The 53622-nt window shown below is 63.9% G+C and carries 61 protein-coding genes and 2 tRNA genes (2 of these 63 only partly in view); 25 read left to right on the forward strand and 38 right to left on the reverse strand.

The genetic code is table 11. The features are described 5' to 3' along the window. Positions 1-1242, reverse strand: the 5' portion of a protein-coding gene (gene katG / locus HNO88_RS07460; protein WP_184243680.1) for a catalase/peroxidase HPI. The gene continues 972 nt to the left of window position 1, outside the view; only the first 1242 of its 2214 coding nucleotides appear in the window; its start codon is at positions 1240-1242; its stop codon lies beyond the left edge, outside the window. Between the two features lie 114 nt (positions 1243-1356). Beyond that, a complete protein-coding gene (locus HNO88_RS07465) occupies positions 1357-1875 on the reverse strand; it encodes a sterol desaturase family protein (RefSeq protein ID WP_184243682.1) in 519 nt (172 codons plus the stop codon). Positions 1876-2057: 182 nt separating this feature from the next. Here HNO88_RS07465 and HNO88_RS07470 point away from each other — a divergent pair, with 182 nt between their 5' ends. Further along, positions 2058-2432 carry a hypothetical protein gene (locus tag HNO88_RS07470; RefSeq protein ID WP_184243684.1) on the forward strand — a complete coding sequence of 125 codons (375 nt, stop codon included), beginning with the start codon at positions 2058-2060 and terminating at the stop codon, positions 2430-2432. Between the two features lie 91 nt (positions 2433-2523). Here the strand turns inward: HNO88_RS07470 and HNO88_RS07475 are convergent, their stop codons facing one another. Next, complete coding sequence (locus HNO88_RS07475) at positions 2524-2844, reverse strand: hypothetical protein (protein WP_184243686.1); 321 nt, start codon at positions 2842-2844, stop codon at positions 2524-2526. 40 nt (positions 2845-2884) lie between these two features. On the opposite strand from HNO88_RS07475, the gene leuC reads away from it, so the two are divergent. The 7 genes from leuC (at position 2885) to HNO88_RS07510 (ending at position 7283) form a co-directional block, all read left to right on the forward strand. Then, positions 2885-4318, forward strand: a complete 1434-nt coding sequence (leuC, locus tag HNO88_RS07480) for a 3-isopropylmalate dehydratase large subunit (RefSeq protein ID WP_184243688.1) — start codon at positions 2885-2887, stop codon at positions 4316-4318. Positions 4319-4323: 5 nt separating this feature from the next. Continuing rightward, positions 4324-4506 (forward strand): hypothetical protein, encoded by a 183-nt coding sequence (locus HNO88_RS07485; protein WP_184243690.1) that lies wholly within the window; start codon positions 4324-4326, stop codon positions 4504-4506. A gap of 13 nt (positions 4507-4519) precedes the next feature. Continuing rightward, positions 4520-5122 carry a 3-isopropylmalate dehydratase small subunit gene (gene leuD / locus HNO88_RS07490; protein ID WP_184243692.1) on the forward strand — a complete coding sequence of 201 codons (603 nt, stop codon included), beginning with the start codon at positions 4520-4522 and terminating at the stop codon, positions 5120-5122. A 102-nt stretch (positions 5123-5224) separates the two neighbouring features. Then, positions 5225-5548, forward strand: a complete 324-nt coding sequence (locus tag HNO88_RS07495; protein WP_184243694.1) for a DUF1476 domain-containing protein — start codon at positions 5225-5227, stop codon at positions 5546-5548. A 3-nt stretch (positions 5549-5551) separates the two neighbouring features. Beyond that, the gene (locus tag HNO88_RS07500; RefSeq protein ID WP_184243696.1) at positions 5552-5785 is read left to right on the forward strand and encodes a BolA/IbaG family iron-sulfur metabolism protein; all 234 of its coding nucleotides are present in this window, start codon (positions 5552-5554) and stop codon (positions 5783-5785) included. 52 nt (positions 5786-5837) lie between these two features. Then, on the forward strand, positions 5838-6167 hold the full coding sequence (gene grxD, locus HNO88_RS07505; protein ID WP_184243698.1) for a Grx4 family monothiol glutaredoxin: 330 nt from the start codon (positions 5838-5840) through the stop codon (positions 6165-6167). 327 nt (positions 6168-6494) lie between these two features. Further along, complete coding sequence (locus HNO88_RS07510; RefSeq protein WP_184243700.1) at positions 6495-7283, forward strand: NUDIX hydrolase; 789 nt, start codon at positions 6495-6497, stop codon at positions 7281-7283. 15 nt (positions 7284-7298) lie between these two features. Here the strand turns inward: HNO88_RS07510 and HNO88_RS07515 are convergent, their stop codons facing one another. The 3 genes from HNO88_RS07515 to HNO88_RS07525 all read right to left on the reverse strand — a co-directional run bounded on the left by HNO88_RS07515 (position 7299) and on the right by HNO88_RS07525 (position 10155). Further along, entirely contained in the window at positions 7299-8555 is a 1257-nt protein-coding gene (locus tag HNO88_RS07515) for an MFS transporter (RefSeq protein ID WP_184243702.1), read from the reverse strand. A gap of 124 nt (positions 8556-8679) precedes the next feature. Next, complete coding sequence (locus tag HNO88_RS07520) at positions 8680-9006, reverse strand: PilZ domain-containing protein (RefSeq protein ID WP_184243704.1); 327 nt, start codon at positions 9004-9006, stop codon at positions 8680-8682. Between the two features lie 342 nt (positions 9007-9348). Further along, positions 9349-10155: a helix-turn-helix transcriptional regulator gene (locus HNO88_RS07525; RefSeq protein WP_184243706.1), complete on the reverse strand. Its 807-nt coding sequence runs from the start codon at positions 10153-10155 to the stop codon at positions 9349-9351. 436 nt (positions 10156-10591) lie between these two features. On the opposite strand from HNO88_RS07525, the gene HNO88_RS07530 reads away from it, so the two are divergent. After that, positions 10592-11590, forward strand: a complete 999-nt coding sequence (locus HNO88_RS07530) for a PQQ-dependent sugar dehydrogenase (protein WP_312857014.1) — start codon at positions 10592-10594, stop codon at positions 11588-11590. A gap of 347 nt (positions 11591-11937) precedes the next feature. On the opposite strand, the gene HNO88_RS07535 is transcribed toward HNO88_RS07530, so the two are convergent. Further along, positions 11938-12014, reverse strand: a tRNA-Arg gene (locus HNO88_RS07535). A 48-nt stretch (positions 12015-12062) separates the two neighbouring features. Then, a complete protein-coding gene (locus HNO88_RS07540; protein ID WP_184243710.1) occupies positions 12063-13250 on the reverse strand; it encodes an acyltransferase family protein in 1188 nt (395 codons plus the stop codon). Positions 13251-13328: 78 nt separating this feature from the next. Between HNO88_RS07540 and HNO88_RS07545 the strand changes: the two genes are divergently transcribed. Together HNO88_RS07545 and recF are read left to right on the forward strand one after the other, a co-directional pair. Further along, positions 13329-14117, forward strand: coding sequence for a queuosine precursor transporter (locus tag HNO88_RS07545; RefSeq protein ID WP_184243712.1), 789 nt, complete (start codon positions 13329-13331; stop codon positions 14115-14117). Between the two features lie 46 nt (positions 14118-14163). After that, entirely contained in the window at positions 14164-15255 is a 1092-nt protein-coding gene (gene recF / locus HNO88_RS07550) for a DNA replication/repair protein RecF (protein ID WP_184243714.1), read from the forward strand. A gap of 33 nt (positions 15256-15288) precedes the next feature. On the opposite strand, the gene HNO88_RS07555 is transcribed toward recF, so the two are convergent. Then, entirely contained in the window at positions 15289-15960 is a 672-nt protein-coding gene (locus HNO88_RS07555; protein ID WP_312857015.1) for an arylesterase, read from the reverse strand. Positions 15961-15995: 35 nt separating this feature from the next. Beyond that, the gene (locus HNO88_RS07560; RefSeq protein WP_184243716.1) at positions 15996-16457 is read right to left on the reverse strand and encodes a DUF805 domain-containing protein; all 462 of its coding nucleotides are present in this window, start codon (positions 16455-16457) and stop codon (positions 15996-15998) included. Positions 16458-16636: 179 nt separating this feature from the next. Between HNO88_RS07560 and typA the strand changes: the two genes are divergently transcribed. Then, on the forward strand, positions 16637-18469 hold the full coding sequence (typA, locus tag HNO88_RS07565) for a translational GTPase TypA (protein WP_184243718.1): 1833 nt from the start codon (positions 16637-16639) through the stop codon (positions 18467-18469). A gap of 317 nt (positions 18470-18786) precedes the next feature. Here the strand turns inward: typA and HNO88_RS07570 are convergent, their stop codons facing one another. Next, positions 18787-19371, reverse strand: a complete 585-nt coding sequence (locus HNO88_RS07570) for a hemerythrin domain-containing protein (RefSeq protein WP_184243720.1) — start codon at positions 19369-19371, stop codon at positions 18787-18789. 296 nt (positions 19372-19667) lie between these two features. Between HNO88_RS07570 and HNO88_RS07575 the strand changes: the two genes are divergently transcribed. Then, positions 19668-20027 (forward strand): hypothetical protein, encoded by a 360-nt coding sequence (locus HNO88_RS07575; protein ID WP_184243722.1) that lies wholly within the window; start codon positions 19668-19670, stop codon positions 20025-20027. Between the two features lie 100 nt (positions 20028-20127). Here the strand turns inward: HNO88_RS07575 and HNO88_RS07580 are convergent, their stop codons facing one another. Further along, on the reverse strand, positions 20128-20952 hold the full coding sequence (locus HNO88_RS07580; protein WP_246381327.1) for an outer membrane protein: 825 nt from the start codon (positions 20950-20952) through the stop codon (positions 20128-20130). Positions 20953-21219: 267 nt separating this feature from the next. Here HNO88_RS07580 and HNO88_RS07585 point away from each other — a divergent pair, with 267 nt between their 5' ends. Next, positions 21220-21750, forward strand: a complete 531-nt coding sequence (locus tag HNO88_RS07585) for a hypothetical protein (RefSeq protein WP_184243726.1) — start codon at positions 21220-21222, stop codon at positions 21748-21750. A gap of 127 nt (positions 21751-21877) precedes the next feature. After that, positions 21878-23032 (forward strand): glycosyltransferase family 4 protein, encoded by a 1155-nt coding sequence (locus HNO88_RS07590; protein ID WP_184244038.1) that lies wholly within the window; start codon positions 21878-21880, stop codon positions 23030-23032. Positions 23033-23035: 3 nt separating this feature from the next. Here HNO88_RS07590 and HNO88_RS07595 read toward each other — a convergent pair whose 3' ends face one another. Further along, complete coding sequence (locus tag HNO88_RS07595; protein ID WP_246381329.1) at positions 23036-23515, reverse strand: hypothetical protein; 480 nt, start codon at positions 23513-23515, stop codon at positions 23036-23038. Positions 23516-23595: 80 nt separating this feature from the next. Here HNO88_RS07595 and HNO88_RS07600 point away from each other — a divergent pair, with 80 nt between their 5' ends. From HNO88_RS07600 to HNO88_RS07615, 4 genes are all read left to right on the forward strand, one after another. Further along, positions 23596-24927, forward strand: a complete 1332-nt coding sequence (locus tag HNO88_RS07600; RefSeq protein ID WP_184244042.1) for a replication-associated recombination protein A — start codon at positions 23596-23598, stop codon at positions 24925-24927. Positions 24928-25073: 146 nt separating this feature from the next. Beyond that, on the forward strand, positions 25074-25979 hold the full coding sequence (locus tag HNO88_RS07605) for a hypothetical protein (protein ID WP_184243728.1): 906 nt from the start codon (positions 25074-25076) through the stop codon (positions 25977-25979). Between the two features lie 73 nt (positions 25980-26052). Then, positions 26053-27801 (forward strand): DUF885 family protein, encoded by a 1749-nt coding sequence (locus tag HNO88_RS07610; RefSeq protein ID WP_184243730.1) that lies wholly within the window; start codon positions 26053-26055, stop codon positions 27799-27801. A gap of 81 nt (positions 27802-27882) precedes the next feature. Beyond that, positions 27883-27958: transfer RNA gene (locus tag HNO88_RS07615), tRNA-Thr, on the forward strand. A gap of 153 nt (positions 27959-28111) precedes the next feature. Here the strand turns inward: HNO88_RS07615 and HNO88_RS07620 are convergent. Together HNO88_RS07620 and HNO88_RS07625 are read right to left on the reverse strand one after the other, a co-directional pair. Continuing rightward, on the reverse strand, positions 28112-28723 hold the full coding sequence (locus tag HNO88_RS07620; protein ID WP_184243732.1) for a hypothetical protein: 612 nt from the start codon (positions 28721-28723) through the stop codon (positions 28112-28114). Beyond that, on the reverse strand, positions 28716-28916 hold the full coding sequence (locus HNO88_RS07625) for a hypothetical protein (RefSeq protein ID WP_184243734.1): 201 nt from the start codon (positions 28914-28916) through the stop codon (positions 28716-28718). Before HNO88_RS07625 ends, HNO88_RS07620 begins: the two co-directional genes overlap by 8 nt. 494 nt (positions 28917-29410) lie before the next feature. On the opposite strand from HNO88_RS07625, the gene HNO88_RS07630 reads away from it, so the two are divergent. Together HNO88_RS07630 and HNO88_RS07635 are read left to right on the forward strand one after the other, a co-directional pair. After that, positions 29411-29584 carry a hypothetical protein gene (locus HNO88_RS07630; RefSeq protein WP_184243736.1) on the forward strand — a complete coding sequence of 58 codons (174 nt, stop codon included), beginning with the start codon at positions 29411-29413 and terminating at the stop codon, positions 29582-29584. 569 nt (positions 29585-30153) lie between these two features. Continuing rightward, entirely contained in the window at positions 30154-30798 is a 645-nt protein-coding gene (locus tag HNO88_RS07635) for a hypothetical protein (protein ID WP_184243738.1), read from the forward strand. Between the two features lie 142 nt (positions 30799-30940). Here the strand turns inward: HNO88_RS07635 and HNO88_RS07640 are convergent, their stop codons facing one another. Beyond that, positions 30941-31765, reverse strand: a complete 825-nt coding sequence (locus tag HNO88_RS07640) for an outer membrane protein (protein ID WP_184243740.1) — start codon at positions 31763-31765, stop codon at positions 30941-30943. A gap of 348 nt (positions 31766-32113) precedes the next feature. On the opposite strand from HNO88_RS07640, the gene HNO88_RS07645 reads away from it, so the two are divergent. Continuing rightward, a complete protein-coding gene (locus HNO88_RS07645; RefSeq protein ID WP_184243741.1) occupies positions 32114-32506 on the forward strand; it encodes a PilZ domain-containing protein in 393 nt (130 codons plus the stop codon). A 223-nt stretch (positions 32507-32729) separates the two neighbouring features. Here HNO88_RS07645 and sciP read toward each other — a convergent pair whose 3' ends face one another. Beyond that, entirely contained in the window at positions 32730-33038 is a 309-nt protein-coding gene (sciP, locus tag HNO88_RS07650) for a CtrA inhibitor SciP (RefSeq protein ID WP_184243743.1), read from the reverse strand. Positions 33039-33444: 406 nt separating this feature from the next. Here sciP and HNO88_RS07655 point away from each other — a divergent pair, with 406 nt between their 5' ends. Continuing rightward, a complete protein-coding gene (locus HNO88_RS07655; protein ID WP_184243745.1) occupies positions 33445-33786 on the forward strand; it encodes a PilZ domain-containing protein in 342 nt (113 codons plus the stop codon). Positions 33787-34170: 384 nt separating this feature from the next. After that, complete coding sequence (locus HNO88_RS07660) at positions 34171-34800, forward strand: DVUA0089 family protein (protein ID WP_221419899.1); 630 nt, start codon at positions 34171-34173, stop codon at positions 34798-34800. A 69-nt stretch (positions 34801-34869) separates the two neighbouring features. Here the strand turns inward: HNO88_RS07660 and HNO88_RS07665 are convergent, their stop codons facing one another. The 7 genes from HNO88_RS07665 to HNO88_RS07695 all read right to left on the reverse strand — a co-directional run bounded on the left by HNO88_RS07665 (position 34870) and on the right by HNO88_RS07695 (position 40811). Further along, positions 34870-35796, reverse strand: coding sequence for a cellulase family glycosylhydrolase (locus HNO88_RS07665; RefSeq protein ID WP_184243749.1), 927 nt, complete (start codon positions 35794-35796; stop codon positions 34870-34872). Between the two features lie 292 nt (positions 35797-36088). Then, positions 36089-37180, reverse strand: a complete 1092-nt coding sequence (locus HNO88_RS07670; protein WP_281383993.1) for an acyltransferase family protein — start codon at positions 37178-37180, stop codon at positions 36089-36091. Between the two features lie 262 nt (positions 37181-37442). Further along, positions 37443-37781 (reverse strand): hypothetical protein, encoded by a 339-nt coding sequence (locus HNO88_RS07675; RefSeq protein ID WP_184243752.1) that lies wholly within the window; start codon positions 37779-37781, stop codon positions 37443-37445. Between the two features lie 51 nt (positions 37782-37832). Beyond that, entirely contained in the window at positions 37833-39584 is a 1752-nt protein-coding gene (locus HNO88_RS07680) for a hypothetical protein (protein WP_184243754.1), read from the reverse strand. Between the two features lie 296 nt (positions 39585-39880). Further along, positions 39881-40021 (reverse strand): hypothetical protein, encoded by a 141-nt coding sequence (locus HNO88_RS07685; RefSeq protein WP_184243756.1) that lies wholly within the window; start codon positions 40019-40021, stop codon positions 39881-39883. Further along, positions 40018-40314: a hypothetical protein gene (locus tag HNO88_RS07690; protein WP_221419887.1), complete on the reverse strand. Its 297-nt coding sequence runs from the start codon at positions 40312-40314 to the stop codon at positions 40018-40020. Before HNO88_RS07690 ends, HNO88_RS07685 begins: the two co-directional genes overlap by 4 nt. Continuing rightward, positions 40311-40811 carry a M15 family metallopeptidase gene (locus HNO88_RS07695; RefSeq protein WP_184243760.1) on the reverse strand — a complete coding sequence of 167 codons (501 nt, stop codon included), beginning with the start codon at positions 40809-40811 and terminating at the stop codon, positions 40311-40313. Before HNO88_RS07695 ends, HNO88_RS07690 begins: the two co-directional genes overlap by 4 nt. Before the next feature lie 128 nt (positions 40812-40939). Between HNO88_RS07695 and HNO88_RS22980 the strand changes: the two genes are divergently transcribed. Next, a complete protein-coding gene (locus HNO88_RS22980; protein WP_376768762.1) occupies positions 40940-41221 on the forward strand; it encodes a CrpP-related protein in 282 nt (93 codons plus the stop codon). Between the two features lie 283 nt (positions 41222-41504). Here HNO88_RS22980 and HNO88_RS07700 read toward each other — a convergent pair whose 3' ends face one another. The 14 genes from HNO88_RS07700 to HNO88_RS07765 form a co-directional block, all read right to left on the reverse strand. Then, positions 41505-41867: a hypothetical protein gene (locus tag HNO88_RS07700; RefSeq protein ID WP_184243762.1), complete on the reverse strand. Its 363-nt coding sequence runs from the start codon at positions 41865-41867 to the stop codon at positions 41505-41507. Further along, positions 41867-42256: a hypothetical protein gene (locus HNO88_RS07705; protein ID WP_184243764.1), complete on the reverse strand. Its 390-nt coding sequence runs from the start codon at positions 42254-42256 to the stop codon at positions 41867-41869. The genes HNO88_RS07700 and HNO88_RS07705 overlap by 1 nt, the downstream gene beginning before the upstream one ends. A gap of 12 nt (positions 42257-42268) precedes the next feature. Beyond that, on the reverse strand, positions 42269-42811 hold the full coding sequence (locus tag HNO88_RS07710; protein WP_184243766.1) for a hypothetical protein: 543 nt from the start codon (positions 42809-42811) through the stop codon (positions 42269-42271). After that, positions 42808-46230, reverse strand: coding sequence for a hypothetical protein (locus tag HNO88_RS07715; RefSeq protein WP_184243768.1), 3423 nt, complete (start codon positions 46228-46230; stop codon positions 42808-42810). The genes HNO88_RS07710 and HNO88_RS07715 overlap by 4 nt, the downstream gene beginning before the upstream one ends. Next, a complete protein-coding gene (locus HNO88_RS07720; RefSeq protein ID WP_184243769.1) occupies positions 46227-49604 on the reverse strand; it encodes a D-Ala-D-Ala carboxypeptidase family metallohydrolase in 3378 nt (1125 codons plus the stop codon). The genes HNO88_RS07715 and HNO88_RS07720 overlap by 4 nt, the downstream gene beginning before the upstream one ends. Positions 49605-49968: 364 nt before the next feature. Then, positions 49969-50316, reverse strand: a complete 348-nt coding sequence (locus tag HNO88_RS07725; protein ID WP_184243771.1) for a phage tail assembly chaperone — start codon at positions 50314-50316, stop codon at positions 49969-49971. A 68-nt stretch (positions 50317-50384) separates the two neighbouring features. Further along, positions 50385-50831 carry a hypothetical protein gene (locus HNO88_RS07730; RefSeq protein ID WP_184243773.1) on the reverse strand — a complete coding sequence of 149 codons (447 nt, stop codon included), beginning with the start codon at positions 50829-50831 and terminating at the stop codon, positions 50385-50387. A 103-nt stretch (positions 50832-50934) separates the two neighbouring features. Further along, on the reverse strand, positions 50935-51402 hold the full coding sequence (locus HNO88_RS07735) for a hypothetical protein (RefSeq protein WP_184243775.1): 468 nt from the start codon (positions 51400-51402) through the stop codon (positions 50935-50937). A gap of 68 nt (positions 51403-51470) precedes the next feature. Beyond that, positions 51471-51734 carry a hypothetical protein gene (locus tag HNO88_RS07740; protein ID WP_184243777.1) on the reverse strand — a complete coding sequence of 88 codons (264 nt, stop codon included), beginning with the start codon at positions 51732-51734 and terminating at the stop codon, positions 51471-51473. A 1-nt stretch (position 51735) separates the two neighbouring features. Further along, complete coding sequence (locus tag HNO88_RS07745; RefSeq protein ID WP_184243779.1) at positions 51736-52143, reverse strand: hypothetical protein; 408 nt, start codon at positions 52141-52143, stop codon at positions 51736-51738. Beyond that, the gene (locus HNO88_RS07750; protein WP_184243781.1) at positions 52143-52703 is read right to left on the reverse strand and encodes an HK97 gp10 family phage protein; all 561 of its coding nucleotides are present in this window, start codon (positions 52701-52703) and stop codon (positions 52143-52145) included. The genes HNO88_RS07745 and HNO88_RS07750 overlap by 1 nt, the downstream gene beginning before the upstream one ends. Then, positions 52700-53053 (reverse strand): head-tail adaptor protein, encoded by a 354-nt coding sequence (locus tag HNO88_RS07755; RefSeq protein ID WP_184243783.1) that lies wholly within the window; start codon positions 53051-53053, stop codon positions 52700-52702. The genes HNO88_RS07750 and HNO88_RS07755 overlap by 4 nt, the downstream gene beginning before the upstream one ends. After that, positions 53050-53328 (reverse strand): head-tail connector protein, encoded by a 279-nt coding sequence (locus HNO88_RS07760; RefSeq protein WP_184243784.1) that lies wholly within the window; start codon positions 53326-53328, stop codon positions 53050-53052. The genes HNO88_RS07755 and HNO88_RS07760 overlap by 4 nt, the downstream gene beginning before the upstream one ends. Continuing rightward, positions 53329-53622, reverse strand: partial view of a hypothetical protein gene (locus HNO88_RS07765; RefSeq protein ID WP_184243786.1) — the 3' portion only. Its footprint extends 6 nt past the window's final position; 294 of the gene's 300 nt are visible here — the last part of the coding sequence; its start codon lies beyond the right edge, outside the window — the gene reads right to left on this strand; the stop codon is at positions 53329-53331.

Genomic DNA, 53622 nt, shown 5'->3' on the forward strand with positions numbered 1-53622 from the left:
GCACAGCTTGAACCAGGCACGGGCGAAAGCGTCGGCGAACTGATCGGGATTGGCGTGGAAGCGCTCGGAAATCTTGCGATAGTCCGGGTCGACCTTCATCGCAATATCGGCAGTGGTCATGATCGTTGGCACCTTTACGCCCGGCGTGTGGGCCTTGGGCGCCAACGTTTCCACGGGATTGCCGACGGGGTGCCACTGCCAGGCACCTGCCGGGCTCTTCTCCAACTCGTACTCATGGTTGAGCAGGTTGTCGAAGTAGCCGTTATCCCAGGTGGTCGGGTTGGCCGTCCAGGCGCCCTCGATGCCGCTGGTGATCGTGTGATCGCCCATGCCGCTCTCGTGGCCCGACTGCCAGCCGAGGCCCTGCTGCGCGATGTCCGCGCCCTCGGGCTCGGCGCCGACGAGATTGGCATCGCCCGCGCCATGGCACTTGCCGAAGGTATGGCCGCCCGCGGTCAGCGCCACGACTTCCTCGTCGTTCATGCCCATGCGCGAGAAGGTCTCGCGGATGTCGCGCGCCGAGCCGACCGGATCGGGCTCACCGCCCGGGCCTTCCGGGTTCACGTAGATGAGGCCAAGCTGGATCGCGGCGAGCGGGTTCTCCAGCGCCAGGCCGGCCTTCTCGTCGATGCGGGTCTGGCCGAGCCACTCCTCCTCGGTGCCCCAATAGATGTCCTTCTCGGGCTCGAACACATCAGCCCGGCCGCCACCGAAGCCGAACACCGGGCCGCCCATCGACTCGATGGCGACGTTGCCGGCCAGGATCATCAGGTCGGCCCACGACAAGTTGCGGCCGTACTTCTGCTTGATTGGCCAGAGCAGGCGGCGCGCCTTGTCGAGGTTGCCGTTGTCCGGCCAGGAGTTGAGCGGCGCGAATCGCTGCGAGCCGGACGAGGCGCCGCCGCGACCGTCACCGGTGCGATACGTGCCGGCGCTGTGCCAGGCCATGCGGATGAAGAAGGGGCCATAGTGGCCATAGTCGGCCGGCCACCAGGGCTGGCTATCGGTCATCAGCGCGTGCAGGTCGCGCTTCACCGCTTCGAGGTCGAGCTGCTTGAATGCCTCGCGATAGTCGAAGTCGTCGCCGTAGGGGCTGCCGGTCAGGCCCTTCTGCGGCAGGATTTCGAGCGAGAGCTGGTTGGGCCACCAGTCGCGGTTGTGGCGGCCGAGCAGCTTGCGCATGGCCGTACCCTCTTTCATCGGGCACCCATGGAGCGGGCTGCCGCTGGTCTCTGCGTCCATGTCTCTCTCCTTCACGTCAGGCTCGCGCCCAACCTAACTGGAACTTGCGCTAAGTTAGAAGCGAGTTCGGCAGATAACAGAGATTGACGAAGCCGAATGAACCAACGGGCAGGATCAGTCCTCGACCGCCTCGCGCAACACGGCAATTCCGCTCTGACGCTGTGCCTTCAGCTCCCGCTTCAACGCAGCCGGATCGCGCGCTACGACGAAGCCGAAGCTGACCCCGCCTTCCTTGCCGATCGTCGCATGGTGCAGCTTGTGCGCCTGGACCAGCCGCTTGGCATAGCCGCGCTTGGGGACCCATCGAAAGTAGCGCTGATGCACCAGTCCATCGTGGATCAGCGTGTAGATGACGCCATAGATCAGCACGCCGAGCCCGATCCAGGTCCCAGGCCACCATGCACTCGCGCCCATCACCAAGGGCGAACCGACAGCGAACATACCGATGCTGATCCCAGCGCCGAACACCGCGTAGAGATCGTTCTTCTCCAGCAGCTTGTCGTGCAGCTCGTGGTGGTCGCGGTGCCAGGCCCACCCGAAACCATGCATGACGTACTTGTGGCTCGACCAGGCGACAAACTCCATCGCGGCAACGGTCGCCAGGACGATCAAGGTAGGGCCAAGCAAGGACATGCGACGCGCATCTACGCCTCTTCGTCGCACTTGTCAGCCGCCCCCAGGAACAATGCCTGCGACACTTTCGTACAAATCCGCACACATGCGCGACGAACCATTTTCCCGCCGTTCAGTTTAGAAGGCTTAAATCTGAATGCGACGGATCAGACCGCCGCTGTCAACATGAAGGACCAAGTACCATGCGCAAGCTCACCAAGATCGTCGTCCCTGCCCTGATCGCCGTCATGGGTGCAGGCACCATGGCCGTCCCAGCGCAGGCCCAGGCCTACGGCCGCCACGACGCCGGCCATGCCACGCCCGTGCGCAACTCGAACATCCGCGCCGACATCAACGGCCTCAACCGCGACATCGACCGTGCGTTCGCGCGCCGTACGATCTCCAATCGCGAGGCTACGAGCCTGAAGCGCGACGCCATCCAGGTACAGCGTCTGTATCAGCAGTATGCCCGCAATGGCCTGACGCGCACGGAGACGCGCACCCTGCAGGCCCGGGTCGACCGCATCCATGTCGCCCTGCGCGCCGAGCGCCGCGATCGTGACAACCGTCGCGGCTAAGGCGCAAAAGCGCCCGGATCGCAGTCAAGCGATCCGGGCACTCTTGATCTCCCAGACGAGGGGGGACGGGAGAACCGGTGAGGATACGCGATTAGCTCGCCTTGACGGGCTTGCTCACATGCTTCTTCTCGGCCTTAACCGCCTTGACCTTGTGGGTCTTGGTCGGCTTCGCGGCGTGGGTCGCTGCCATGGCTGGCATCGAAGCCGTCATGACACCGGCGAAGAGAGCGGGAACGAGAAGCTTGGAGACATTACGCATCGTGAATGCATCCTTCGGATGAGCGACGGATCGGCGTCCGCCGATGCGCAAAATCGGCTCCTGAAGATGAATGCCAGTGAAACGAACGGTCGCGCGATTGTAAGATGCTGTAACAAATGGTCGCGGGGCATGATCCCAGGCATTTGCCTTCATGCTTGAAAAGCCGGGCAGGCAGGCTTAACCGCCGCAGATCATGACAAACGGTCCGCGCACTCTCTACCAGAAGATCTGGGATGCTCATGTCGTCGACACGCGCGACGATGGCACCAGCCTCATCTATATCGACCGCCACCTCGTTCACGAAGTGACGAGCCCGCAGGCCTTCGAGGGTCTGCGCATGGCCGGCCGTTCCGTGCGTCGCCCCGACCTGACGCTTGCGGTGCCGGATCATAACCTGCCGACGACTCCGCGCAAGGATGCCGCCGGCAACCCGATCCCGATCGCCGACCTGGAAAGCGCCAACCAGCTTGCCACGCTGCGCAGAAATGCGCCGCAGTTCGGCATCCGCTACATCGATGCGACCGACCGCGAGCAAGGCATCGTCCATGTCGTCGGCCCCGAGCAGGGCTTCTCGCTGCCCGGCGCGACGATCGTGTGCGGGGACAGCCACACCGCCTCGCACGGCGGCCTGGGTGCGCTCGCCTTCGGCATCGGCACCAGCGAGGTGGAGCACGTGCTCGCGACCCAGACGCTGCTGCTCAAGCAGAGCAAGACCATGGAAGTGCGCGTCGAAGGCCAGCTCGGCCCCGGCGTGACGCCCAAGGACGTGGTGCTGCACATCATTGGCGTCACCGGCATGGGCGGTGGAACCGGCCATGTCATCGAATACCGTGGCAATGTATTCGAGGAAATGTCGATCGAAGGCCGCCTGACCGTCTGCAACATGGCGATCGAGGGTGGCGCGCGCTCCGGCCTGATCGCGCCGGACGAGAAGACCTTCGCATACCTCAAGGGCCGTCCCTATGCGCCGACCGGCGAGGACTGGGACAAGGCCGTCGCCTGGTGGAAGAGCCTCGCCACCGATCCCGGCGCGACGTTCGACAAGACCGTCGTGATCCGCGCCGAGGACATCCAGCCGACCGTGACCTGGGGCACCAGCCCCGAGGACACCTCGGCCATCGGCGGCACCGTGCCTGCGCCCGAGGACTTCGCCGACGCATCCAAGCGCGATGCGGTGAAGGTCAGCCTCGACTACATGGGCCTGACGCCGGGCACCAAGCTGACCGACGTCGAAGTGCAGAACGTCTTCATCGGCAGCTGTACCAATAGCCGTATCGAGGACATCCGCGCAGCGGCCGCCGTGCTCAAAGGCCGCAAGAAGGCGGATCACGTGAAGTGGGCGATCGTCGTCCCCGGCTCGGGCCTGGTCAAGGAGCAGGCCGAAGCCGAGGGCCTGGACAAGATCATCGTCGAAGCGGGACTCGAATGGCGCGAACCGGGCTGCTCGGCGTGCCTTGCGATGAATCCCGACAAGGTGCCTGCGGGCGAGCGCTGTGCGTCCACCAGCAACCGCAACTTCACCGGTCGTCAGGGCCCCGGCAGCCGCACCCACCTGATGAGCCCCGCCATGGCCGCCGCCGCCGCGGTGACCGGGCGCCTCACCGACGTGCGCGAATTGGTAGGATAATCGATATGGCAGACGACACCGACACTTCCTTCGCCGGCCGCGCCGCCATTGCTGCGGGCGCTGCCATCGGTTCGGCCGCGGTGGCCGCGGCGCTGATGTACGTGAAGCGTCGCAGCGACAAGAAGAAGGCGGAGAGCCTGCCGCCTCCGACCAGCACCGCACCGCACTTCCCGCCCGAGACCGACTGAGCGAGACCGATTGATGCAGCCGATCAACCACGTCGCGGGACGCGCCTATCCGTTTGGCCGCAAGAACGTCGACACCGACGTGATCATTCCCGCGCATTGGCTCAAGACGGTGACGCGCGAGGGTCTGGGACGCGGCGCCTTCGAAGCGGTGCGCAAGGAGCCGGACAACGTGTTCGACGATCCGGAGTACGCCGGTGCGCCGATCGTGATCGCCGGCGACAACTTCGGCTGTGGTTCCAGCCGCGAGCATGCCGCCTGGGCCCTGCTCGACATGGGCGTGACGTGCGTGATCGCGCCGAGCTTCTCGGACATCTTCTCGGGCAATGCATTCAAGAACGGCATCCTCACCGTTGCCTTGCCGCAGCTGGCGATCGACCGGCTGATGGAAGTCGCCCGAACCGATCCGATCGAGATCGATCTCGAGACGCAGACCGTCACCACGCAATTCCAGGATCGCTGGAGCTTCGAGATCGATCCCTTCCGCAAGCACTGCCTGCTGAACGGCCTCGACGAAGTCGGCATGACCATGGCGCAGGGCGATGCGATCGGAGCTTACGAGAGCAAGGCCCGCGATGCACTGCCCTTCCTGGCCAAGACGCTGGCGACGGTGGGGTAAACGCCTCCCTTCCCCCCGGCCGGGGGAAGGCACAGCAAAACCATTGCCCCTGGCGCTCGCTAGCCCTATCGGCGGGACGCAATCGTTCACAGGGGCATGCCGATGACCGCATTCGACGACCGCGAGCGCGCCGAAGAGGCCAGCTTCGCCCACGACGCCGAGATCCAGTTCCGCATCCAGGCGCGCCGCAACCGCTTGCTGGGCGAATGGGCGGCCGATCGCATGGGCCTCTCGCAAGCCGAGCGTGACGCCTATGCCAAAGCGGTTGTCCAGGCCGACTTCGAGGAAGCGGGCGATGAGGACGTGATCCGCAAGCTGCTGGGCGACCTTACCAGTGCGGGCGTGGAAACGGACGAAGCCGAAGTGCGCGTGGCGCTGGACGCCAAGCTGGTCGAGGCGCGTCGCATGCTGATGGGAGAGGCCTGAGCCATGGCGATGCCCGCCGCCGAGATCGAGAGCCTGATCACCGCCGCCCTGCCAGACGCACAGGTCACCATCACCGACCTGGCAGGCGACGGCGATCACTACGCCGCGCATGTCGTCTCTTCCGCGTTCGTCGGAAAAAGCCGCGTCGCGCAGCACAAGCTGGTCTACGAAGCCTTGGGCGGCCGCATGGGCGGCGTGCTTCACGCCTTGCAACTCACCACCGCTGTTCCCAACTGAACACGCGTAGACATTCCCGCGCCTGCAGCGGCCACAAGAAAGTTTGATTGCCATGTCCGACGTGAACAGCCGCATCGGCGAGATCGTAAAATCCAGCGACGTCGTGCTCTTCATGAAGGGCACTCCGCTGTTCCCGCAGTGCGGTTTCTCCAGCCGCGCGATCGCCATCCTCGACCACCTGGGAGTCGCGTACGACAGCGTCGACGTGCTGCAGGACATGGAGATCCGCCAGGGCATCAAGTCGTATTCGGATTGGCCGACCATCCCCCAGCTTTACGTCAAGGGCGAGTTCGTGGGCGGCAGCGACATCATGATGGAGATGTACGAAGCTGGCGAACTGGAGCAGCTGATGAGCGAAACCGGCGTCGCCCGCGCCAGCTGAGCCTACGGTTCACGACGTTCAAACAGCGGCGCCTTCGGGCGCCGTTTTCGTTTGCGTCGATGGATGGTCCGAGGGCGTTCCACGCCTTGTATCTGGAGAGGCTCGGGGAGGCGGGGCCGGGAGACTGGGCGACCCCGCCTCTGGTTCGAGACGTAAGCGAGGGTACGCCGACAACTTAGCACGGAGCGTGCCAATCTGCCAAAGCCACGCAAATGCTTGATCTCCATGGCTTCCGTGCGAAACGCGTGGGGCATTCTGTAAAGCTGACCGACAGCTGTGCCGCACTGGGCACTTGCGTGGGCACACGACACAGGCGAGAGGTGCGACATGCCCGAAGACACTGCTCAGCCCCCATTGGGCGTGAATGACGATACCGGAATTCCGACCGCGACGGTGGTGATCTTTCGCCGTGCGCAGGCTGGTCCGCCCGAGTTGCTGATGGTGCAGAGATCGCGCCAGATGCGCTTTGCCGGGGGCGCTGCAGTGTTTCCCGGGGGCAAGGTCGATCCAGGCGATCGCGTCCTTGCCGCCCAACTCTGTCCGGACGAAGACCCCGTCGTCGCTGCGGCCCGGATCGCCGCCATTCGCGAAACGCTGGAGGAAACCGGCCTTGCCATCGCCGTGCGCGAACCTGTTTGCGCGCAGCAAGCCGCCGATGCCCGGACCATGCTGATCGCGCAAGGCGCGCTCGGTCCTGTCGTGGAGGCGTTCGGCTGGACGCTGGAGCCTGCGCGGCTGACGCTCTACGCCCATTGGCGCGCACCGTCCGATCGCGGGTTCGACACGCACTTCTTCGTGACGGACCTGGGCACCGGCGAGGTCGACATCGCAGTCGATGCGACCGAGAACACCAAGCTGTTCTGGATCAGCGCCGCGCATGCGCTGGAACTCGCTGACAGTGGAGAGATCAGCGTGATCTTTCCCACACGCCGCAATCTCGAGCGCCTGGCCCAATTCGCCACGTTCGAAGATGCGCTGTCCGACATCGCCCGCCATCCCGTGCGCCGGATCACGCCCGGCCGCACCGAGCGCGACGGTGAACCGTGGCTGCAGATCCCCGATGGTCACGGCTACCCGGTGCTCGGCCAGCCGCTCGCCACCGCGGCGCGCGGCTGAGCTCGGCTCCGGCCGTCAAGCGGGCTGCGGATCGGCCTGGCGCGTGGGTGCCTTGACCCCGCTGGCGGCATAGAGCCCGCACAGCACCGCGATCGCAAAGACGATCGCCATCGCGGTCACGGGAATCGCAAACGAGCCGGTCTCTCGCGCGATGCGGCTGCCGCCCAGCATGGCGCAGGCTATGAAAGGCAACGAGATCACGGTGTTGAGCCCGAAGCCGCGGCTATAGCTGGGCTGGCCGAAGGTATCGCTGACCCCGCGGCCCAAAGCCGGAATCGCGCCCGCGCCGTGCATGCCAATCAGTCCCACGATCACGGCGACGGCGGCGAAGGGCGGCTCGGTGAGCAGCAGTGCCCACAGGATCGCACAGTCGAACGCAACCAGCGCGAGCGTGCGTCCCCCGCCCAGCTTGTCGGCGACCCAGCCGAACAGCACCGACCCGGCGATGCCCACCAGAGACATGATCGAGGCAAGGAGTGCCGATTGTCCGCGCGAGAAGTCCCACGATTGTCCCATAGGTATCAGCAGCGAGCCCAGCATGACCGAACTGGTCATGCTGGCGCAGTTGGCCAGCGATAGCGCCCAGAACTTCGGGCTGGCGAGCAACTGCCCAGTGCTCAACGACCCATCCGCCGTCCGCTTTTCACCGGTGGATACCGGAGCGACATAGCCTGGAGGATGATCGACCGTCAGGGCCGTCAGCGGCAACATCAGGATCGCGGCGACGCCTGCGAGCGTCAGGTACGCAGCCTGCGCGCCGTAATCGGCGAGGAACGCATTCAACGCGACCGGCAACACCGCGATCATGATCGGCAGGTGCACGAGACCGAGCGCCAGCCCGCGATTGCTGTTGAACCAGCGCGTGACCAGCGTTGCCGGCCCGATCGAGCCCGCCAGGCTCAGTGCCGGTCCGAAGCAGAGCCCGTAGACGGCCAGGTAGAGCGGGTAGCTCTGCGTCAGGCCAAGGATCAGGTAGCCGAGCACCGTCAACACACCGCCCAGCATCAGCAGCAGTCGCAGCGAGTAGCGCGCGACCAGCACGCCAACGATCGGGGCAAGCGCCGAGGAGCCCACTATCATGAGCAGGATACCGGCGGATGCCTGCTCCAGCTTCACGCCCAGACGGCCTTCCACCGACGCGAGCAGCACACTGAACGAGCCCATGATGGTCCCGATCACGACGTTGTGCGAAACGCCGGCAATCAGCCCCATCCGCTTGGCGAGCAGATGGTTGGGCGCATCGGCCACAGGAACGGCGGAATTCAAGGCCACGGCACTCTCCCTCGGGCCTCTTGAGGGCCACGTATGCATTGGGGAAAGTGTGACGAGGCCGAAGCGCTAAGCCCAGCCCCTTTCTACGTCGCCGGTGCGATCCTTCGCGCGGCCTTCGATCAGCTCAATCGCGCGATACGGGGATCTGCGCACCTTGCTCGTGCAGGCGGACCAGGTGATCTACGATCGGCCCGTAGATGGCGCGATCGAACTCCAGTCCGGCACAATCGCCGGCGATCCAGCGCACGGTGCCGCCCAGCGCCTCCATCCCGTCGGGCCGGATGATCACGCGCGATCCCACGCGAAGCATCAGCGTCTCGGTGCGGATGCAGCAGCCCTGCGTCGAGATGTCAGAGATCTCGCCGGAGTCCCGCAACCCGTTGGTGGTGCGGCATTGCGCCGGAAGCACCACCGCCCTGCGTTGCGCGCGCCGAGGAATCTCAACAGACATGGCATGTCTATGCCTCAGCCCGGTGTAAACTTCGTTAAGCGGCAACGGTTGAGGCGGGACCGGTGCACGTCCGAACCGGTCCCGCCACGCCCCCGAGTGCGACCCGAGAGCGAAGGGCCAGACGCCCGTGAGGGCGAGCGCCGGCCGCTTTGCAATGCCTCCGACCGGCGTACCCGGCATCGCTGACGACGCCGGTGCACCACTCCACCTTCGCAAGGAAGACGGCGGACAGCAGCGAGTGGAGGACTCGCGCGCCGATCCGAGAACCAAGGCGCTGTGACGTAGAAGCGTACCCGTCCACAGTCCCGGTCTTGGGGGACAGGGCTGCAGCTATGTCGGGGATCAGCGCGCGTCGGGGGCGCAGGGCTCGTCCGTATCGCCGTCGGCGCGGGCAGCACCTTGCGCCGTTGCGGGAGCAAGTTCGGGTTGGGGACGAAACGGTCCGGTGTAGAGATGCCCGGCCAAGACCGAGTGCAGCACGGCCGACGTCCGGTCGGACACTCCCAGCTTGCGGAAGGCGCGGCGCACGTAGCTGTCTACCGTTTCGGCCGAGATGCCGAGGATCTCGGCAATCACGGAATTGCTCTTGCCCATCGCGATCCAGTAGACGACGTCGAGCTCGCGCTCGGACAGGCGGATGTCGCCGGGCTGCTGGGTGTCGATCAGCTCGCAATAGCGCAGGAACGACATCTGCGCGATCGCATGCGCCGCGGCGGCCGTCTCCTCGTCGGTGGGCACACCCGCCGCCGCCGGCAGTCCCACGAACCCGGTTCGCGCGCCGGGGCCATACGTCGGCAAGGCCAGACCCTCTTCAAAGCCGAGCTGCGACAGGAAGCCGTAGAACGCCTCCTCCGGCTTGCCCGGTGCCTCGATGCGGCGCGCCTCGCTCCAGCGAAGCGGGCGACACAGGCGCAGCGCCAGTTCGGGCAGCGGATCCTCGTAGCGCAACCGCTCGGGATAGGCCTGCGACCAGGCCTCGGCCATGTTGTTGGCGCTGTGCACACGGCCGAAGCGCTTGTCCGAGGTGACCGGCGTGACGAAGTAGGCGCGCGGGTAGCCGATCGCGGCGAAAGCCTCCATCGTCGCCTCTCGCAAGGCGATCACCGTTTGCGCGACACGAAGTCCCGCCAGCCCTGTGCGAAGCTGCATCACTGCCTCCAGCAGCAAAACCACATGCGCTGCCGCTGCTGCATAGAAGATCGACACCGAGGGCGCAAACCGTGCAGCCTGCGCGCGGGACTTGCATCCACTGAGAAGTCGTCCGGGAATCCGCTGCACGGGTCGAGTGTGAGACGATGCGGATTCCGACGGAATTTCGCTGGACCTTGCGATGGATCGGGTCTCAAGTGAGCCACTGATAAGCCGAAGCAAATCGGCAGCGAAGCAGGGAGGATGGTCTATGCGATGCAGCTCCAGAGTGGCATTGGCGCTCGCGCTCGTACTGGCGGGGTGCGGCGGCGATGACGGATCCAGCCCGGCACCCGCTCCCACACCGGCTCCGACGCCCGCACCGACACCTTCGCCGACGCCAACACCGGTGCCGACCCCCACGCCTGCTCCGACGACGGCGGTCACGAGCACGGCCGTGGCCACGCTCAGCAATCCTTGGGCGATGGTCTTTCTGCCGGACGGACGCATGCTGGTGACAGAGCGGCTTGGCACGCTACGCATCGTCACGGCCGCAGGCGAGGTGGCTACGGTCATCGGAACGCCGAGCGTCGCGTCGGAGGGGCAAGGTGGCCTGCTCGACGTCGCGCTCGATCCCGACTTCGCGGCCAATCGCACCGTTTACCTGTCCTTCTCAGAGCGCGATGGTGGTGGAGCCGGCCTCGCGGTCGCACGCGGGACCTTGGCGCAGGATGGGCGAAGCATCGCGGGATTGACGGTCATCTGGCGACAGACACCGAAGATCTCGGGTGACAGCCGACACTACGGCGGCCGCATGGCCTTCGCGCCCGACCGCACCTTGTTCGTGACCGCGGGTGAGCGTCACCAGGGTGCGCCCGCACAGGATCTTGCCAACACGCTGGGCAAAATCATCCGCATCAACCGCGATGGATCGATCCCTGCCGACAACCCGTTTGTCGGCCAGGCTGGCGCAAGGCCAGAGATCTGGACGCGCGGTCACCGCAATCCCTATGGGCTTATCTTCGCGAGCGATGGCCGGCTGTTCGAGCACGAGATGGGTCCGGACGCGGGCGACGAGTTCAACCTGATCGCGCGCGGCGCGAACTATGGCTGGCGAACGGTGTCCGAAGGATCGGACGGCGGCGAGCCCCTGCCCCGCCACTCCACGCGTCCGGAATTCGCCGCCCCGTTGTTCAGCTGGACACCCAACATCGCGCCCGCCGGCATGATCCAGTACACCGGCCAGCGCTTCGTGGGCTGGACGGGCGACTTCGTCCTCGCCGCGCTGTTGGGCCAAGGCCTGGTGCGCGTGCGGGTGAGCGGCGAAACCGCGAGTGAAGTCGGCAGGATCGCGCTTGGCGCGCGCATCCGTGAAGTCGAGCAAGGGCCCGATGGCGATATCTGGGTACTGGAAGATGGCGGTTCAGGCCGATTGCTCAAGCTGGCGCCGGCCTGACAGGAACGTCCGAGATGACGCGCCGCAGTGCCCGGTGCCACATCGGCGCAGCGTGACGGGAGAGCGACCTTCGCAGATGGCAGCCGTCTTCGACGTGTTGCCTGTTCTCAGCTTTCGCTCCGGCGGCCGCCCTGCAGGCGATAGCCGACCAGTACGGAATTGTTGGAGCGTCAGCGCATGATGCTTGACCAACACCGAGGAACGACCAGTGACTGCGATGGCGCCGTCGAGCGGCAAAACTCACTGTGGTTCACGCGGCATCCGCGCCGTTATCCCGGAGTTCGGAACCCTTCCGACCCTGCACCGGCCTTGAAAGCTGCGGGAGCAGGCGAGCACACTTGCAATGCTGGCGCGCCCGACAGGGTTCGAACCTGTGACCCCAAGCTTAGAAGGCTCGTGCTCTATCCAGCTGAGCTACGGGCGCGCACCGATGCTGCTGCGTCCAATGCGGTAGTTTCGCCGGCGCCTTGCGTCAATGCAGAGCGGCCTTGGTCACACCGCCTGCGTGCTGGCGCGAAGCCGACCTCTCATTGTGCTGCTCACCTGCTGAGCCGACGGTCTTCGCCTGCGGTATGCCGAGGTAGGGACATGCCGCGGGAAGGTGCCGCCGCACGCAGAGCGCAAACAGCGCCGGGAGCAGCAAGGCCGTAACCGTCAGGATGTATTGGTTGTTGATACCGGCATCGCGCAGCCCGATGTTGACGGCCTGGTGCAGAAACAGGATCGGGATCGTCGTTCGCCCGAGGAAACCGAGGAGCCTGCTTAGCAAGGCGCTGCGTTCAGACAGTCGCGCCAGAGCGAAGACCAGCTGGCTCCCCGCGCAGGCAAGCAGGATGCCAAGCAGAGGCACACCCAGGATGCCGTTCTTCAAGTCGAGCTGGAACGTGCGACCGGCGCTAGCCCGCTCGATCCAGATCGCGACGCAGACGACGGCGATGGCCGCCACGGTCATCGCCGCGACATTGCGGTTCCAGGCAATGGATCGACCGATCCACATGAATAGGACGAGCCCAGGCACGGCGTGGAGCGCCAGCGGCACGGGTACGGTGATACGCAGGGACGATATGGCGTAAGCCAGCAACGCCACTACCGTCATCGCTGCCACGAACCGGCCCGAACGCTCGCCGCCCAATCGCTGTCGCAGAAACAGGTAGCCGAGCAGAGTCAGGTAGATCGCCGGCATGTACCAGAACGCCGTCATCGTGCCAGTCAGGTAAGTGCCGCCCAGCGCCAGCTTCGCGCCATATACGATGCCAGCGCTGAACGAGCCGCTCAGCCGATAGAGGCAGGCAGGAAGGCCGAGCAGGAAGAGGTAAGTCACGTAGGGAAGGAGCAGCGCCCTGGCCTTGCTTACAGCGGCCGTGCGCCAATCCTCGTCCTTCAGCACCATGGTGGTGAGAAAGACGAAGAGCGGCATGTGGAAGGTGAAGATCATGCTCTTGACCGGCAACGAGCCGATCGTGGTGATCACATGGCCGAGCACCACCAGCACGATGCCAAGGCCGCGGGCATTGTCGATCCACGCTATCCGCTTCGCCGCCATCGCCCTGCCCTTATGCACCACGTCCCGGTTAGAGCGGCACCAGTAGGCGGCAAAGTCGGGATAGGACCGAAATGGCGAGTTGCCGGCCAAGGCCGTACGGTTCTGGAGTGAACCCATCGGTCGTCCGGCCGCTGCGCACAGCGAGGCGAGACAAAGCCTCTGGTCGTGCGGATCGGGCCGAGTTACGCTTTGTAGATGGACCAAGAGCAGCTTTCCCGCATCGACGGGCAGTCGGGTGCGCGCCGCCACTTCCGTTACTTTGACTATGTGATGGCGGCCTTCGTCGCGATCCTGCTGCTTTCCAACCTGATCGGCGCGGCCAAGCTGGCGACGCTGGGTGGGCTGACCTTCGGGGCAGGCATCCTGTTCTTCCCGGTGAGTTACGTGCTGGGCGACGTGCTGACCGAAGTCTACGGCTATGCCAATGCCAGGCGCTGCGTGTGGGTCGGCTTCTTCGCGCTGATCTTCATGGCGTTCATGAGTTTCGTCGTCGTCGCCATGCCGCCCTCGCCCGAGTGGGGCTGCGCCGCAAGCGCTGACCCGCGCTATGCCGCCGTGGTGGCCGGTACGGATGCGGGAACGGTCTGCCAGTCTACGTACGTGTCGGTCTTCGGCAGCACCTGGCGCATCGTGATCGCATCCCTGCTGGCGTTCTGGGCCGGCGAGTTCGTGAACTCGTTCGTACTTGCCAAGATGAAGCTACTCACCGGCGGAAAGCACTTGTGGGCGCGCACGATCGGGTCGACCGTGTTCGGCCAGGCGGTCGACAGCGCCATCTTCTATCCGGTCGCCTTTCTCGGCACCTGGACGACGCAATCGGTGCTCATGGTCATGGTGACCAATTGGGGCATGAAGGTATTGTGGGAAGCCGTGCTGACGCCCGTGACGTACGCCGTAGTAGGCTGGCTCAAGCGGCGCGAAGGGGTCGATGTCTATGACGAGAATGTCGACTTTTCACCTTTCGCCAAGACGCGATCGGCCTGAGCGCCGTTTGACCTGACCCCTCGCGCACGGCTAGGCCGCGCGCACGATGGCGCTCGACCGCATCCTGCTTGCCGATTTCCGCAACCACCGCGACACGCAGGTGGAGGGCACCGCACAGTTCAACCTGCTGGTCGGCGAGAATGGCGCGGGCAAGACCAACGTGCTGGAGGCGATCTCCCTGCTCGCACCCGGCCGGGGCCTGCGCCGCGCCAGCCTGGCCGACATGCCTGCGCAGGGTGGCCATGGTGGCTTCGCCGTCAGTGCAGACCTCGCCGCCCGGGGTGAGCCGGTGCGGCTCGGGACCGGCGTTCTTGCCGAGCGGCCGGGGCGGCGGCTGGTGCAAGTCAACGGTGCCGAAGCGCCAGCGGTGCGCCTGGCGGAGTGGCTTTCGATCGGTTGGCTGACGCCCGCCATGGACCGGCTGTTCTCGGAAAGCGCAGGCGCGCGTCGTCGCTTTCTTGACCGGCTGGTGCTGGCGCTGCAGCCGGGCCATGCCGGCAACGCCACACGGCTGGAGACTGCCCTGCGCGAGCGCAACAGCCTTCTCTCCGACGATCGTGCGCCCGATCCCCGCTGGCTCGACGCCATCGAGGCACAACTCGCGGAGGCGGGCGCTGCGGTGGCGCGAGCCCGGCGCGACACGGTGGAGGCGCTCGACCGGCTGCTCGCGGGATTGCCCCCCTCGCCCTTCGCGCGGCCCTCGCTCGCCTATGGCGCGGGAGGACCAGACGACGCCGGTGCACTCGGCGCCGCCTTGCGCGAGGGCCGCGCACGGGATCGCGCCGCACAGCGCACGCTGATCGGCCCCCATCGCGACGAACTGGAGGTCCGACTGGCGGCCAAGGACCAGTTGGCGGCCGAGTGTTCCACCGGCGAGCAGAAGGCGATGCTGATCTCGATCGTCCTGGCCCATTCGCAGCTGCTGGAAAACACCGGCGAGCGGCGGCCCCGGCTGCTGCTGCTGGACGAAGTCGCGGCTCACCTCGATCCCACCCGGCGAGAAGCGCTGTTCGAGCGCCTTCGCGCCGGCGCGGCCCAAGTCTGGCTGACCGGCACGGAGCCGCAGCCCTTCGCCGCGATCCTGCGCGAGGCTTCCGTGTGGCAGGTCGAAGGCGGTTCGGTCGTGCGGCGAGGCTGAGCGGATACGGAGCTCCGCTCCGAAGACAAGCGCTCACCTGCGAGGCAGCGCCTCGGCGACATCGTCGACGGTCGCCGCGACGATCTCCTCGATCCCGAGCGCAGTCGGATGCACCTGGTCGGGCTGCATCAGGTCGGGCTTGCCTTGCAGCGGCTGCAGGAAGAACGGCACGAGGCTGGCACCGTACTTGTGGGCCAGGCTGGGGTAGATCGGGTTGAAATCGCGCGCATAGTCCGCGCTCAACGTTGGTGCGGCCATGAGCCCCAGCAGCAGCACGCGGATCTTGCGCCGCTGCAGACTTGCCAGGATCGCATCGAGATTTGCCCGCGTCTCGGCGGGAGATCGGCCTTGCAGCATGTCGTTACCGCCGAGGCTTACTATGGCGAGCTCTGGCTTGGTCGCTTGGGCATCCAGGATCCGCTCGAGGCGCTGTAGAGCTTGGCCGCTCGTCCCGCCCGCAATGCCGGCATCGACGACGCGCGCGTTGCTGCCGCGAGCACGCAAGGCCGCCTCCAACTTGGCCGGGTAGCTGGAATTGTCCGGCAGCTTGGGCCCGTCAAGCAGCGAGTCGCCGAAGACGAGGATCGGCCGCTCCGGCCCCATGACCGGGATCGGCGGCGGTCCGGTCCATCGATCCTCGTTCTTCTGGCTGGGCGGTTCGGATCCGCTGCCGCAAGCCGCCACCATGCAGATGGCGGCGAGCACGAGGACGAAGCGGCAGCCCGAACCGCGCGCTTGTGTCAGGCGAAGACCTGCGCGCTGGCCGGGTCCTTGGGATCGGGTCCGAAACGGTTCGGCCCCGCCGTGCCGGGCAGGAACATGATCACCAGCAGGGCGATACTCGCGATGAAGCCCACCAGCGGGATCAAGGATAGCACCATGAAACCCAGGTACCACCAACCGCTCATGTCGCGATCGTGCAGCCTGCGCACGGTGACGGCGAGGCTCGGGATGATCGTGGCGAGCCAGTAGACCAGCAGGAGCAGACCGGCGCCGCCGAAGAACAGCGACCCGACGACGCCCAGCGGATTGGCACCTCCGTTTTCGAGTGCCTGCAACGAGAAACCGGTGCCGAGCATGATGCCGCCGATGATCGCGTACACGATCGCGTTGAACAGCCCGAAGGACCAGAATTCCATCCTGCGCGAGCGGCCGCGGAAATCGGCATAGCGCCGGAACGGCAGGAACATGTACTCAAGCATACCGAAATCCCCTGTCTTTTTGCCCTATCGGCATCTCTGAAATGCTCGAACCGAGCGGTGGTGCCACCGCGCTTCACCGCACCCGCGCTTGCCCCGCGCGGGTACTTCGAGTAAGGGCGCGCGGATTGTGCGATGCAGCGAAGCATCGCTGTACCACTCCTCGAACTTACAGGCCCATCATGTCAGCCCCGCTTCCGCTGCGCAATATCGCGATCATCGCGCACGTCGACCATGGCAAGACCACGCTCGTCGACCAGCTTTTCCGCCAGTCCGGCACCTTCCGCGACAACCAGCGCGTCGAAGAGCGCGCCATGGATTCGAACGACCTCGAGAAAGAGCGCGGCATCACCATCCTGGCGAAGCCGACCTCGATTGAGTGGAACGGCTATCGCATCAATATCGTCGACACTCCCGGGCACGCCGACTTCGGTGCCGAGGTGGAGCGCATCCTCTCGATGGTGGACGGCGTGATCCTGCTGGTCGACAGCTCGGAAGGCGCGATGCCGCAGACCAAGTTCGTCACCGGCAAGGCGCTGGGCCTCGGCCTCAAGCCGATCGTGGTGGTCAACAAGATCGACCGTCCCGACGGCCGCCATGCCGAAGTGCTGGACGAGGTGTTCGACCTTTTCGTCAGCCTCGACGCCAACGATGAGCAGCTGGACTTCCCAACGCTCTACGCCTCGGGCCGCAACGGCTACGCCAGCACCGATCCCGACGCGCGCGAGGGTACCCTCACCCCGCTGTTCGAGAAGATCATCGAGCACGTTCCCGCCCCCGAGGCCGACGTCGACGGTCCGTTCAAGTTCCTGGTCACCCTGCTCGATCGCGACAACTTCCTGGGCCGCATCCTCACCGGCAAGGTCCAGTCGGGCCGCATCAAGCTGAACGACCAGATCCGCGCCCTCGACAACGATGGCAACGTGGTCGAAACCGGTCGCGCCTCGAAGCTGCTGGCATTCCACGGCCTCGACCGCATCCCGGTCGAGGAAGCCAAGGCGGGCGACATCATCTCAATCGCGGGCCTGACCACCGCGACGGTGTCGAACACGATCGCCGATCCGACCGTGACCGAGCCGCTCCATGCCCAGCCGATCGATCCGCCGACGCTGTCGATGCGCTTCGCGGTGAACGATTCGCCGATGGCGGGCCGCGAAGGCAGCAAGGTCACCAGCCGCATGATCCGCGACCGTCTGGCGCGCGAGGCGGAGACCAACGTCGCCATTCGCGTCACCGAGAGCGCCGACAAGGACAGCTTCGAAGTCGCAGGTCGCGGCGAGCTTCAGCTGGGCGTCGTCATCGAGACGATGCGCCGCGAAGGCTTCGAGCTGGGCATCAGCCGCCCGCGCGTGCTGTTCCGCGAGGACGAGAACGGCAAGCGGACCGAACCGTACGAGACCGTCGTGATCGACGTGGATGACGAGTATGCCGGCACGGTCGTCGAGAAGATGAACATCCGCAAGGGCGAGATGACCGACATGCGCCCCTCGGGCGGTGGCAAGACCCGCATCACCTTCTCGGCGCCTTCCCGCGGCCTGATCGGCTACCATGGCGAGTTCCTTTCGGACACGCGCGGCACCGGCATCATGAACCGCCTGTTCGAGAAGTACGACACGCACAAGGGCCAGATCCCCGGCCGCAAGAACGGCGTGCTGATCTCGAACGGGGCCGGCGAAGCGAATGCCTACGCGCTGGGCCCGCTCGAGGAGCGTGGCGTGCTGTTCGTCGGCGTCGGCGAGCCGCTGTATGAAGGCATGATCATCGGCGAGAACGCCAAGCCCGACGATCTCGAAGTGAACCCGATGAAGTCCAAGCAGCTGACGAACTTCCGTTCGACCGGCAAGGACGACGCCATCCGCCTCACCCCGCCGCGCGTGATGACGCTGGAACAGGCGATTGCCTACATCGACGACGACGAAATGGTCGAAGTCACGCCCAAGTCGATCCGGCTGCGCAAGGCGATCCTCGATCCCAACGAGCGCAAGAAGGCGAACCGAAAGAAGGACGCGGCGTAAGGGACGCGCACTCCCGTAAGATGGTGGTCTGACAGACCTCGTCATCCCCGCGAAGGCGGGGATCCATCTCCTGAGCTAACGCAAAAACGCCAGCGGTGGGGTCGATCCCATTGCTGGCGTTTTACGTTGCGTAGACCGCCATGCAGTTGGCGATTTTGCCACCGCATGAATGGACCGGTCAGGAGATGGATACCGCCTTCGGGGGATGACGAAGGTCTGGAATCGGCAACCAGGATGAAGATGCAGACAAGTGTCTCGCCTTTGCCCCATGGCGCGTGCCCAGGCTCAGCGGAGCCGCCGGAGCGGCTCCACCCACCTCACGCGATCTGCGACAAGTGCGCCGGCTGGTTGCCGCCGCTGCCGCTGCCGCTGCCGCGATTGTAGCGGCCGAACTCTTCGGCGTAGCGCTTGCTGAGCGCCTGCTGCTTTTCCAGGGGCACGTTCTGGATCACGTCGGGGAACCAGCTGCTCTCTTCCTGGTAGACGTGCTGCGCCACGGCGCCCTGGATGTGCTCCAGCTTGTCGCGCCATTCCTGGCTCATCGGATCGAGGTTCTCGAGGATCGCCATGTTGATCTTGGCGGCAGCCTGCTCCTCGTAGGCCATCGTGGCGTGCGCCTTGCTGCTGCCTTCGACCAGGGCCGGATAGATGACCGCTTCCTCGGCGTTGGCGTGCGCCATCAGGATACCGGCCAGTTCGCCTGCGGCTGTGCGCCGTTCACCTGCGCCCGCGGCGTTGAGCGCGCGATCGAAGGCGGACTCGATCTGTCGGTGATGATCCAGGATCTGGCCGAGCCAGTCGTCGCCTTGCGACAGTTGCTCTGCCTTGCGGCGGGCCTCGGCCCGCTCTTCCTGCGAGGCCATGGGGGTGACGGCGGCGGCGATTTTATCGAGAAGGGACATGGACGTACTCCGTATCTTGCAGTCCCTATCTAAGCGTCCGCGCACGCAAGCCCGTTCCGCAGGTCGGCGCAGGCGAACGGATCTGTGAACCGCCCTGACTGACTGGGACCGCAGCTTGAATGTGCCTCGCGCGTCTTGGCCCCGGACCAGCCTTGTTCATCTAAGCTGCAAGGTTTCTGAATATCGGCTGCAGCACCTGTCCCTGCTCGGTTCAGCAAGGCGGCGCTAGACCGATATCAACGAGACGACGTGCGAAGAGATTTTGGCTCCGCCTCCGTCGGCTCAGGAGATCGACCATGAACCTGATCCATAAGGGCATCCTCGCGTCCACCCTAGCCGCCAGCGGCCTGGTATCGACCGCGTCGCCCGTCATGGCGCGCGACTATTACCGCGATCGCGGCGATAACACGGCGGCAGTCGCGATCGGCGCCGGCATCATCGGCCTTGCGGTGGGCGCGATCGCGGCCTCGAGCAACAACCGTGACGATCGCTATTACGATCGCCGCTACTATCGCACAGGCGACGGCTACTATCGGGACAACCGGTCGTACTACCGCAATGATCGCTACTATGATCGTTCGCGCCGCTACGACTCGCGCGATTGGAATAGCCGCAGCCGATATGACGATCGCTATTACAGCCGTCGCGGCTACTGAGTTCGTCCAGCCGTCAGGCGGCATCCCCTTGCCCGCCTGTTCGGCAAAACTGGCGCCCGGTTCGTAAAGAGCCGGGCGCCTTTTTGCATCTGTGGCTAGATCAGAAGTGGAAGCCCACGGTCGCGCGCAGCGAGTGGTAGTCCAGATCCTTGTCCGCCACCTTGATGTTGGTGCCGCCGGCGCCGCCGATCAGGAAGGGATTGGTGGCAAGGGCAGTGCCGCGGCCCACGGCGACGTTGTACTTGTTGTCCTTGTAGCGGTTGTACAGGTACTCGACGCCGAGGCTGAGGTGGTCGGTGACCATGATCTCGCCGCCGCCGCCGGCCTGCCAACCCCATACCCGCTTGCCGTCGCGGTTCTCGTCGAACGAGTTGGCGGTGTTGGTGGTGGAGAAGCGATGGTTGATCTTGGCCATGCTGCCGCCGCCGGTGACATAGAACAGCATGCCGCCGCCGGGTGTGTAGCCGGCGCGCAGGCGTGCCGAGACGTTGTACTTCAGCTCACGCTCGAAGGTGTAGCTGGCCGGCGTGGTGCTGAACCCTGAGGCGCGATCGACCGACTCGTTCTTCGTGGCTTCGACCAGTCCACCCAGGACGAAGTTGTTCATGCGGTAATCGTAGCCGATGCGGCCGCCGTACTCGAGACCGTCCTTGTCGCTCCGGCAGCCGTCGGCCGGACGGGCACCGCGGGCACCGCCCCGGCAGAAACCGGGCGAGAATGCGTCGGCACCGGCAGCGGTGCGGACGGTGTCGTCATAGTTGCCGTCGCCATCGTTGTCGAAGCGCAGTGACGAGCCATTGTAGTTGCCGTTTGCGGCGGTGCCGATGACGCCCTGGATGTAGGGGCCGTTGAAGTGGCTGTCGCGGTCCTGCGCGGCGGCCGGCATGGCCACGACCGCGGCCAGGCCGAGGGCGATTGCTGTCATCGTCGAACGTGCTTGCATAAAGAGCATCCTGCTAGATTGATAATTGTGAAATCGTCCCGCGGCAGGAGAAAGCCTGACGGCGAACGGAGTTTCCGAGGCCTTAAGCATTCTCCACTGGCTGTGACATTCCTGCCACGTTGGCCGAGCGGACCATCGCTTCAGGGTTAAGACGGGGTTCAGCGCCGGTCTGCTGAATGGATCATCTCGATCGTATCGAGGCGCCCGCCGATTCCGCCGTACTTGGCAGGCTCCGGAAGGGAGTATCCAATGAAGACGTTTCTCAAGACCTTGGGCGTGACGGCGGCGCTGGCCGCCACTTCGCTCGGCTTCGTGCAGAGCGCCGAAGCACGTGATCGCTGGGGCCGCGGCGGCGGCGGCGACGATGCCGCCATCGCGATCGGCGCGGGCATCATCGGTCTGGCCGTGGGTGCGGCGATCGCCGACCGTGGCGACGGCCGGTACTATGACCGGCGCTTTTACAACAATCGTCGTTATGTGACGGTGCGTGGGCGTCCGGGTTATTACTACTACTACGACAATGCCCCTCGCAGGTATTACCAGGACCGCTTCTTCGGCCGCCAGGGCTACTATGGTTACGGCTACGGCAACGGGTACTACGGCAACCGCTGGGATCGCGGCTATGACCGTGGCCGCTGGGATCGTCGTGGCTATGGTCGCGGCTGGGGCGGTCGGGGCGACTGGGATCGGCGGGGCAACTGGGACCGTCGTGGTGGTTGGGACCGGAGGGGCGACTGGAATGGTCGCGGCTGGGGCGGCCGGGGCGACTGGCGCCGCTAACGCGAGCGGGGCTCGGGTGCAGGCCTGAGCCCCTTTTCGGCGTGATCGGGCTTAACTCGCGATCGAGGCGCGCACCGTGGATAGCGGCCTCGCCAAGCGCGCCGTGCGGGGCTATGGGCAGCCGATCATGGACACCGCCGACCTGCGCATCGCCCTGTTTTCGGGCAATTACAACTATGTGAGGGACGGCGCGAACCAGGCGCTCAACCGCCTTGCGGGGTATCTGCTCGACCAGGGCGCCGCCGTGCGGATCTACTCTCCGACCGTGCCCAAGCCCGCGTTCGAGCCTACCGGCGACCTGATCGGCGTGCGCGCGCTGCCGATCCCGGGACGCGGCGAGTATCGCATGCCGCTGTGGCTGCCGCGCAAGGTGCGCCAGGACCTGAAGGCTTTCGCGCCCAACGTGGTGCACGTGTCCTCTCCCGACCCGGTGAGTCACGAGGCGGTGACCTGGGCGCGCAAGCACGAGCTGCCGGTGCTCGCATCGGTGCACACGCGCTTCGAGACGTACTTCCGGTATTACAACATGGCCTGGGCCGAGCCGCTGATGGAAGCGTTCCTGCGCCGCTTCTATCGACGCTGCGACGCCCTCGTCGCGCCCTCCGAGAGCATGGCGCAAGTGCTTCGCGAGCAGCGGATGAATTACGACATCACCATCTGGTCGCGAGGCGTCGATCGCGAGGTGTTCAACCCCGGCGTGCGCTCGCTCGACTGGCGGCGCTCGCACGGAATCGGCGACGACGAGATCGCGATCGGGTTCCTGGGTCGCCTCGTCATGGAGAAGGGTCTGGATGTCTTCTCGGACTCGATCGATGCGCTGCGCCGCCGCGGCGTGCCGCACAAGGTGCTGGTGATCGGCGAGGGTCCCGCGCGCGAGTGGTTCGAGAGCCGGCTGCCCGGCGCCGCCTTCGTCGGCTTCCAGGCCGGCGCGGACCTTGGCCGAGCGGTCGCCAGCATGGACGTTCTGTTCAATCCATCCGTTACCGAGACCTTCGGCAATGTCACGCTGGAAGCCATGGCCTGCGCCCTGCCCGTCGTCGCCGCGGCGGCGACCGGCAGCGAGAGCCTGGTCGAAGACCACGTCTCGGGCCGCCTGATCCGCCCGGGCGCGGTGCATCAGTTCGCCGAGGCGCTGCGCGGCTATGTCGAAAGCGCGGAGTTGCGCGACCGGCACGGTGCCGCGGGTGAGCGCCGGGCGCTCGACTTCAGCTGGGACAGGATCAACCGGGCGGTGGCCGACACCTACTTGCGCCTGGTCCGCCGCAAGCCGGGGCGGAGCTAGGGGCTAGCTGCTCTCCGCTGTGTGCCCCTCGCCCGCTCGATCGCGTGAGCGAGCCCGCATGCGCCTGGCATAGCCCAGCAGCGCGAGCGCCACGAACCACGCCAGCGCCCGCATGCTCCAGTACGCGGCCGTGCCCATGCTCGCCGGCGTGCCCTCGCCGTACTGGTAGAGCTGCATGCCCGCCAGGCCGAGCACCGAAAACGCGAAGGCATAGGCCGCATGGGGCAAGCGACCCAGGAGCAGGATCGAGCCGATCAGGCCGCACCCCACGCTTGTCGCCCAGGCGATCACCGCCCAGGCGGGGAAGCCGTCGATGTAGTCAATCCTGTCGGCCGGAACTTGCGCCAGGTAAGCGGCGTCGCGGACGTTCGTCATGAGGAAATCGTAGCAGCCCCAGGCATGCCACAGCAGCCCGGCGCCGCCGGCCAGCCACAGGTGGGCCGGTGCCTTGTCCGCCCTTGCGGCGTTCGTGGTCGCATCCATTCGCCGCTCCTCTTGGCGCCGGGGATTACGCCGCGCGGCGAGGCGATGCAATCGGCGCGCAAGATCGCTAGATGGACGCCATGGCCGACCTCTTCGCCGACGACTTGCCCGCGCAGCCTGCCTCATCCCGCAGCGAACCCGCGCGCGCCGACGCCCCGCTCGCCGATCGCTTGCGCCCGCAGAACCTGGGCGAGGTCATAGGGCAGGAGCACCTGACCGGGCCCGAGGGTGCAATCGGGCGCATGGTGGCGGCCGGGCGCCTCTCCTCGATGGTCTTGTGGGGCCCGCCCGGCACCGGCAAGACCAGCATCGCGCGCCTGCTCGCCGACGCGGTGGGCATGCGCTTCGCGGCGGTGAGCGCGGTGTTCTCGGGCGTGGCGGACTTGCGCAAGGTTTTCGCCGAGGCGGACACCGCCGCCAAGGCCGGACAGCGCACGCTGCTCTTCGTGGACGAGATCCACCGCTTCAACCGCGCGCAGCAGGACGGATTTCTGCCCTATGTGGAGCGCGGCACGGTCACCCTGGTCGGCGCCACGACCGAGAACCCCAGCTTCGAGCTGAACGCGGCGCTGCTCAGCCGTGCGCAAGTGCTGATCCTGCACCGCCTGGATGCCGTCGCGCTCGAAGCCTTGTTGGCGCGCGCCGAAGGGCTGGAAGGCCCCCTGCCGGTCACGCCCGAGGCGCGCGAGGCGCTGGTCGCCTCGGCCGACGGCGACGGGCGCTTCCTGCTCAACCAGGCCGAGACGCTCTACGCCGCCAAGCTGCCCGAGCCGCTCGACCCTGCAGCACTCGGCCAGTTCCTGCAACGCCGCGTGGCCGTCTACGACAAGGATCGCGAGGGGCACTACAACCTCATCTCCGCGCTGCACAAATCGTTGCGCGGATCGGACCCGCAAGCAGCGCTCTACTACATGGCGCGCATGTTGACCGCGGGCGAGGAGCCGCTCTACGTCCTGCGCCGGCTGGTGCGCTTCGCCAGCGAGGATGTCGGCCTCGCCGATCCGCAGGCGCTGGTGCAGTGCCTCGCCGCCAAGGACGCGTACGAGTTCCTCGGCTCTCCCGAAGGCGAGCTGGCGATCGTGCAGGCCTGCCTCTATCTCGCCACTGCGCCCAAGTCGAACGCGGCCTATGTGGCGCAGAAGGCGGCGTTCAAGTCCGCGCGCGAAACCGGCTCGCTGATGCCGCCGCCCAGCATCCTCAACGCGCCGACCAAGCTGATGAAGGAGATCGGCTACGGGAAGGATTATGCCTACGACCACGACACCGACGATGGCTTCTCCGGCGCGGACTACTGGCCCGAGGAGATGCAGCCGCAAGCCTACTACAGGCCCGTGCCGCGCGGCTTCGAGCGCCAGGTGATCGAGCGCATGGAGTGGTGGGACAAGAAGCGGCGTGAGCGGCGGGGCGGGTGACAAATCCAAGCTTCGCAAACTATGATGTCGTCATTCCCGCGAACGCGGGGGTCCATCTCGTGACGCTGCGGCAAACGAGACCTCTGGAGATGGATTCCCGCGTTCGCGGGAATGACGAAGTCTAAGGCTGAGGGTTCAGGGCTGACATGTCCATTGCGAGCCCCCGATTCTCCCACTTCCTCGCGATCGACTGGTCAGGCGCTGCGGGCGAACGGCAGGCGGGCATCGCCCTTAGCCTATGCACGGCCGCCGGCGACGCTCCAAGGCTGCTGACCCCGCGCGACCACCGCCACTGGTCGCGCGCCGCCGTGGTCGAATACCTGTGTGACGATCTTCCGCCCGACACGCTGGTCGGCATGGACCTTGGCATCTCTCTACCCTTCGCCGACGCCGATGCGTTCTTCCCCGGCTGGCCCGCAAGTCCGCTGGATGCGCACGCCTTGTGGCGTCTGGTCGACGAGACTTGCGCCGACGACCCGCACCTTGCCGCCAACAGCTTCGTCGATCACCCGCAACTCAGCCCCTACTTCCGCCGCCATGGCGGGCGTGAAGGCGCGGCGTTCCACCTGGCAGAGGCCGCACACCGCCGCGGCCGCTTCCGGGTGACCGAAGCGGCGCAGGAGCGGTCCGGCTGCAAGCCATACAGCAATTTCAACCTCGTCGGCGCGGCGCAAGTCGGCAAGTCGAGCCTCACCGGCATGCGCGTGCTGCACCGATTGGCAGGCCGCGTATTCGTCTGGCCGGTCGACGGCCGTGACCTGCCGCCCAACGGCTCGGTGATCGTCGAGATCTACACCACGATCGCCGCGCTCGCCGCGAGCCGTACCGCCGCGCGCTCCAAGATCCGCGACGGCGAGGCGCTCGATGCGGCGCTGGCGCTGCTTGGCTCGCCACCGACCGGACTTTCCGGCGCGATCGACGACCACAGCACCGACGCGCTGCTCACCTCGGCCTGGCTGCGCCGCCATGCCGACGATCACGCCTTGTGGCACCCGCGCGAACTCACCGAGCAGATCGCCCGCACCGAGGGCTGGACGTTCGGAGCGGCTTAGACCACACTCGCCATCGGGAGGGGGTGCTCGCTTCGCGCAGGCACCCCTTCGCTCGTTTACGAAGGGGCTGCCAATGAAAACCAGAACCATCCTGCTGACCGGCATCGCCTGCCTGACGATGGGTGCGTGCACCACCGCGCAAGTGCCGCCTGCACAGACCAGCGCAGAGGCGCCCGTCGCGACCACAGCTGCAGCCCGCCCCGCGTGGAAGGACTTCGTCCAAGCCACGATCGACCGTTGGTTCGCGCTCGACCCGGCCACCGCCGTCTACCAGGGTGCGCACCAGTTCGACGGCAAGCTGCCCGACTGGAGCGAAGCCGGCCTGGCCACGCGCGTGGCGTTCCTGCGCTCGGTGGTGAGCGACGCCGGTGCCTACACCGGCCTCTCGGCGCAGGACGCGATGGAGCGCGACAACCTCGTCGCCTACGCCCGGCGTGAGCTGTTCTGGATCGCCGAAGCGGATCGGCCGCATCGCAACCCGTCATGGTACATCGACGGCGGCCTCGATCCCAACGTCTACGTCAGCCGCGAATATGCCGACAAGCCGACCCGCATGCGCGCGATGATCAGCTTCTTCAGCGCGATCCCGACGGCCGCCGCGAACATCCGCGCCAACTTGCGTACGCCCCTGCCCGCCAGCTTCATCAAGCACGGCGTCGCCGGTTTCGGCGGCTTTGCCGAATACTATCGCGGCGATGCGCGCACAGCCTTCGCAGATGTGAAGGACCCGGCGCTCCAGGCCGAGTTCAAGGCGTCGTCGGAAAAGGCCGGCCAGGCGATGGCCGATCTCGCCGCCTGGCTGAAGAGCCAGCAGTCCAGTGCCACCCAGGACTTCCCGCTGGGCGCCGACCTGTTCTCGCGCATGCTGAAAGAGACCGAAATGGTCGACTTGCCGCTCGATCAGGTGGAAGCGATCGGCCGCGCCGATCTCAAGCGCAACCAGGACGCGCTGAAGCTTGCCTGCGCCAGGTATGCGCCGGGCAAGACGATCCTGCAGTGCTTCGACAAGCTCAATGCCGACAAGCCCAAGGGCAGCCCGGTCGATGCCGCGCGCGGGCAGATCCCGGAGCTGACCGCCTTCGTTCGCGCGAAGGATCTGGTCACCATCCCCGGCACCGAGCAGGCACTGGTGCGCGAAAGCCCGCCCTACAACAGACAGAACAGCGCCTACATCGATCCGCCGGGGCCGTACGAAAAAGGCATTCCGTCGATCTACTACATCTCGCCGCCCGACCCGACCTGGTCGAAGCAGAAGCAGCTCGACTACATTCCGGGCGTGAACGACCTGCTGTTCACCAGCATCCACGAGGTCATGCCGGGGCACTTCCTGCAGTTCCTGCACTCGAACCGTGCGCCGTCTTGGATCGCCCGCGTCTTCGTGCCTTACGCCTATGCCGAGGGTTGGGCGCACTATACCGAGGAGATGATGTGGGAGGCGGGTTACGGCAACGGCGATCCCGGCGTCCATGTCGGCCAGATCTCCAACGCCCTGCTGCGCGACTGCCGCTTCCTCTCGGCGATCGGCCTGCATGCCCGCGGCATGACGCAGGCGCAGTCGCAGGCGATGTTCCAGAACGAGTGCTACCAGGTCGAAGGCACCGCCGAGCAGCAGGCGGCGCGCGGCACCTACGATCCGGCCTACCTCAACTATACGCTGGGCAAGCTGATGATCCGCAAGTTGCGTGACGACTGGACCGCCACCCGTGGCGGCAAGGCAGCCTGGAAGCAGTTCCACGACACCTTCCTGGGCTTCGGCGGCGCCCCGATCCCGCTGATCCGCCAGACGATGATGAACGAACCGGAGCCACGCGCGGTTTTCTGATCGCAAGTTGTCTTGCGGATTGGGCGTTTTCCTGTCTGGACCGGTGCCCCCTACGCGCTGTATGGGGCACCGCAACCAGGCGCCGGCTTAGCTCAGTTGGTAGAGCACCTGATTTGTAATCAGGGGGCCACGGGTTCAAATCCTGTAGCCGGCACCATGGATTTCTGCCATTATCTATGACTTCTCCCGATGCGCTTGGTGAGGGTTTGGCGGTCAAGCACCCACCATGCACCCGCGTTGAGAGCATGGTGCTGATGATCGCCGAGTCGGGAAAGCCCCGGCGAGGGCGAACCCAGGCCGGGGCAGTGTGTCAGTTGTCGTTGAACTCAAGCTGCCGGTCGAAGACGCGGGGGCGGGCGTCGCACCCGCTGCCCCAAAAGCCCCGTGCTAGCGCCCGGTCCACGTCCTCAGGCTCAACCGGGCGGGCGCAACTCTTGTGCTCGTCCTCGGCGTTGTCGGTGTCCTGTTCGTCGCCGCTCGGCTCACTGTCCGGATCACTTGCCGCACGGTCCCCGCTGAAGCCCATCAGGGCACCTCGGGAGAATACCGCTGCGTCATCCTCACCAGCGCCGCAGCGATCCTCGTCGTCATCCTCCGCCGGGTCGCAGTCCTCCACGTCCTCCAGCATGACGCCTCGGGCGGGGTGGATGAGCTTGCCGTTCAACTCGCCAGCGCGGCGGCGTGAGGCGGACAACGTGTGCCACTCGCACCAAGCCGGGTCGCCGTGCTCGTCGCCGCTCAGCTCATAGTCGGATGTGTCGTTCTCGAAGTCCGGGTCACCGTCGATGAGATCCAGTTGCGTCACCAGGGCCTCGATGGCGTCCGCCAGCTTCTCGCGGGCACGGTCGGCTCCCAAGGCTCTACGAAGGTCCCCAGGGGCTACGTAGCGCCGTCCTGCGGCCTTGATCTTTACCTCAAGCATGGCGCGTCCCCCTCAGTGCCTCGGCAAGGCCGAAGAGGAAGAACCCGATGTCGCGCTCGCGCTGGTCTGGGCTGTTGAGCAGTGGGCGCAGGCGCTTCGAGAGCCTTACTCGCGCAGCGGCATGCTTGGCGGTGTCAGGGAACAGGATCGGCGCCATAGCAGCGCCTTCCTTGGACAAGTCGTGTCCTGTCATGATGGTTACTCTCTAGAATGGCTTTCCACAGCCAGACCGCAACGGGCGGTCGCCGGGGGGTGGAAACCAGCTAGAGACTGGTCGGCAGCGCTTTTAAGTTTTCACTCTGGACATGACGCACCGCCCCCGGCTATGCAGCCGAAGTCGACGCGCCGCCAAGCGCTAATCGTCATTCGACAGCAAGCCTCGCCAAAGGCCGCTGCCGCTCTAGTCCGGGTTTCCACACCCGCCGGACGAAATGCCTCAGAACAGAAACAAGCGCAAGCCTCCCTCGCCAAGGGGAGGTCAAGCGCGTTTGTTGCTGCGGCAAGTCGTCTGGGATTATCCAGCTGATGCTGAGGGAAGCATCAACCTTACCAGTCGCTCTGCGTCTTGCCGTCAAGGTAAAGCGAGCGGCGTGGACAAGCGGGCCGGTGTGTATAATGTCGTTGGAGTTGGCGTCGAGCTAGGACCAACGTGACGGTAAACGGCACTGCAGAATTGGTGGATCAGTCGTGACAGCAGATCTCGTCACCCGCGCCTTCGAGCTTGCACGCAGTGGCAAGTACCGTGAGCTTATAGAGATCGAACGGCAGCTTACGCGTGAGAATTACTCGAACGTGGGTATGCACCTCAACGGCCCTTTGCTGCGGAAGCAACTCAGGGCCGCAATGGTGGCGGCTAAGTGACGGGTCGTGCTTCGTGCTGACCGGATGGGTAATCGTCTTCGCACTAGCCGCTACCGTAGCGATTTTTGACGTACTTTACGCAGATCGGGTGATCAGTACATATGGTCGCGTCTTTCTCGGAACTTTGGCTCTCGTGATCATAGCGGTAGCCATCTGGAACTTGTGAGTAGGGCCACCTTGCCTTGCACAAACGGCTCGATGCCGTCAGGGCCGAGGGCAACGCGTTCGAGGCCTTGGAAGACGCAGAGCTCAGCTGGGCGAGCTACTGATGGCTGACCGCTTCCGCATAGAGGTGTTCGGCCGTCCGCGCTCGCCGTGGCGCGATAGCCAGGAAGAGGCGAGCGCACGTTATATCGCCTTGAAATAAGCCTTCTACGAAGCCAGCCCGCGCGAGTGGTTTGCGAAGGTGAAGGTCGGGTCTGAGGTGCACAGAGCTGCGCGCGTCATTTACGCGTCCGTGACGTTGGTTGTGAGTTAAGTTCGATCAACCAAGCCGCTTGAGGAGGCGGTAAATTCTTAGCGGCATTTCCTGGACCCACGCGGACGTAACCCGCGGGGGGTATTAGAAAATGAAAGTCGCCAAAATAAAGTCACGCTGTCTCGGGCTGCGCGGCAACGCCGATGTCGTGCGTTTGGCTTCAGCTGCAATTGTCTCTTTGGGCATTGTCAGCTCTGCCGTGGCGCAGCCACTTGCCAAGCCGGTATCGATCCTGCCAGCACCTGTTACAGTTGCGGCGGTGCCTGCAGCCGATGAGCCCTTACGCCAGGAAGTTACAACACCGGCTCCGGCTCCGGCGGCCCTCAGCGACGCGGCGTCCTGGAAAACCGGGCCAAGCCGTGCTGAGAAGCTGCGTCGTCTTGAAATCATGCTGATGGTCACCGCCCTGCGCTGCCGCAACACGAGTGACGACTTTCAGACCGACTACGAACGCTTCGAGGCTCGTCACCTGGCGGAAATGAACGGCGCCGCCAGCGACTTGCGCAAGCAATTCGTCAAAGAACACGGCGTCCTTGGAGCCATTCGCGCACTCGACGAGGTGAGCACATCTATTGCCAACTCTTACGGGAATGGTCACCCCTGGCTTGGCTGCCACGATCTCAAGGCGGTGACCCAGTTGCTGGTTGACGTCGAGACCACAGACACACTGGTAGAGACAGCGGATCAACTGCTCGATCGCGAGCGTGCGCCGCAGTTCGCGCTAGCAGTCCGCTGAGCAGTCGCAGACAACGGCGGCTCGCGCAATTGCGGCAGATACAAAGCGGCGCTTGAGCAGGTAAAGGGCCGGTAAGGGCATGCCCATGTCGACGCCGGAAACAGAAAAGGCGCCCCAGCCGAAGCTGGAGCGCCTGATCGGCTTAAAACTTGTAGTTGATCCCTGCCCGAACCAGATCAACATCGGTGCGGACGCGCGAGTTGTACCCGCCAATCGTGGCGCCACCATTTACGCCCGGGAAGCGCAGATTGCGATAGCCTAGGTCGTAGTGGAGGTACTCGGCCTTCACGGTAACGGCGCTGGAATTGAAGAAGTTCAGAAACGACTCGGTCGGCATCGCGAATTCTACACCACCGCCGTAGACGCCGCCAAGGTCGGTCTTACGGTTACGGCCGGCAAAGAACGGCGTGTCGCCCGCATTGGGGCCGTAGTAGATGGTTTCCTGATTGATGCGGCCATAGGCAAGGCCACCAGTGCCGTAGACGAGCAGGCGATCAAAGGTCAGGCCCAAGCGAGCGCGTACGGTGCCCAGGTAGTCAAGCTTTCCGCGATACTGATTATCACGCGTGACCGGCGTTGCTGACGGCGTGCCGAGCGGGCCAAAGTTGGTCGTGTTGCTCAGGACCTCGCTCTTATCGAGATCAGTATAGGCGAGGTCGGCCTCAACGCCGAGAAGCAGTCCTTGGCGAGCTAAATTGTAGCCGATCTGCGCGCCGCCGGTGAAGCCCTTGTCATTGACGGTGTTGGCGACGGGGCGGAGGCCTTGGTTCAGCGCATTGGTGTTGTTCGGCAAATCGCCGGTGGTGTCTCGAAAGCTCGTGTCACCGTTAATCGCGGCACCTGCATTCACGCCGACGTAAGGGCCGCTCCAATCAAATCCATCTACCGACTGAGCTACAGCGGCTTGGCATGAGAACAGGGCAGCAGCTGTAGCTAGCAGTGCACAAACGTGGGCAGATCGACGCATTCGCAATATCCTTATCGAGAGTTGTCGATACGCCTCCACGGTTCATCAGGTTCCCGCGTTCCGCAGTTCTTACATGACTATGTACTAACCTGTGTTGTTTGAGCATCACCAGGCCTTCAGCCGATAAGACGACTTCGAAGCTAAGTAGGACTGGCTCGCCTCTGCCTGGTGGAGAGCTGTCACGTCCGTACTCTACCTAGCAACGAAAAAGGCGCCCCAGCCGAACCCGGAGCGCCTTCCTCGATGGCAGGGGGATGCCACCGCACTATCGTAGCGGGGTCGAGTGAAAATTCGAGATACCCAGCCGCTGATAAGCAGTTGTTAGGTCTCGGCGAGGTAAACACGAGTATGTTCGCCAGCCGCCTGCCGCTGCCATCGAGATCCTACACAGGTCGCCGCGCGAGCGCTCGACTACGCACGCGTTTACCGGCCCGAATGGTGCTCCTTGGGGGCACACAGCACTGTGTTTTGATCGACCTTTCTCTGAACGGCGCACGCATTCAGACGAGCACGCCGGCACGCCTTGGAGACGAGGCGGTGCTGATTTGGGGCAGTTTCGAAACGTTCGGCCAGGTGGTTTGGGCAACGGACACACACTGCGGACTTGCCCTGTTTGAACCGATCACAGATGCTCTCTTGCTTGAGACCCGGCAGCTGGATCAAGTCGCGCGTCTTCCCGAGGATCGGGACCTCACAAGGCAATCTGCGCAAGCATGGGCACAAGGAAAGGCCAAGCTGTAGACGATTTGGTCCAAGTACCAGTCGGCGCTGATAAACAGCTTCGCCGTAGGAGCGGACTGGTGCCCGCTTGGGACGATGGCACCAGTCCTAACTGCACCGTGGACAGGCATCTCGGGTGTGCAGCTGTGCTGGCTCTAACGGGATATGTAGCTCCCACAAAGTAAAAGGCGCCTCAGCTTGCGCTCAGACGCCTCTCGTTGCCGGCATTGCTGTTGGTTTGACCTCAAGCAACCTCGCGCCGGTTAGCCCGCTCGTGCTTTTGCCGGTTCTGCTGAGCCTTCGTAGCGCGAAGCCCGGGCAGACCGTCTCGATCAATGGCGCGCTGCCACGAGACTAGTTCTTCAAGAGACAGCTCGTAGCGGTCGCATGCCTCGCGTGCCGTCAACAAGCCGCCGATCACAGCTGCAACAACCTCAGCCTTACGGTTCGCCACCCACCGTGTGGTCCCACGATTTGGGATGTTATCTAACGTCAGTCTTTCACCTCGGAAACCAACTACTTCGGTTATCGTCTCAATCTCACCAAGCGCCATGCTCTATCTCCCCAGATCTTCAAGGCGTCTAAACTGCTGAGGACTCACTACGCCTCAAGTGTTAAAGACATATATCTCGAGGTGGTTAACAGGACAGTTAACGAGCATCTGGCTGCATCAGCCTGACGATTACGGCAGCCATGTGTTGTGAAACGCCATAGACCATTAAAGATTAGAGATAGAATTCTGATCGCACAACTCAACTAACGAGGCGATCTCTTCGGCAGCAGAACGTGCTTGTAGCCGTACGTGGCTAAACTGCTTGCGCACCGCCGAGTTCCAACGATCTGGCAGCCATAGCATCCAAATTCGACGAAGCGGTGCCGGGTAGCGATCAACAGATTGGTAACAATTGATTGCTACACACTCCGAAGATCGCCAGGGGCAGGGCGACAGGGGTCGCAAAATGATCGAAGCATCGTCGCAGGTCGGCAGCTACGGCTATGCCACACAGGAAGACAGATCGTCGCCTCGGATCCGAGTAGCTATTCCGGGTCACCTTCGTCCTGCCGGTGGCAAACGGCTTGTCACCAACACTCGGGACATCTCACTCTCCGGCTTCGCTGCAATTGCGATAGCCCGCTTGAAACCAGGCACGAAGTGCTGGCTCACCTTGTCAGGCATTCCGTCGCTCGAGGCAGAGGTCGTCTGGTGGGAGGGAGGCGTCGTTGGATGCGCTTTCACGAAACTTATTGATGCAGCAGCTTTCTCGGACCTACTCGAACGGTGGCAGCGCCCCCGGTCCTGACGGGGCAGCGGTGCGTTAACGGCTTGGCGAGCCGCGCGTGACGGGGTGCTGCAAGGCGTCCTTCAATTGCCGTGCTAGGAACACGACACCCCCGCTCCGGCCTAAAAAGCGGGTGATCCCCACCTTTACGAAAAGGTCGGAAATTCTGACCTTTTATCCAGCCGTGCGGACGTGCCTCGTAGGTGGTGAGTCCAGAGCGCCAAAATGGCAGAGAGCAGCACCCGAAAGCCGCAGAGTTCTGCCGTGTGGAGGGAGCGAGTCCAGCTCAGGAGCAGGGGCTTCCCTGCGCTAAGTCCACGAAAGTTTCTGTTTCGTTAGCGATGATCCGGTGATAGCCTCTTGGGATAACAGAGGGTCGCATCTCACTTCAACAGGGAAACCCGTATGATGAAGCGACTCGCATTAGCCATTACAGCAGCTGCTGCTTTCTCATCACCCACGCTCGCCGCTGATCTGTCGTTCGTGGGCAATTTCAGCGATGGGAATGATGTACAGCTGTTTAATTTCGTCGTTGGGGCTCCATCCACCGTAACGCTCCGCTCATGGTCCTATGCAGGTGGAGTAAATGCTCAAGGAGCGACCATTGATCGCGGAGGCTTCGACCCTATTCTGGCGTTGTTCGACGGAAATGGTTTCCAGATCGGCCAGAACGATGATGATCAAACAGGGACAGTAGCGCCCGACGCTGTCACCGGAGAACAGTTCGACGTTTTTCTGCAGCGCGTGCTCGATCCGGGCAACTATACCGTATCTATCCAAGCTTACTCGAACTTCGCAATCGGCCCCAACCTTTCCGACGGCTTTGAAGGCGACGGCAGCCTCACTGACGTGACGGGTGATGTTCGGAATAACAAATGGGCGTTCGACATCCTCGGCGTTGAGTCCGCCACGCAGGTAGGCTCTGTGCCGGAAGCCTCAACTTGGGCCATGATGATCATGGGCATCGGCTTTGTTGGCTATGCCATGCGCCGCCGCAACCCGGCTGAGGGTCGCAAGCCTGCGCTCACCGTCTAATCGTTGCAACATCAGGGCCGCCACGCTCGCGTGTGCGGCCCTAACCCTCGTGTATCGCTCAGCGCCGCGTTAAAACCGCTTCCACTCCGCAACCAGTTTGTTGAGCAATACACTAGGCTTGCCCTTTCCTGGCCCAGTAAGACCGAAAAGGTAGCGCGGGTGCATCGCGAAGTTGCCGAGCGTCCAGAACGTGACCGCATAGACCGCAGGGCTCTCCTTGATCTTGGCGACAGCGGCTGAGCGCACGGCATCGCACGAGGGGTCGGCGCTGAACGCTAGCTCGCCAATGATGACTCGGTATCCGTTTGCCTGAGCATGCCTTAGGACGGGGTTGAGGCGATTGGCCGAGCCAGGCACGCACGGTGCTTCCGTGCCGCTGCCCCACTTGTCGAAGTAGGTGTGCGCCTCGAAGTAGGTGCGCTTAAGCGGATCTTTGAACCTGAGCACGTGCGGCCCTTGAGCTCGGTCCCAGGTGTTCGCCGGCGAATAGCCCGATCCTGCCACCGAAAGCCAGTTCTGAACGCCGGCCGCACGCAGGTCCGCCACGACGGATTGAGCAAACGGCCACCAATCAGCACCACGCTTGTGAGGCTCGTTTTGCAGGCCGAGTATTACGTCAGAGGGCAATTCCCGCGCGATGTTCGCCCATGCAGACGCCAGCGCCGTTGGGTTCGCCTGCGCCCCGTAGCTATGATCGTCGATGAGCGGCCGGATACCTGCGGCTCGCACAGTTGCGACGGTTACCCGTAGCGCGCCGAACTCGATCGGATCGAGGTATCCACCCGGGGCGACTCTGTCCATCTTGAACGGAATACGAGCGACCTTGACGCCGCTCTTGACCGCAAGAGCGATGTCCTCCCGTGTTGGGGCGATGTGAGACCACCCCAGCCTGCCTCCTTTGCTGGCTTCAAGGCCAGACAAATTGACGCCGAACAGGGGCTTGGCGGAGACAGGTAAGGCGGCGAGAGCGAGGCTGACGATGAGTAGGGTGCGCACGGCAAGCTCCTAGTTGAGGCGACAGGCGACCGGCCTGCCTGCGGTGATCATGGTCGATGCCAGGTAAGAAAATGGCGCCCCAACCAAAGCTGGAACGCCTTCTGCTGGATTACAGCACGTGTCGCATATACAAGAAGTTGTCGGTTCTAAACGCCGCTGACGTTCACACTCCCGTTAGCGCGCTTGGAACCGGCAACCATCCACAGGTACTCGGCTCGCATGTACCTGAACATGCCGCGCTCGCCTGCGACAGGCCGGAACGCGCGGGCTTGCCGTCGTTACTATGAGCTGATCAGGGCAGTGCTTTACGCGCTTGCCATGGGCGAACAAACCACTGACACGCTCTGTCCGTCGCCGCGAGCAAAGCGCGCTTCTGACCAAGTACAGGCTTCTCGACCAAACGCCACGAGCCAGTCGCAAACAAGCCGGAAAGACCGAGAGTGAGCACGAGCAGCAAGGGCCAACCCATTGTCTCACCCGAAAGTTCGTGGATCGTTCGTGCTATGGGGAAGTGGAAGAGATACACTCCATACGAGATATCGCCGAAGGGGATCTTCGGAAGACGAAGTAGCCCGATGTACACTGTCGCGTAGGTTAGAGGCATTGCTGCTAAAAACACAAGATTGGGTACATATAGAAACACATAAGATAGGATAACTGATCCCGCGAACAGCCCCGGTGAATGCCGGAGGGAATGGCGGAACAGGTAAGCCAAGCATCCGCAAAGAAAGGCTATTACGAGCATTCGGCCAGGAACGTTCCAGCTGGTCTCGTACCAATCTTGCCACACTGCGCCGATCGTCATGATCACTATGAGAGCAGACAAGATCGACAGAAACATGCGCGGACGCGTGACCAGACCGAGTAGACCAAAGACCACAATGGCGATGTAGCACTCGAGCTCGAAAGGTATGGTCCAGAGTTGAACGTTCAGCGCCTTACCTTCGAACACTCCCGGCAGGGTATAGTGTATGATGCCGAACATATTCAAAAGGTAAGCGTGAAACTCGGGTGACGTTACGTATTGCTTGATAGGAAGAGTAGTGACGAGCGCTCCGAGCACGAAGGCACTAAGTAACACTTCGACTATCAAGGCGGGGAAAATACGCGCCACTCGCAGCATGATAAATTGCGGGATGGAATTGCGGCCTAAGCTTCCGGTGACAAGATAGCCAGATAGGGCAAAGAACGACGGCAATATGAAGCGCTCGATCGGCCCAAACCAGGATTGCCACATCCATTCTGAAAGGTCGTGGTTGCCGATGTTTATTGCATGCACCACCAGTACCGAAAGAGCCAAGCCGACTCGTAGATAATCGAAGCCGGTTGTGTGTTCCTTAGAAGAACTCACAATATCGTGAAACGTTGGGCTCGTTCGATACATACGTACTCCGTGGCGCGATCGTCTCGGTGCCACCCCCGGCTAAACGAGAGTGTTAAGGCAAGGATTTCTCGACTTTTTGCCATGGCGGCAAATGGACGAGCATTGAGCCCTTACTTAGTGAGGGCTTCGCGACTCACTTGCGGTTCGTAGACAAACAAGGCTTCAAGCGAAAGATTTTTGTGCAGTGCGGCATTCGGCTGATATCGGAGCATCTGCGATAGGCGGGGAGTAGGGCGGTGACCATGAGATCGCCGCCCTACGCTCAGCAGCCCGACAAACCGGCGCAGGCCTTGTCGTACGCGGGGCCGAAAGCAGCGACCTGACGATCGAAGGCCGCAGTGTCGCGCTTCTGGTCGGCCGCTCGGGCGTTCGAGTAGGCACTCTGCGCCCGGGTAAAGTCGGCCTTCACGGCATCCCGCGTGCCGGGCTCGGCGTTCCAGGCGTCCACAAGGGTCTGCATGCGGGCCTGGAGAACCAGCAGCTCGCGGCTCGGCTCCGCTACGGGTGCGGAGTTGGGCTTGGTCGCCATTGCCAGAGCAGGCGAGGCGATCGAGGCCAGAACGGCCATACAAAGAGCAAGAAATGCGTATATGATCTTCATGGTACTTCTCCGTGGTTGATGGGCAGACAAGCCGGTCTGCCAGCGGTCGGGTTAGAGATTGCCCGCGCGGATCGCGTCGAGGTGGCGCCCAGTCGTGGCGGTTCCGTTCGCGCTGGAGCGGACGCCTACGAAGCCACCGGCCCAGTACTTGCCGTTGTAGACCGAGTTCACGAGCGTGAGCGTACCGCCCTTCGGCCCCAGGTACGTCTTCAGAAGCGGACCAACCGCCTCGAAGCGCATAGTGAGGCTCGATCCGGGATCGGTCGGGGTGACGCTGTTGATGCTCGTCGCCGTGCCGTTTCTCATGCTGGCAATGGCAGCCGCGCCACCCGGAGTGTACGCCATTCGGTAGCCGGAAAGGGCTGTTTCGCCCTGTCGTAGATGCCCACGAAGGATGATGTTCCAATCGGTGTTGACCGCCGTTACCGCGTCGATGTCGATCTCGACATACTGATCGCGGCCTCCCCCAAGAGGGATATACATGTAGCCATTGATGCTCATGTAGGCCCTGCCAGCGGCAGTGACGATCATGTCCGCCGTGCTTATGGAAGACCAGTTCTGGCCGGTGTTGGCAGCGCGAGTCTTGATAGATTGCCCGACCACCGTGTTGAAGTCGTCGAACAGGGTTTGGCCGGCCGCATAGGTCGGAACGTCGCCCGCCGTGACGCCGCGCAAGGTCGCCGCACGCAAGCTCGGGTGCGCCGCTTCGTAGCCCGCAGGCGTGAAGTGCGTTCCGTCGAGCGCGAACGAGATGTCCTTGAACACGAAGTAGTCATCGCTCGTTGGGTCTGTCGATAGACGCATCCCGCTGAGACGGACAACGTAGTCGATCAAGCCATTGGACAGTGCCGTTTCCTGGCTCTGCCGCAGTAGGTCGGCCTCACCCCCTCGCGCCCAACCTGCATTGATCGGCGTGTTGACGGTGCCACTCGTGGTACGGGGCGAAGGTTGGACAACCGAGATATACTCGGCGCCCTTGCTGCGTGCATAGGCCCAGAACTTCTGCTTGGTAGCGTAGACGGTCGCTGCCTGCCCCGCACTCGGAGCTTGCCCGATGTCGTTCGCAGCGAAGTTCTCCATGAAGTCGGTAAACCCGACCATGTAAGCATCACGCAGCACGCCGGTCGCATTCGCGGCCCCGGTCGATGCGTCGATCCATGTGGTCATCGTGGTGCCATGGCGAGCCAAGTTCATCATCGGCACGGGGTTGAGACCATAAGCGTTCACCGCCCGGCGCGAGTACCCGCCCCGTGGCGAGGTATCGGGATCGTCGCCCGTATCCGCCGAAATGCTGTCACCAGCGTTGATGTGCGCCTTGCTGCTGTGGAGGCCGTAGACACACGAGACTGTGTAGCCCTCGTTCGAAGCCTGCCCGCCTGTTTGTGCCGGGATCGCGCCTGTACCTAGGGCAATAGGCGTTCCAGTGGGCGTGAACTCAAGAGAGGCCTCACCAGCCCCGCTGGCATGGCAGTTATAGAGCTGGTAGGCCGTGGTCTGGTCGTTCGCGATCAAGCTATCCGTCTGGACTACCAGCAACTCTCCCCGCAGGAAGTTATAGGCCGGGATGCCATAGAAGTCCGCTGCGGTGATGTTGTCGTGTCGAACGCGGATAGCACCTGCGGCAAGGACTTTGCTTGTGGCCGCGCTGTTGTCGAACGTGGCGACCTTCGACTTGGAGCCGTCGAGGGTGAGATAACCATGCTGCAGAATGGTGACGGCAGCGGTATTGAGGTCATCGCCAGTTGGGCCTGTGGAGGCGTTGTCAAACGTACCGTACAACCAAGGCGAGTCTGCGCCGATCATGATGATCTTGCGCGTCGTCTTCTGCAGGCGCCCATTGGACTTCTGGTTAGCGGTGAGAACCGGGATCGACGTGCCGTAGGTGAGGATGCGCTCGCTGGGGCCAGGAGTTGGCGTAGGCGTCGGAGTGGGCGACGGGCTTGGAGTAGGCCCAGGCGTAGGTGTTGGGTTTGGGGTGGGGGTTACGCCACCCGAGGAAATGTAAGCCGCGCGAGCACGCGCCTGGCGGTTCCGGTATCCGGCCATGGTTCAGTCGTCCTTTCGTGATTGTGCGGCCGGATCGGCCAGGCAGTTGGCGGTCAGATCCGCGGCTTCTTCGTCTCGGCCTTGATCGCCTTCACGACGGGGCCGAGGGCAGTGACCGCGCTGATGACGAGGCTGGGGTTCTTCTTGGCGACCTTGACCGCTGCGCCGAGCAGCTTGCCGATGTTGATCTTCATGCTTGTTCTCCGTCGTTTGCTGGTGGGTTCGGGCTGCTGATGGGGCTCGAGTTCGAGAGCGCGGTCGTGAGATCGCTGCGATCAGCGTGCTCCCAGATCGACTTGATCACGCCGATGACTTCGCGGAACGACAGCAGGAGCGCTGTGAACATGCCGGCGTCGACCACCGGCACCTTGCCGTCGGGCGTGACCTTGGAGATCATGCCGTCGAAGGTGTGGGCGATCAGCGCTAGGATTGCGGTGGCGAGCAGCGACATCGCGATGATGCCGGCGAGCTGGACTGCGCGGCTCATCCCTTGCGGCCGATCTGAAAGTGCGGACCATCGAGGAAGTCCGGTCCGGGATGCCGCGCGGCGTACTGCTTCACCGCGAGCTTCATGCCGGCTTCGGTGCCGGGCAGATCGTGCATCCAGCGGTCCCAAACGCCGCCCCAGTTCATCTTGTCGGCGACTTCGAGTTGCGCGGCAGCGCTGCGCACCGCGAACGCGATGGCGTAGCAAGGCCCCCACTCCCAGCGGAACTCGCCATCGATCCAGGGCACCAGATCGACCGCGTGCCCGAGGCGCTCGGTGGTGTGGCCGAGCCGGTCGACTGCCGGGATGTGCATCGAGTTGAGCGTCTTGGACGCGCCGCTCGCTACCAGCTTGCGCTGCCGCTCCATCGTGCGGACGCCCTCGTAGACGCCGAAGTCCTGCGTGGTGATCTCGATCGCGCGCTTCACCACGGCGACGAGAACGGGATGCACGCCTTCGAGCCGCGCCAGCGAGCGCTGGCCCAGAGCATAGGTCATCAGAAGATCCTTCCAGCAATTTAGGTACAGTTGCGGCTCGCGACTTTAGCGCCGCTTTAACTCTGACCCGTTGGGCAGGCTTAACTTGTCGCTCTTAGTGCAGGCGGCAGGGGGTATTTATGCGTCACATGCTTGTTTCTGCGGGAGCTTCCGCGGCTGCGATTGGCCTGAGCCAGTTAGATAATCCGTTCCTTGACGAGTCCGAGTTCCCGCGCATGACTGGAGAGCCGATCTCGACTTGGGCTAACAAGGTTATCGCCTGGGACGAGGGTTGGAAGATTGCACGTCGGATCGCAGCGGATCTGGATCTTCGTGCGCACCTAACGGCTTCAAGGCCCGACGAGGCCATTCCGGTGATCGAGCCGATAGTGAGCGCTGTCCAACAATGCCGGCTTGGCGAAGCCGCTTAGACCCGTTGTTAGCCTTTACTTAACCCCACCAAGCCATATCGAACGCGGCGGTGGGGAAGTACTATGTCGCAAGAACTTATCGAGCGCTGCGCGGTAGCGCACGCTGCAAAGCACAAGCAAGTAGCCGAACGGTGTGCCGATCATGGCCTGTCGCCAAAGGGCAAGATCGAGACCGTAAGTGAGTTCCGCGCCCGGGTGCTTGCTTGGGACTCCGGTTGGTATCCGCCCAAGCGGTAGGCTGAGATCGGCGTCGACATGCCGGCGGCTGGTCCGTTCGCCTCAGCTAGTCTCTCTCTTCTTCAATCCGCTTAGCGACGAGTCGCACCAAGGCGTTGATCTTCGCCTCTTCCTGGCGCCGGGTGCCAGCCTTGTCCTCGGCGTGCGTGTCGCGGTAGCCCGTCCAGAAGTAGATCGTGCCGAACAGCAGGATGGCGAAATGCCCCATGACAAAAATCCACTGATCGGGGTCGTGAGGTGGCGGCACGTACCCCATGCGGCCGATGCCGAAGCACATAAACGCAACACCTAGAGACGCGAACTTTAGCCGGCGCACCTGCGGCTCCGCAGAATGGGTGCCGTGGTCCAGCAGTAGCGACATCAGCACGAAGTAGCCGAGCACGATCACGGCGTTGATGGCGGCGAGCATCAGGTGCTCTTCTTCGACCAGGGCAGCGAGAAGTCGAGGTCGCGAACCCGATCGACGCCCTTCTTGGACCCGAGCCCTGCGATCATCATGGCGGCCTGGACCGGCAGATCTTTCACGTACGGAATATGAGGATGGAGGATGGCCGTGAGCAGTCCCATGAGCAGTGCGGCGAACAGCGTCGCCCACTTGTCCATGCGGTACTCCGGCGGCGAGAAACTCATGGCAATGAAGCCAGCAGCCGATGAGAAGCACAGTCCCATGGCGAGTACGGGCATCGGGATGGTCACTCCGGCCGCTTTCAGGAACTCTCCAGACAGTCCGGGGGCGGAGGGTGCGATAATCCCGGCCCCGGCCGTGGCCGCTGCCGAGGCGAGATAACTAAGCTTCATGCCGCCCTCGATTTAGGCAGAGGCGGTTTCAGCCGACCCTGGTGCTACAACTTCCTGCCAGTCGATCTTTGCCGCGGCGGCGAGTTCAGCGAGGTTCGTGGCATTCGCGACTGCGACCTTGGCCTTGCGCCGTGCGGCCTCGATCGCAGCACCGAGCGGGCGCCACTGATCGGCTTGCGCCACCACCTCGGCTGCGAGATCGGCAACGCTAACCCCTATTGCTGCAGCCTCGGCGCTCAGGAACACCGTATCGCTGGTGTCGCCTGCAAGCACGCGGCGTGCCTCAGCTTCCTTCTGTAGATAAGTGGCCATCTGCCCTGGCGTGTTCGTGATGAACATGGAGCGCACCTTGTCGGCGTCGGCGTCGATCGAGGCAGCGTAGGAGACCTTGATAATGTCGAGATCGAGAGGGCTGGTGTAGAAGGCAGCGAACGGGATGATCATCGCCGCCTTGCCCTCAGGCAGCGTCTGCACCATCGCGGCGCCTTCCGGCCCTTGCGCTCGGTGCCCTTCGGCACCCGTCTCGATGTCATAGACCACGTAGTATTCGGTCACCGCTTCAACTCCGTGATGACGATGGTGCAATCGACGTAGCCCGGCCCGTCAGGGCTGCTGCCGTCCTGTGAGGTCTCGAGCCTGACGGCCACCGGCCCATTCGAGCCGCCCCACAAGCGGGTGAGGCTGTAGGTGTTCGACTGGTTGTTCTTGCCCAAGCGGACACCTGCGTTCACCAGCACGCCGCCGATGTAGAGGTCGCCCAACGCCCTGATTGCGGAACCGGCCGGCACATCGACCACGCCTGACACCGTGATCTGCAAGGTGGACTCAGAGTTGCGCGGCTGATGCGTCAACTGGAACGCCGCGCCGAGATTGCCTGCCTGCGTCATGGCGCTGGTGGCCGTCACCGCGTTCTGTTGGAGCTTGCCGGTGATGATTGAGCCCGAGACAATCAGGTTGCCGCTGATCGTCAGGTCGCCGATGATGTCGACGCCCGACATCAGGTTGCCGTTGTTGTCGAAAGCGTAGACGGTGAGCTGCGCACGCCCGTTGCCTGCTACTGCCTCCTTCGACCAACGAGCGCCACTCACACGGTCGAAAGCGTCCGTTGCCACCTGCGATATATCGTTGAGGCGCGCGCTCTGCCCGCCCGCAGTGACCTGCAGGATCTGCTGCAGCTGCCCCACCGCTTGGCCATTCGCCGCCGCAAGCTGGGCCGTTTCCGTCAGTTGGGCCTGGGCGGCCGTAAGTCCGGCGCCGCCGCCACGCGGTGTGTATGGCGCTGGCGCATTCGGCTCCGCAGGTGTGATCGCCACCATGGGGCGCATCGCAAAGAGCCAGGACAGGAAGTTGTTCTGGTTGGCGAGGTACTGACCCTTGTGCAGCACCAGCCTGACGAAGCGCGCGCCGGACGGAGCAAGGCCTTTACACCAGACCCGCTTCCAGCCGTCGAGGTTCTCCCAGCCGGTAAACGGCGCGCCTACGATCTCGCTTGAAGGGCCTTCCGAAAGGAAGCTGCCATCCCCGCCACCCCACTGTAGCCGGATGTTGTTGAAGCACTCCCGCGCCGCTAGATCGGCTGATCCTTGCACCCATTGCCCGGGCCGAACAGCCATCCAGCCACTGACAATATCGGCAGCGCGGTCCCCATTGGGCTCTAGGCACAGCAGCCCGAAATAGCGCTCGCCGGCAACGGTGAACCCTGCATTGTTCACACCCCAAGAGAACGAGGCCGGCGTGCTGGTGATTAGATCAAACCCGGCTTTGCCGTTGGCGAAGTCGGATGATGGAATGAGGTTGCCCGGCGCGGTCGAGCCGTAGCTTGCTTCGAGGGTCTCGGTACGGGTGACAACGGCGTTGGTGTCCGATGCCGCGGCAAGGCGCACTTCTTCGATGCGCGCGCGAGCATCGCTAAGGCCTGCGCCGCCGCCAGAAGGCTTGTAGTTCGTCGGCGCGGTCTGACCCTCGGTGGCGAGCGCCAGCATCGGGCGAAGCATGAAAGCCCAGGAGAGATTGCCCGCCTGGTTCGCGAGGTATGGGCCCTTCTCCAGCACCAGCCGCATAAAGCGGGCGTCAGCGGGTGCTTGGCCTTTGCACCAGCGGCGCTCGAAGCCGTCGAGATTGTTGCTGCCGTTCGGCCCTTTAACTGCGGGCGTGGCCGGGCCGTTGCTCAGATAGTTGCCAGCAGCGTCGCCCCACTGGATCCGGATAGCTGCCGTGCATTCACGAGATGCAAGATCCGCCGATGCTTGTGCCCATTGCCCCGGCAGCACAGCCACCCATTGGCTTACGACCGCCGCGTCGTCATCGCCGTTTGCCCGGAGGCCCAGCAAGCCCATGTAGTGGGCGCCTGGGAACGCGATGTCATCGGCGTTGTCGATGCCCCAATTGAAGAACTGCGGGGTGGACGTGATCAGGGCGAACCCCGACGTGCCGTTCGCGAAGTCGCTGCTCGAGATCAGGTTGCCACCGATGTCGCTGGCTTCGATGTCATTGATCAGTTCAACGACGGTGGCGCCCTCAGGGATGACGCCGATCTTGGCAAGCAGTCCCTGTGTCAGTTCATCAATGTCGTCGATTGTCTGCTCGACCGCTTGCAGGCCTCCGGTCACTTCCAGTGCCGGCACGCCGCCGACAGCCATAGTGTCCTTCGACGTGTTCTCGCCGGTCACGTCCGCGTTGTTGTCAGGCTTGGTCCCGAGCGGATCTGTCACGTCGGGCCATGCCGCGCTCGCCGTGAAAGGCTCGACCTTGCCCGCAGTGCTCAGCCCTTCGACCGTCAACGACAAGCGGCTGATCATCGTGTCAACGGCGATCGAGAAGTCGCTGAAGAACCCGTAGATTGTCAGCGCCTCGATGCCGTCGGCGCCGATCCACAGCGCCGGCCGGCCGCGCACCGCAGCAATGCGGTTGGCGACCAGATCAATTGCGTCCGTCCGCAGCACCGCCTTGACCGACATGCGCTTCGCCCAAGCCCGCTCGACTACGGTTACCTCGCCGAAGTCGTCCGTCTCCTTTCGGCTGAAGTCGCTGATGCTGGCAGAGGGCGACGACTCTGTATGGCCGAGGCCAACGAGCTTACCGACCAGCAACGTGCCGATCGACTTCGTGCCCGAGCCAGCGATGGTGACCGAGATGGCTGCAGAAGTAGCGGGCAGATCAAGGAAGCTGACGGTGCCGCTGGCGTTCGGCGCGGCAGTACGGTCGAAGCCCTGCGTCTGAACGCGCACGGTCGTAGCGGTCACGTTCAGGAGCACCAGCGCATCAACGACGCCGACGCCGATGGTAACGCTGATCGCCGCAGCGCTCGACGTTTCCGATCCGAGCGCCTGGTCGAACATGGCCCAGCGGTTCGTCGGGCCGATGTCCGTCCACTTGCCCGAAGCGCCTGCCGGATCGTTGCCGACGTTGCTGGCCGCGCCGCTCTCGTAGATCCGGTGGGTAGCAGCCTTGATGACCCGCGCGCCAACCGAGTAGTTCGTGCCTGCCGACCACTCGGGATAGTCGTTCTCAGGCACGTTGCTGGCGAGCAGGTTGTCCGTGCCGAGGACCACCGGCTGCACCACCATGAGCTTGGAAGGTTCGTCGCCCGGCGCCGGGTCGGTACCCGGGTCGACGAAGTCTTCTGTCGCCGCGAGCCCTTCCACCGTCAGCGTGCAGTAGCTGATCGGCGGCACGTTCAAGTCGATCGCGAAGTCCTTGTAGAACCCCCGGAAGTCGAGCCAGCTGTAGCGATCGTCAGCGACCCAGCGGACCGGTGTGGCACGAAGATCGGCCAGTTGCCGCTGCAGAGCATCGACCTGATCAAACGGCACGATCAGCTTGACTGACATGCGCCGGGCAAACCCGCGCGGCACTACGGTGGTCACGCCGAAGTCGTTAGTCTCGCGCCGGCTGAAGTCCGAAATGCCGATGGTCGGAGCGGCGTCGGTCTCCCCCAGGTCTATGCTGGAGCCGTCGTCAAGAACAACCCTCATGCAGCTTGCGCCACCGAGATCGCGTCGCCGGCCGGGGTCACATTGCGCAAGATAGTCGTGGACGCAGCGGTGTTCCCCGCGATGGCAGCAAGAGCAACAAGCAGCTGTTGAAGCATGGCCGCCAATTCCTCCCGCGTTTCGCGCATCTCTGCAGCCGTCGCTTCCGACTGAGCGCCACCGCTCGGCAGCCCGGTGACCTGAGTTGCGGGAGCGCCCGCAAGGCGCGCCACGCCTTCAAGTGCCGCGGCCGTCTCGGTCTTCACGCGATCGAGTTCCTGCTGACTCCTGGCCGCGTTCTGCGCCGCCTCGATCAGCGACTGGCTGAGATTAGCGAGCTTGCCCGCAGCAGCCTGGTCGCCGCCGCGCGCCGCGCCAACGGCAGCGTTGAACTGGCCCTGCAGCGCCGCGAAGCTGTTCGCGCCATCGGTCCCGGTGAGGCCGCGAATACGGTTCACCTCGTCCATAAGGTCCGCGCCGATCGACGCCCACGCGTCCCGCAGCTGGTCAGCCTTGGCTGCAGCCTCGGCCTGCGCGTCGGTGAGCTTCTGCTGTGCTTCTGTAGCGTCCTCGACGGCGTAGAGGCGCTGGAGTTCGGCGCGCACGTTGTCGTTCAACGCGTCCTTCAACTCCTTCGTGCGCGCGATCAGCTTGACCGTGGCGTCGTCGCCCTGTGCCTCGGCGATGCGCGAGCGGATGTCGTCTAGCGCGTCCTTTTCCTTATCGAGCGCTTCCTGGCGTCGGATCGACAGCAGCTGCTCGAGCTGCGCGTACTCTTCCGCCGTAGCGCCGGCCTCCTTGAACACGACGCGCAGCTGGTCGAACTGCTTGTTTACCTCATCGAGAGCGGCCCCGACCGGATCGGTGATGCCCTTCAATTCGGAGAAAACGCCCTCAAAGCTCATCGCCTTCTGCAACTGAGCCTGGAGATCGTCGCCGGCCTTGAGCAGGTTGTTCGTCGAGTTGCGGATGCCGGTGATTGCGCCGCGCTCGATGGCCTCCTTCATGGCGTACGCCGCCGCTGCCTCAGCATCGTCGTCGAAGTCGACCGCGCCCTTCTTCTTCTTCAGCGAGGTACCGCCAGTGTTCACGCGGTAGTCGCCATGACGCACACCGACACTGATGCTACCGAAATCGCCGAGCACGCCGCCGAGCTGGGTGGCGAGATCCTTCAAACCGTTGAAGATGCTGTTGCCTGTCTGCAGCGCCGCCTTCTCAGAGGATCCGCTATTGCCGCTGGTAGCTGAAACGCCGGCGGAGGTGAGATCGACGCGACCCCACTTCACCTTCTTGAACAAGCCGCCGACTACACTGCCCAGCACGCCACCGAGCATCGAGCCGAGCGGCCCTGCCATGCCGCCCAACGCCTTCCCGAGCGAACCGCCTACGGCCTTGCCAATCGCATCGCCTGCCATTTTGCCGAGGCCGCCGCCGATGGCACCACCAACGGCAGAGCCCGCCTTCTGTGCGCCAGTCTGCTTACCAAACACCAAGCTGGCTGCTGCCATACCGGTGCCGGCATTCTGCAGCACGTTGGTCATCATCTTGGCGAACGAGCCCTTGCCGCCGAACACCTTGTCGAGGGCGCCGACGATCTCGTCCCGCAGTACCCGAATTTGGCCGAGACCATTCGCATCACTCGGGTCGCGCCATTGAACATTGCCAAGCGTGCGCATGAGGCTGCCGAGCGGTCCTCGCGAGCCGCTCCAGTCACCGCTGGTCAGACCAGCAAGGGTTGCTGCGATGTCGCCAAGGCCGCGCCCGCTGGTGCCGATGTCATCCAAAAGATCGACGGTGTCGCGCAGCTCGTCGTTCCAATAGGCCCACGCCTGCTGCGCGTCTGTCGCACCCTCGACGCCTGCGTTAGCCGACTTCTCGACCGTAGCGATGAACTCGTCCCACACCCGCTGCTCGGCCGCGAGGAAGCCCGGCAGCAATGCCTTGGCGAGCGCGCTTTCCATCTCGTAGGAGGTGGCGAGAATGTCGGTGCGGAAGCGCTCTAGTTCGTCCTTAGCCTTTTCGGCGGCCTTAGTCGCCGCCTCCGCAGCATCGGTCTCCAGCTTCGCCACCTGGTCGGGCGCAAGCCGCTTGACGCCGAAGGCAATATGGAAGTGATCGCCGTGGCCCTTGTCCCCTGGGCCGAGCAATTCCTTGATCTGCACACCCAATGGCGCCAGCGCCGCGCGAATGCCGGCCTTGGTGAACGGACGGCCGCCGACGCTCAGTGGGATGTCGATCGCTTGCCCGGTCAGGTGGTAGCTGTTCTTCGCGCCCTTGACGGCGTCGTTCACATCCTTCGTGCGGAAGCCGCTGGTGATTGGCGCGCCGAGCGCTTTCGCTATCTCCGCGCCCGTTACCTTAGCAAGCTTGATCGTCTCGTCGGCGTGCTTGCGGTTGGCTTGGCTCGCACGTTCCAGCGCGGCCTCTTCGCCTTTGCCGAGTTCTGTCAGGCGGGCAGTGAGTTGGCCGACACTCTTGTAACGGTCTTTCGCTTGCTTCTCGAGCTGATCATAGCCAGCCCGGGTCTTTGCCGCAGGATCGACGTTCATCTCGGCGATGGCGGTCGCCACTTTGATGGAAGCCTCATTTGCCGCATCGGTCAGATCCCTCATGCCTGCCGCATTCTTGGCGATCTGCTCCCGCAACGACTCTGCCGTACGCATCGCACTCGACCGCGCTGCTTCGCCAGCTTCGGACTGAGCACCACGGGTGGCGACCGACTGAAAATATTCCAGTTCCGCAGCAAGCTTTTGCCGCGTACTGATCGCAGTCCGAAGGTTGGACGCAGCAACAGCTGCCTCTTCCCGGATCATATCGAATGTAATCTGGCGATTGTTCTTTTGCTGGTCAGCATAATCTCGCGCTGCTTTCGTGACCTGCTCCCAAGACGACTTGCTGTCGCTCAGCACATCCACGAACGAGCGCTGCCCCTTCTCAGCCTTCTTAGCAGCGTCATCTGTGTCAAACAGCTTAACCGCGAAGGTCGCAGCAAGGCCAATCGCAGAGGTGAGCGCGATGCCCCACGGACCCCCAAGGAACGCTGCAAATTTGCTCCCGCCAGCGGTGCCCGCGTTCATCCCAGCAGCGACGTCTGGCAACTGCATGGCAAGAGCCTGGATTAGGCTGGTTCCTGCCATGACCTGTTGACCGACCTGGCTCATCTGAAGCGAGAAGCCGCGAGCAGACCCGGAAGCCTTGTTGAGACCGCCGCTCATGCCGGCAAGGTTGTCGTTGGCGTGGCGCGCACTCTTGGCGATGTCGCCCGAGGCATCCTTCACCAAGCGGCGAACCTTGTCCATGTCGGCTTGAAGGCGCGCCACCTCGGCAACGATTTCGATGCTCAGCCGCCCAGCGTTGCCGGCTTGGATGCCTGCCATGTGAGCCTCCCACGCGAAAGACGGCTCGTAAGAACCGCTCTAGCTACAGTAGATAATGTGAGTTATTGCCGCTCGACGGCTACCAGTTCGTTCGCGAACGCTGGCCGCAGTTCAGTTAGTAGCGCTGCGATCGGCCCTACTGCAGTCTACGTATTCAGTTGTTTTCCACGCCTGATACTTCGACTCGTCACCTTCTTTGAGCCACGCCTCTCTAACACGGCTCGCTGCTTCACATCGCGCGGCATAGCCCGGCTCGTTCCGAGCAACGATCGCATACTGAGCTTCGGCCCGCTCACCCGCGGACTGCCCGCAACCGGCGAGAACGAGCAGCGCAAGGGTCGGCAGCCACTTCATGGAGCCAACCCTATCCCGCACGCTCATCCTTGGCCAGCCCTGCCTTGATCGCGCTCATCATGCCCGAGAACTGCGCCTCGACTCTGTTGCGCGCAGCTTCCGTGTCCACCTGAAGGCGCGGCTCCGGGCAGCTCGGCTTTCGCGCTTCTTCACGCTGGTTCATGTAAGCCACAGAGAGGCGACGCATAAGGCTCGCCTCCCACGGGTCTAGGTCGATGCTGGTCATCAGCGACCATGCCGCGATTTCCTGCCAGCTGATCGGCCCCTCTGCGGACGTTGGGCCGATCTCGAAGAACCAGTCAGTAAGGTGAGAAGCCGAGTTCGCCGGAAGGACCGGCTCGCGCTTCTGCGCCCTCATCTCGTCGCGCCGGCTCACCGGCTCGGGCGGCTTGCCCTTACCGGTATGCTCGACGCGCGGCGCGGTGTTCAGCCAGGCGAGTTGTCGGACCCAGAGTTCGAGTTCGCTTGCGAGGCCTTCATAAAATTTTCCCAGTTCTTCGTGTCCGCCTCCATGTGGTCGCGGATGAAGCCGAGAAGCGGATCGCTATAGACGGCACGCACCGTTTCCTGGTCGCCGTGCACGCCGTCAAACTCAAGATTGTTGAAGCGCTTCGTGATGGCGCAGAGGAAGTCGATGCTGTCCTCGTCCTCGTTGTTCAGCGCAGCCTCGAACTTGCCGTTCGCCTCACGCGAGCGCTTGATCGCCTTGCGGCGGCGGGTCGCGTCGGCGACCGTCCAGATCTTGGTGCCGGGGCCGAAAACGGTGGCAGTGACGGCATTGCCGTTGTCGTCCGTCATCGGGGTACCATCGGCATCCTTGACGGGCAGATCGCAAACATCCGACACGCGCTTACTGGTGATGTTGAGGGGCATTCTGGATTAGCCTTTCACGGAAGGGTGCCCCGCCGGCTCCGTGACACCGACGGGACGTGGGAGGCTCGGCGCGGCCGAGCTAAGCTCACGGGCGACGCGAAGTTCAGTCGGGAGCGTCGATCACCAGGCCGTCTTCGGTCTGGCTGACGATCGTGTACTCTAGCGTGATCTGGCGGGTGGCGATGGTGTTCGCGTCGCCGTAGTTGCGGGTGCCGCCCATCACGAGCGCGCGGCCATAGATGTCGCCCAAGTTCGGGTTCGAGATCTTGACCGAGTAGGTGCCGTCCGACTTGGTCGCGACGTCGACCAACGCCTGGCCCGCGTCATCCGGGTCGATGCCCACGGTGATGGTCTGCGTGCCTAGCGTGTAGCCGCCCTTGGCCTTGCTGTCGCCGCGGTTGGCGATGTTGCGCCATGTGACGATGTCGTAAACGCGGCTCGGAATGTCGCCGAGGTCGCTGATCTCGCCAATCGCGGTGAAGGTCAGGGCTTCATAGCCTGCTTCGTTGTAGTTGGCGGGTGCGGCAGCCGAGAGGGCAAGCGTCGTCCCGGCCGAGGTAAAGACCGTCATCAGTGTTCTCCGTGAGGATGGGCCCTGCCGGATGCAGGGCTAGGTCATTGCCGGGAGCGGCAATCTCGTCAGTCGGCGCTATCGCCCGACTTGGTGTCGGAGGCAGCCGCGATCTGCGCAGGTGCGGGCAACGCCGCCTTGGTTGGCGCTTTCGAGCGGACCTTAGCCGGCTTTGCCGCAGCCACAGTGGTCTTCTTCTCGGCAGGTGCGCGCTCGAACAGGCCAGTCGGCTCCAGATCCTGGAACTGCTGCAAAGGCATGGGCACCTTGTCGCCCTTGGCGATCGGCTTGCCGTTCAGGGTGGTGCGGCGCTGGGCAATGGTATCGATCATGTCACCGGGTCTCCGTGTAGGTCGTGATGAAGTCCTGCGTGCCCATCCAGATCGAGGCATCTTCGGCCATGAAGTCCGGGCCGGCGCCTTCAGTGTGGATTGTCACCGCGCTGATGCCCGGCACCTCCGGGTTGATCTTGTCGGCAGCGGCGCGGCGCGCGGCGCGGGTGATCAGCTTCTGTTGCGGGTAGTTCCGGGCGTAGATCGTGGCCTGGACGCGCTCGCGAACATGTCGCGTTGCGCCGGGCGCCGGGATGTTTCGGTCGACGATGGAGATGGTCGCCAGCGAGATCGCCGGCAGGCTGAAGTTGAGCGGTAGCGGGCCAGCGTGGATGTTGTCTGCTGGCACCAAGGTGACGAGCACAGCGTCAGCGGTCAGCACGGCCTTGAGTGCCGCCACGCCGTCCATCAGGCTGCCTCGCCGACGGGTGCGGCATAGCCGGTCTTCTGCTCAACAAACCCGCGCACGCGATCCGCAAAGGCCTTCACCGCGTCGTCGACCGTCTTGTCGAATGCCGTACGCAGGAACGGGTGAGCAGCGTGGCCTGGATGGTGAATGATGCCCGAGACGAAGCGGTCGCCGATCTTCATGGGCCGCAGCGTCACCTTGCCGCTACCCTCTGCCGCTTTCTGGATCGCCACCTTGCCCTCGCCCGGGCCAGTCCGCGCGATCAGGTGCGGCTTCACGCCGTATTCGGCGAAGAAGCCAAGGAAACCATCAGGCTTACGCTCATCCACGTAGACGCGGATGGAGAATGTGCCGTCCTGATTGTGCCGCGGACTGCCCTTCGTGATCGCCTTGGCAACCTTGGGCGACCAACCGGATGCTAACAGCCTCGCCTCTTTCAGCGGCGGGTCGGCAGCGGCGCGCAAGCCCGCGCTGTAGGCATTGCGCTGGAGGTTCTTCGGCAAAGTGGCGAGCACCTTGTCGAGATCGCGCAAGCCCTTGAGCGGAGAGTTGCGGCTCATGCCTCGTCCCCCGAAGTGGATAGCTCCTCCACCATCATCTCCCACTCTTTGCGGTGGCCCTTCTCGGCGGGACCAGCGACGATGCGGAGTTTGCGACCATCGATGTCGAGCCGCATGGCGGAGGTGATGGTCAGGCCATCCAGATAGTCGATCCGCACGCGCGCGGGGCGGCGCTGGATGGAGATGCCGTCAGCCAGGTTCTCGGAGCGTGATGGCAGCACGTCCTGCACCTCTGCCCAAGCGTCCGAGTGCTTGATCCAGTCGCCCGCGACGTTGGTGCCGTAAAGCGGGTCTTTGGTAGTTTGCCGCACCTCGAAGGTGATGAAGGCGTCACGCTTGCCGGCGCTCATACGAGAACAGACCTATGCGGGAAGCAAAGTGCCCCTACGGCTGAGTTGGTAGCCGCAGTAGCCGCGCCCGCTTCCCGATTTACGTAAAAGTCCGCGACCAGAAGCAGCACAGCAGCATCAAGATCGGGGACATCGTCCACGATCTCGGAAAGCCTCTTGCCGATATACCCTTCAACCCAAGCCGTCGCAGCCGCGAGGTACACGCCGATAAGCGCGTCCTCGCGATCGTGCAGAACACGACATTGCTGCTTAGCCAAGGCCAAGTCGACAGCCATTTAGTGGCCCTTCGTAGCCGACTTGCGCGAAGTCACGGGTGCCGGAGGCTCGGCTGCTTCCGCCTCAGGCTGCTCGGCTGCCGGCTGCTCTACCTGCTTTTCAGCTGGTTTTTCCGCCGGGTTGTCCACCGCAGCTTCTACCGGCGCCTCCTCTTCGATCTCACCCAGGAGGCCAAGGTCCAGTAGTGCCTTTGCCACGGTGGCCGACATGGTGCGGGTGCCGTACTTCTCGTCGCCCGGCACATAGGGGTTGTAGGGATCGTCGCCGATGTGCGTCTCAAGAACCTTGTAGGT

Source organism: Novosphingobium chloroacetimidivorans, from assembly GCF_014204535.1.
Lineage (GTDB): Bacteria > Pseudomonadota > Alphaproteobacteria > Sphingomonadales > Sphingomonadaceae > Novosphingobium > Novosphingobium chloroacetimidivorans.

What these genes read in the sequence shown, in the direction of transcription:
- HNO88_RS07465 (WP_184243682.1), bottom strand. Translation starts at nt 1,875, where the DNA reads ATGTCCTTGCTTGGCCCTACCTTGATCGTCCTGGCGACCGTTGCCGCG.
- HNO88_RS07470 (WP_184243684.1), top strand. Translation starts at nt 2,058, where the DNA reads ATGCGCAAGCTCACCAAGATCGTCGTCCCTGCCCTGATCGCCGTCATG.
- HNO88_RS07475 (WP_184243686.1), bottom strand. Translation starts at nt 2,844, where the DNA reads ATGAAGGCAAATGCCTGGGATCATGCCCCGCGACCATTTGTTACAGCA.
- leuC (WP_184243688.1), top strand. Translation starts at nt 2,885, where the DNA reads ATGACAAACGGTCCGCGCACTCTCTACCAGAAGATCTGGGATGCTCAT.
- HNO88_RS07485 (WP_184243690.1), top strand. Translation starts at nt 4,324, where the DNA reads ATGGCAGACGACACCGACACTTCCTTCGCCGGCCGCGCCGCCATTGCT.
- leuD (WP_184243692.1), top strand. Translation starts at nt 4,520, where the DNA reads ATGCAGCCGATCAACCACGTCGCGGGACGCGCCTATCCGTTTGGCCGC.
- HNO88_RS07495 (WP_184243694.1), top strand. Translation starts at nt 5,225, where the DNA reads ATGACCGCATTCGACGACCGCGAGCGCGCCGAAGAGGCCAGCTTCGCC.
- HNO88_RS07500 (WP_184243696.1), top strand. Translation starts at nt 5,552, where the DNA reads ATGGCGATGCCCGCCGCCGAGATCGAGAGCCTGATCACCGCCGCCCTG.
- grxD (WP_184243698.1), top strand. Translation starts at nt 5,838, where the DNA reads ATGTCCGACGTGAACAGCCGCATCGGCGAGATCGTAAAATCCAGCGAC.
- HNO88_RS07510 (WP_184243700.1), top strand. Translation starts at nt 6,495, where the DNA reads ATGCCCGAAGACACTGCTCAGCCCCCATTGGGCGTGAATGACGATACC.
- HNO88_RS07520 (WP_184243704.1), bottom strand. Translation starts at nt 9,006, where the DNA reads ATGTCTGTTGAGATTCCTCGGCGCGCGCAACGCAGGGCGGTGGTGCTT.
- HNO88_RS07525 (WP_184243706.1), bottom strand. Translation starts at nt 10,155, where the DNA reads ATGCAGCTTCGCACAGGGCTGGCGGGACTTCGTGTCGCGCAAACGGTG.
- HNO88_RS07540 (WP_184243710.1), bottom strand. Translation starts at nt 13,250, where the DNA reads ATGGGTTCACTCCAGAACCGTACGGCCTTGGCCGGCAACTCGCCATTT.
- HNO88_RS07545 (WP_184243712.1), top strand. Translation starts at nt 13,329, where the DNA reads ATGGACCAAGAGCAGCTTTCCCGCATCGACGGGCAGTCGGGTGCGCGC.
- recF (WP_184243714.1), top strand. Translation starts at nt 14,164, where the DNA reads ATGGCGCTCGACCGCATCCTGCTTGCCGATTTCCGCAACCACCGCGAC.
- HNO88_RS07560 (WP_184243716.1), bottom strand. Translation starts at nt 16,457, where the DNA reads ATGCTTGAGTACATGTTCCTGCCGTTCCGGCGCTATGCCGATTTCCGC.
- typA (WP_184243718.1), top strand. Translation starts at nt 16,637, where the DNA reads ATGTCAGCCCCGCTTCCGCTGCGCAATATCGCGATCATCGCGCACGTC.
- HNO88_RS07570 (WP_184243720.1), bottom strand. Translation starts at nt 19,371, where the DNA reads ATGTCCCTTCTCGATAAAATCGCCGCCGCCGTCACCCCCATGGCCTCG.
- HNO88_RS07575 (WP_184243722.1), top strand. Translation starts at nt 19,668, where the DNA reads ATGAACCTGATCCATAAGGGCATCCTCGCGTCCACCCTAGCCGCCAGC.
- HNO88_RS07580 (WP_246381327.1), bottom strand. Translation starts at nt 20,952, where the DNA reads ATGACAGCAATCGCCCTCGGCCTGGCCGCGGTCGTGGCCATGCCGGCC.
- HNO88_RS07585 (WP_184243726.1), top strand. Translation starts at nt 21,220, where the DNA reads ATGAAGACGTTTCTCAAGACCTTGGGCGTGACGGCGGCGCTGGCCGCC.
- HNO88_RS07590 (WP_184244038.1), top strand. Translation starts at nt 21,878, where the DNA reads ATGGACACCGCCGACCTGCGCATCGCCCTGTTTTCGGGCAATTACAAC.
- HNO88_RS07595 (WP_246381329.1), bottom strand. Translation starts at nt 23,515, where the DNA reads ATGGATGCGACCACGAACGCCGCAAGGGCGGACAAGGCACCGGCCCAC.
- HNO88_RS07600 (WP_184244042.1), top strand. Translation starts at nt 23,596, where the DNA reads ATGGCCGACCTCTTCGCCGACGACTTGCCCGCGCAGCCTGCCTCATCC.
- HNO88_RS07605 (WP_184243728.1), top strand. Translation starts at nt 25,074, where the DNA reads ATGTCCATTGCGAGCCCCCGATTCTCCCACTTCCTCGCGATCGACTGG.
- HNO88_RS07610 (WP_184243730.1), top strand. Translation starts at nt 26,053, where the DNA reads ATGAAAACCAGAACCATCCTGCTGACCGGCATCGCCTGCCTGACGATG.
- HNO88_RS07620 (WP_184243732.1), bottom strand. Translation starts at nt 28,723, where the DNA reads ATGCTTGAGGTAAAGATCAAGGCCGCAGGACGGCGCTACGTAGCCCCT.
- HNO88_RS07625 (WP_184243734.1), bottom strand. Translation starts at nt 28,916, where the DNA reads ATGACAGGACACGACTTGTCCAAGGAAGGCGCTGCTATGGCGCCGATC.
- HNO88_RS07635 (WP_184243738.1), top strand. Translation starts at nt 30,154, where the DNA reads ATGAAAGTCGCCAAAATAAAGTCACGCTGTCTCGGGCTGCGCGGCAAC.
- HNO88_RS07640 (WP_184243740.1), bottom strand. Translation starts at nt 31,765, where the DNA reads ATGCGTCGATCTGCCCACGTTTGTGCACTGCTAGCTACAGCTGCTGCC.
- HNO88_RS07645 (WP_184243741.1), top strand. Translation starts at nt 32,114, where the DNA reads ATGTTCGCCAGCCGCCTGCCGCTGCCATCGAGATCCTACACAGGTCGC.
- sciP (WP_184243743.1), bottom strand. Translation starts at nt 33,038, where the DNA reads ATGGCGCTTGGTGAGATTGAGACGATAACCGAAGTAGTTGGTTTCCGA.
- HNO88_RS07655 (WP_184243745.1), top strand. Translation starts at nt 33,445, where the DNA reads ATGATCGAAGCATCGTCGCAGGTCGGCAGCTACGGCTATGCCACACAG.
- HNO88_RS07660 (WP_221419899.1), top strand. Translation starts at nt 34,171, where the DNA reads ATGATGAAGCGACTCGCATTAGCCATTACAGCAGCTGCTGCTTTCTCA.
- HNO88_RS07670 (WP_281383993.1), bottom strand. Translation starts at nt 37,180, where the DNA reads ATGTATCGAACGAGCCCAACGTTTCACGATATTGTGAGTTCTTCTAAG.
- HNO88_RS07675 (WP_184243752.1), bottom strand. Translation starts at nt 37,781, where the DNA reads ATGAAGATCATATACGCATTTCTTGCTCTTTGTATGGCCGTTCTGGCC.
- HNO88_RS07680 (WP_184243754.1), bottom strand. Translation starts at nt 39,584, where the DNA reads ATGATCGGCGCAGACTCGCCTTGGTTGTACGGTACGTTTGACAACGCC.
- HNO88_RS07685 (WP_184243756.1), bottom strand. Translation starts at nt 40,021, where the DNA reads ATGAAGATCAACATCGGCAAGCTGCTCGGCGCAGCGGTCAAGGTCGCC.
- HNO88_RS07690 (WP_221419887.1), bottom strand. Translation starts at nt 40,314, where the DNA reads ATGAGCCGCGCAGTCCAGCTCGCCGGCATCATCGCGATGTCGCTGCTC.
- HNO88_RS07695 (WP_184243760.1), bottom strand. Translation starts at nt 40,811, where the DNA reads ATGACCTATGCTCTGGGCCAGCGCTCGCTGGCGCGGCTCGAAGGCGTG.
- HNO88_RS22980 (WP_376768762.1), top strand. Translation starts at nt 40,940, where the DNA reads ATGCTTGTTTCTGCGGGAGCTTCCGCGGCTGCGATTGGCCTGAGCCAG.
- HNO88_RS07700 (WP_184243762.1), bottom strand. Translation starts at nt 41,867, where the DNA reads ATGCTCGCCGCCATCAACGCCGTGATCGTGCTCGGCTACTTCGTGCTG.
- HNO88_RS07705 (WP_184243764.1), bottom strand. Translation starts at nt 42,256, where the DNA reads ATGAAGCTTAGTTATCTCGCCTCGGCAGCGGCCACGGCCGGGGCCGGG.
- HNO88_RS07715 (WP_184243768.1), bottom strand. Translation starts at nt 46,230, where the DNA reads ATGAGGGTTGTTCTTGACGACGGCTCCAGCATAGACCTGGGGGAGACC.
- HNO88_RS07720 (WP_184243769.1), bottom strand. Translation starts at nt 49,604, where the DNA reads ATGGCAGGCATCCAAGCCGGCAACGCTGGGCGGCTGAGCATCGAAATC.
- HNO88_RS07725 (WP_184243771.1), bottom strand. Translation starts at nt 50,316, where the DNA reads ATGAGGGCGCAGAAGCGCGAGCCGGTCCTTCCGGCGAACTCGGCTTCT.
- HNO88_RS07730 (WP_184243773.1), bottom strand. Translation starts at nt 50,831, where the DNA reads ATGCCCCTCAACATCACCAGTAAGCGCGTGTCGGATGTTTGCGATCTG.
- HNO88_RS07735 (WP_184243775.1), bottom strand. Translation starts at nt 51,402, where the DNA reads ATGACGGTCTTTACCTCGGCCGGGACGACGCTTGCCCTCTCGGCTGCC.
- HNO88_RS07740 (WP_184243777.1), bottom strand. Translation starts at nt 51,734, where the DNA reads ATGATCGATACCATTGCCCAGCGCCGCACCACCCTGAACGGCAAGCCG.
- HNO88_RS07745 (WP_184243779.1), bottom strand. Translation starts at nt 52,143, where the DNA reads ATGGACGGCGTGGCGGCACTCAAGGCCGTGCTGACCGCTGACGCTGTG.
- HNO88_RS07750 (WP_184243781.1), bottom strand. Translation starts at nt 52,703, where the DNA reads ATGAGCCGCAACTCTCCGCTCAAGGGCTTGCGCGATCTCGACAAGGTG.
- HNO88_RS07755 (WP_184243783.1), bottom strand. Translation starts at nt 53,053, where the DNA reads ATGAGCGCCGGCAAGCGTGACGCCTTCATCACCTTCGAGGTGCGGCAA.
- HNO88_RS07760 (WP_184243784.1), bottom strand. Translation starts at nt 53,328, where the DNA reads ATGGCTGTCGACTTGGCCTTGGCTAAGCAGCAATGTCGTGTTCTGCAC.